46 protein-coding genes and 1 other RNA gene (1 of these 47 cut by a window edge) are annotated in these 41,357 nt (G+C 63.5%); 25 read left to right on the top strand and 22 right to left on the bottom strand.

Features of this window, described 5'->3' with window-relative positions:
- The 4 genes from DBV14_RS33840 to DBV14_RS09760 form a co-directional block, all read right to left on the bottom strand.
- A partial coding sequence (locus DBV14_RS33840; RefSeq protein WP_369008192.1) for an EamA family transporter occupies window positions 1-173 on the bottom strand: 173 nt, incomplete at its 3' end.
- Entirely contained in the window at window positions 170-787 is a 618-nt protein-coding gene (locus tag DBV14_RS09770; RefSeq protein ID WP_124458988.1) for a nitroreductase family protein, read from the bottom strand. The genes DBV14_RS33840 and DBV14_RS09770, both read right to left, overlap by 4 nt.
- A 35-nt stretch (window positions 788-822) precedes the next feature.
- Window positions 823-1,866, bottom strand: coding sequence for an SgcJ/EcaC family oxidoreductase (locus DBV14_RS09765; protein WP_124458987.1), 1,044 nt, complete (start codon window positions 1,864-1,866; stop codon window positions 823-825).
- On the bottom strand, window positions 1,863-2,444 hold the full coding sequence (locus DBV14_RS09760) for a DUF6506 family protein (protein WP_124458986.1): 582 nt from the start codon (window positions 2,442-2,444) through the stop codon (window positions 1,863-1,865). Before DBV14_RS09760 ends, DBV14_RS09765 begins: the two co-directional genes overlap by 4 nt.
- 98 nt (window positions 2,445-2,542) lie before the next feature.
- Here DBV14_RS09760 and DBV14_RS09755 point away from each other — a divergent pair, with 98 nt between their 5' ends.
- Entirely contained in the window at window positions 2,543-3,448 is a 906-nt protein-coding gene (locus DBV14_RS09755) for a LysR family transcriptional regulator (protein WP_124458985.1), read from the top strand.
- Window positions 3,449-3,515: 67 nt separating this feature from the next.
- The gene (locus tag DBV14_RS09750; protein ID WP_124458984.1) at window positions 3,516-4,229 is read left to right on the top strand and encodes a hypothetical protein; all 714 of its coding nucleotides are present in this window, start codon (window positions 3,516-3,518) and stop codon (window positions 4,227-4,229) included.
- A 102-nt stretch (window positions 4,230-4,331) separates the two neighbouring features.
- Here the strand turns inward: DBV14_RS09750 and DBV14_RS09745 are convergent, their stop codons facing one another.
- From DBV14_RS09745 to gyrA, 11 genes are all read right to left on the bottom strand, one after another.
- On the bottom strand, window positions 4,332-4,652 hold the full coding sequence (locus DBV14_RS09745) for a helix-hairpin-helix domain-containing protein (RefSeq protein WP_124458983.1): 321 nt from the start codon (window positions 4,650-4,652) through the stop codon (window positions 4,332-4,334).
- A gap of 127 nt (window positions 4,653-4,779) precedes the next feature.
- Window positions 4,780-5,949, bottom strand: a complete 1,170-nt coding sequence (lapB, locus tag DBV14_RS09740; RefSeq protein WP_124458982.1) for a lipopolysaccharide assembly protein LapB — start codon at window positions 5,947-5,949, stop codon at window positions 4,780-4,782.
- Window positions 5,939-6,280 carry a lipopolysaccharide assembly LapA domain-containing protein gene (locus tag DBV14_RS09735; protein ID WP_124458981.1) on the bottom strand — a complete coding sequence of 114 codons (342 nt, stop codon included), beginning with the start codon at window positions 6,278-6,280 and terminating at the stop codon, window positions 5,939-5,941. The genes lapB and DBV14_RS09735 overlap by 11 nt, the downstream gene beginning before the upstream one ends.
- 46 nt (window positions 6,281-6,326) lie before the next feature.
- Complete coding sequence (locus tag DBV14_RS09730) at window positions 6,327-6,653, bottom strand: integration host factor subunit beta (RefSeq protein WP_019654766.1); 327 nt, start codon at window positions 6,651-6,653, stop codon at window positions 6,327-6,329.
- Window positions 6,654-6,736: 83 nt separating this feature from the next.
- Window positions 6,737-8,425, bottom strand: a complete 1,689-nt coding sequence (gene rpsA / locus DBV14_RS09725; RefSeq protein WP_124458980.1) for a 30S ribosomal protein S1 — start codon at window positions 8,423-8,425, stop codon at window positions 6,737-6,739.
- A 196-nt stretch (window positions 8,426-8,621) separates the two neighbouring features.
- Complete coding sequence (locus DBV14_RS09720; protein WP_124458979.1) at window positions 8,622-10,634, bottom strand: bifunctional 3-phosphoshikimate 1-carboxyvinyltransferase/cytidylate kinase; 2,013 nt, start codon at window positions 10,632-10,634, stop codon at window positions 8,622-8,624.
- A 1-nt stretch (window position 10,635) separates the two neighbouring features.
- On the bottom strand, window positions 10,636-11,529 hold the full coding sequence (locus tag DBV14_RS09715; RefSeq protein WP_124458978.1) for a prephenate dehydrogenase/arogenate dehydrogenase family protein: 894 nt from the start codon (window positions 11,527-11,529) through the stop codon (window positions 10,636-10,638).
- Between the two features lie 14 nt (window positions 11,530-11,543).
- The gene (gene pheA, locus DBV14_RS09710) at window positions 11,544-12,674 is read right to left on the bottom strand and encodes a prephenate dehydratase (protein ID WP_124458977.1); all 1,131 of its coding nucleotides are present in this window, start codon (window positions 12,672-12,674) and stop codon (window positions 11,544-11,546) included.
- Between the two features lie 25 nt (window positions 12,675-12,699).
- Window positions 12,700-13,767 (bottom strand): 3-phosphoserine/phosphohydroxythreonine transaminase, encoded by a 1,068-nt coding sequence (serC, locus tag DBV14_RS09705; protein ID WP_260396893.1) that lies wholly within the window; start codon window positions 13,765-13,767, stop codon window positions 12,700-12,702.
- Between the two features lie 69 nt (window positions 13,768-13,836).
- Window positions 13,837-14,427, bottom strand: a complete 591-nt coding sequence (locus DBV14_RS09700; protein ID WP_124458975.1) for a DUF2059 domain-containing protein — start codon at window positions 14,425-14,427, stop codon at window positions 13,837-13,839.
- Window positions 14,424-17,069 (bottom strand): DNA gyrase subunit A, encoded by a 2,646-nt coding sequence (gyrA, locus tag DBV14_RS09695; RefSeq protein WP_124458974.1) that lies wholly within the window; start codon window positions 17,067-17,069, stop codon window positions 14,424-14,426. The genes DBV14_RS09700 and gyrA overlap by 4 nt, the downstream gene beginning before the upstream one ends.
- 225 nt (window positions 17,070-17,294) lie before the next feature.
- Here gyrA and ompA point away from each other — a divergent pair, with 225 nt between their 5' ends.
- The 4 genes from ompA (at window position 17,295) to ssrA (ending at window position 19,871) form a co-directional block, all read left to right on the top strand.
- Window positions 17,295-17,945: an outer membrane protein OmpA gene (gene ompA / locus DBV14_RS09690; RefSeq protein ID WP_124458973.1), complete on the top strand. Its 651-nt coding sequence runs from the start codon at window positions 17,295-17,297 to the stop codon at window positions 17,943-17,945.
- Between the two features lie 130 nt (window positions 17,946-18,075).
- Entirely contained in the window at window positions 18,076-18,804 is a 729-nt protein-coding gene (gene ubiG, locus DBV14_RS09685; protein WP_124459028.1) for a bifunctional 2-polyprenyl-6-hydroxyphenol methylase/3-demethylubiquinol 3-O-methyltransferase UbiG, read from the top strand.
- Complete coding sequence (locus DBV14_RS09680) at window positions 18,801-19,472, top strand: HAD family hydrolase (protein WP_124458972.1); 672 nt, start codon at window positions 18,801-18,803, stop codon at window positions 19,470-19,472. Before ubiG ends, DBV14_RS09680 begins: the two co-directional genes overlap by 4 nt.
- A gap of 12 nt (window positions 19,473-19,484) precedes the next feature.
- Window positions 19,485-19,871: a transfer-messenger RNA gene (gene ssrA, locus DBV14_RS09675) on the top strand.
- 81 nt (window positions 19,872-19,952) lie between these two features.
- Here ssrA and DBV14_RS09670 read toward each other — a convergent pair.
- From DBV14_RS09670 to DBV14_RS34205, 6 genes are all read right to left on the bottom strand, one after another.
- Entirely contained in the window at window positions 19,953-21,161 is a 1,209-nt protein-coding gene (locus DBV14_RS09670; protein WP_124458971.1) for a tyrosine-type recombinase/integrase, read from the bottom strand.
- Window positions 21,158-21,382 (bottom strand): excisionase, encoded by a 225-nt coding sequence (locus DBV14_RS09665; protein WP_124458970.1) that lies wholly within the window; start codon window positions 21,380-21,382, stop codon window positions 21,158-21,160. Before DBV14_RS09665 ends, DBV14_RS09670 begins: the two co-directional genes overlap by 4 nt.
- Window positions 21,379-21,585, bottom strand: a complete 207-nt coding sequence (locus tag DBV14_RS09660) for a hypothetical protein (protein WP_124458969.1) — start codon at window positions 21,583-21,585, stop codon at window positions 21,379-21,381. The genes DBV14_RS09665 and DBV14_RS09660 overlap by 4 nt, the downstream gene beginning before the upstream one ends.
- Window positions 21,582-22,721 carry a hypothetical protein gene (locus tag DBV14_RS09655; protein WP_124458968.1) on the bottom strand — a complete coding sequence of 380 codons (1,140 nt, stop codon included), beginning with the start codon at window positions 22,719-22,721 and terminating at the stop codon, window positions 21,582-21,584. Before DBV14_RS09655 ends, DBV14_RS09660 begins: the two co-directional genes overlap by 4 nt.
- A 54-nt stretch (window positions 22,722-22,775) precedes the next feature.
- A complete protein-coding gene (locus DBV14_RS09650; RefSeq protein WP_124458967.1) occupies window positions 22,776-23,477 on the bottom strand; it encodes a LexA family transcriptional regulator in 702 nt (233 codons plus the stop codon).
- A gap of 357 nt (window positions 23,478-23,834) precedes the next feature.
- On the bottom strand, window positions 23,835-24,071 hold the full coding sequence (locus DBV14_RS34205) for a KTSC domain-containing protein (protein WP_124458965.1): 237 nt from the start codon (window positions 24,069-24,071) through the stop codon (window positions 23,835-23,837).
- A gap of 354 nt (window positions 24,072-24,425) precedes the next feature.
- Here DBV14_RS34205 and DBV14_RS09635 point away from each other — a divergent pair, with 354 nt between their 5' ends.
- The 6 genes from DBV14_RS09635 (at window position 24,426) to DBV14_RS09600 (ending at window position 30,665) form a co-directional block, all read left to right on the top strand.
- Window positions 24,426-24,806 (top strand): helix-turn-helix domain-containing protein, encoded by a 381-nt coding sequence (locus DBV14_RS09635; RefSeq protein WP_124458964.1) that lies wholly within the window; start codon window positions 24,426-24,428, stop codon window positions 24,804-24,806.
- A gap of 109 nt (window positions 24,807-24,915) precedes the next feature.
- Window positions 24,916-25,926, top strand: coding sequence for a hypothetical protein (locus DBV14_RS33365; RefSeq protein WP_185545981.1), 1,011 nt, complete (start codon window positions 24,916-24,918; stop codon window positions 25,924-25,926).
- Window positions 25,927-26,029: 103 nt separating this feature from the next.
- A complete protein-coding gene (locus DBV14_RS09620) occupies window positions 26,030-27,967 on the top strand; it encodes a toprim domain-containing protein (RefSeq protein ID WP_260396889.1) in 1,938 nt (645 codons plus the stop codon).
- Window positions 27,964-28,218, top strand: coding sequence for a hypothetical protein (locus DBV14_RS09615; RefSeq protein ID WP_124458961.1), 255 nt, complete (start codon window positions 27,964-27,966; stop codon window positions 28,216-28,218). The genes DBV14_RS09620 and DBV14_RS09615 overlap by 4 nt, the downstream gene beginning before the upstream one ends.
- On the top strand, window positions 28,215-28,757 hold the full coding sequence (locus tag DBV14_RS09610) for a hypothetical protein (RefSeq protein WP_124458960.1): 543 nt from the start codon (window positions 28,215-28,217) through the stop codon (window positions 28,755-28,757). The genes DBV14_RS09615 and DBV14_RS09610 overlap by 4 nt, the downstream gene beginning before the upstream one ends.
- A 1,563-nt stretch (window positions 28,758-30,320) precedes the next feature.
- On the top strand, window positions 30,321-30,665 hold the full coding sequence (locus DBV14_RS09600; protein WP_124458958.1) for a phage protein NinX family protein: 345 nt from the start codon (window positions 30,321-30,323) through the stop codon (window positions 30,663-30,665).
- Between the two features lie 125 nt (window positions 30,666-30,790).
- Here DBV14_RS09600 and DBV14_RS09595 read toward each other — a convergent pair whose 3' ends face one another.
- A complete protein-coding gene (locus DBV14_RS09595) occupies window positions 30,791-30,976 on the bottom strand; it encodes a hypothetical protein (RefSeq protein ID WP_124458957.1) in 186 nt (61 codons plus the stop codon).
- Between the two features lie 92 nt (window positions 30,977-31,068).
- Here DBV14_RS09595 and DBV14_RS09590 point away from each other — a divergent pair, with 92 nt between their 5' ends.
- The 13 genes from DBV14_RS09590 to DBV14_RS09535 form a co-directional block, all read left to right on the top strand.
- Window positions 31,069-31,332 (top strand): hypothetical protein, encoded by a 264-nt coding sequence (locus DBV14_RS09590; protein ID WP_124458956.1) that lies wholly within the window; start codon window positions 31,069-31,071, stop codon window positions 31,330-31,332.
- Window positions 31,332-31,784, top strand: coding sequence for a terminase (locus DBV14_RS09585; RefSeq protein WP_124458955.1), 453 nt, complete (start codon window positions 31,332-31,334; stop codon window positions 31,782-31,784). The genes DBV14_RS09590 and DBV14_RS09585 overlap by 1 nt, the downstream gene beginning before the upstream one ends.
- On the top strand, window positions 31,781-33,085 hold the full coding sequence (locus DBV14_RS09580) for a PBSX family phage terminase large subunit (protein WP_124458954.1): 1,305 nt from the start codon (window positions 31,781-31,783) through the stop codon (window positions 33,083-33,085). Before DBV14_RS09585 ends, DBV14_RS09580 begins: the two co-directional genes overlap by 4 nt.
- A gap of 63 nt (window positions 33,086-33,148) precedes the next feature.
- Window positions 33,149-33,283, top strand: a complete 135-nt coding sequence (locus tag DBV14_RS33835; protein WP_260396888.1) for a hypothetical protein — start codon at window positions 33,149-33,151, stop codon at window positions 33,281-33,283.
- A 1-nt stretch (window position 33,284) separates the two neighbouring features.
- Window positions 33,285-35,711 carry a hypothetical protein gene (locus DBV14_RS09575; protein WP_124458953.1) on the top strand — a complete coding sequence of 809 codons (2,427 nt, stop codon included), beginning with the start codon at window positions 33,285-33,287 and terminating at the stop codon, window positions 35,709-35,711.
- Entirely contained in the window at window positions 35,708-36,262 is a 555-nt protein-coding gene (locus DBV14_RS09570) for a hypothetical protein (RefSeq protein ID WP_124458952.1), read from the top strand. Before DBV14_RS09575 ends, DBV14_RS09570 begins: the two co-directional genes overlap by 4 nt.
- Window positions 36,259-36,531 (top strand): hypothetical protein, encoded by a 273-nt coding sequence (locus tag DBV14_RS09565; RefSeq protein ID WP_148092434.1) that lies wholly within the window; start codon window positions 36,259-36,261, stop codon window positions 36,529-36,531. Before DBV14_RS09570 ends, DBV14_RS09565 begins: the two co-directional genes overlap by 4 nt.
- Before the next feature lie 96 nt (window positions 36,532-36,627).
- Entirely contained in the window at window positions 36,628-37,611 is a 984-nt protein-coding gene (locus tag DBV14_RS09560; protein ID WP_124458950.1) for a hypothetical protein, read from the top strand.
- Between the two features lie 13 nt (window positions 37,612-37,624).
- Complete coding sequence (locus DBV14_RS09555) at window positions 37,625-38,551, top strand: DUF5309 domain-containing protein (protein ID WP_124458949.1); 927 nt, start codon at window positions 37,625-37,627, stop codon at window positions 38,549-38,551.
- A gap of 95 nt (window positions 38,552-38,646) precedes the next feature.
- A complete protein-coding gene (locus DBV14_RS09550; protein ID WP_124458948.1) occupies window positions 38,647-38,934 on the top strand; it encodes a hypothetical protein in 288 nt (95 codons plus the stop codon).
- Window positions 38,935-38,936: 2 nt separating this feature from the next.
- A complete protein-coding gene (locus DBV14_RS09545; RefSeq protein WP_124458947.1) occupies window positions 38,937-39,533 on the top strand; it encodes a hypothetical protein in 597 nt (198 codons plus the stop codon).
- The gene (locus DBV14_RS09540; RefSeq protein ID WP_124458946.1) at window positions 39,530-40,987 is read left to right on the top strand and encodes a hypothetical protein; all 1,458 of its coding nucleotides are present in this window, start codon (window positions 39,530-39,532) and stop codon (window positions 40,985-40,987) included. The genes DBV14_RS09545 and DBV14_RS09540 overlap by 4 nt, the downstream gene beginning before the upstream one ends.
- Window positions 40,984-41,357: the start of a hypothetical protein gene (locus tag DBV14_RS09535; protein ID WP_124458945.1), read on the top strand. It continues 613 nt past the right edge of the window; the window shows 374 of its 987 coding nt (coding positions 1-374); the start codon lies at window positions 40,984-40,986; its stop codon lies beyond the right edge, outside the window. Before DBV14_RS09540 ends, DBV14_RS09535 begins: the two co-directional genes overlap by 4 nt.

The raw sequence follows: 41,357 nt of genomic DNA, 5'->3' as shown, positions 1-41,357 counted from the left end.
TTGGGCAATTGCCGCACGAAGAGCAGGAGCAGCAGGCCGGCGGGGAGCGCGCGCAGCATGGCGACCGTCAGCGGCGGCAAGCCCGCAAGAAACTCGGTCGTGACGATGTAGGTGCTGCCCCAGATGGCCGGCGCGATGGCGGTGAGCAGCAGGTCGGAAGCGCGGAGCTTCACAGGATGTCGAGCACTTCGGCGAGCGGGCGGCGCGGCTTTTGCGGCCAGTTGCCGGGTGCGGCCCGGCCGACGGCCACCAGCACGACGGGCACCTCATGCGGCTGCAATCCGAACTCGCGGCTCACGCCGGCGGGGTCGAAGCCGACCATCGGCCCCGAGACGAGGCCCAGCGCTTCGGCGGCGTGGATCAGCGTCGCCGCGCCGAAGGTGGCGGTGCGCACGGCCTCGTCGCGGGCGGTCGTGGGGTCTTCGTACTGCAGCCGCGCGCCTTCGCGCCAGCCGGCCACCGTGTTCGGGGACATGAGGCCGGTGTCGACGAAAGGCCCGAGCCTTTCGGCGAGGGTGTCGTGGTCGGGCAGCAGGCCGCAGACGATGAAGGTGACGGCCGCTTCGGTGACCTTGGGCTGGTCTTGCGCCACACGCCGCAGCCGCGCCTTGACCTGTGGCGTGCGCGCGGCAATGAAGCGCCAGTTCTGCAGGTGGTAGGCGGTGGGGGCTCGCGTGGCGAGGCGGATCAGCGCTTCGATCTCGTCGCTGTGCAGCACATGGGTGGGATCGAAGCGGTTGGCGGAGACGCGTTGTTCGATAAGGGCAAGGGCCGGGTGGGTCTTCATGGTTTGCGGGTCTGAGTTTCGGGCGTGCATGCGGGTCAGGCGTTTTCTCTTTCGGCCTGGCGGTCGAGTTGCGCGGCAAGGGCATCGAGGAGCTCGCGCCAGCCGGCTTCGCGGTCGGCCGGCTTGTCGGCGCCATCGAGGAAGGCGCCATGCTCGGTGTAGACGAGCCGCGTGCCGGAAGCTTCGGCGGTGAACTCGATGGAGACCGAGGACACCGAGACGCGCTTGCCGCCGATGGTCATCGTGTAGCTGAGCACGATGCGATGGCCTGGCACGATCTCGTGATAGATGGTTTCGTTGCTCACGAGCGGCCCGTCGCCGAAGCGGGAGCGGCTGCGCTCGCTGCCGCCTTCCACGAAGTCGGCGCTGAACTCCTCGGTGGTCCAGCCTTCGGCGTCGATGAACCAGCGCCGCTTGATGGCGGGATCGGCGAAGGCCTCGAAGACCCGTGTGGGGCTGGCCGCGTAGCTGCGCTCGATGACGAAGGTGGTGTGCTGAATGGAACGTTGGGTCATGAAAGGTCCTTGGTCTTGGGGCTTGGGCTCGGTCTTGCCGTGGCCCTGGGGCGTGCCGTGGCCCTGGGGCGTGCCGTCGCGGTCTTCGATGTTTTGTTGTTGCGTGGCGATTTCGGTCTGCTGGAAAAGGGTGTTCTGGCCCACGGCAATCAGCCAACCGCTGTCCTGCTTGCGCATCACGTACAGGGGCCGCCCTTCGGTGCGCCCTTCCAGCAGGGCACCGTTGGCATCGACGGCTTGCTGGCGCACATTGACGGCGGCCACGGTGTCGGCCAGGAAGGTGATGTGTTCCGCGTCGTAGATGGCGTATTCGTTGCCGGCCGCGAACATCGGCAGCACGCTGGAGGTGAAGGCATGGATCTGCGGCCAGCCGGTGAGCCGCCGTCCGAATGCGGTCACCCACGCGGCCTCGGGTGCGATCAGGCGGGTGAACCCTTCGACATCGCACTTGCGCTGCATCGCTTCGACTTGCGAGACGACGCCGACGATCAGTTCGATGTCACGGCTGCGGTCTTGCGGCGATGCGCCGGCGTGGGCGATGGTCGGTTGGATGCGGGCCTTCATGCCGTGCCTTTCGACAGCGTGGCTTCGAGCGTGAAGCTGCCGACGCCGACCGGCACGCGCCCCTGCACGGCATCGATGACCGCCGCCGCACCCGCGCTGGTGAAGCCGCCATACAGCTCGATCAAGCCGATGCCATCGGCCGCCAGGTCCCGCGCAACGAAGGCCGCGGACACTTCGTCGGGAACGGGAACGAAGGTCGTGCTCAGCGGCGGAAATTTCTGCGTGAAGCTGTCCCTGCCCGGATGAGCGTTGGCCTCGATGAAGAGGAAGGCCACCGGCGGCGGCGCGCCGTCGACATAGGCCTTGTTGAAGCGCACGGCAGGTATCAGCGATTCGAAGCCGAACATCACGGAGCTGACCCGCACGCGCGGACCGGCGGCCGCGCTGACGACGGGGCGCCACCGGGGCGACACGCCGCCGCAGAGTTCGATGAGCTGCACGCCGTCTCGCGCGAGGTCCGTCGCAACGTCGGGCAGTTCGCCGGGGTGGCCGACGGCGACGATGGTCAGGTTCTTGCGCTGGATGCGATCACGCCTGGCGTCCGCGCCGGTGGCCTCGTAGACGATTGCTTTCTTCATGGCTTTTCTTCCTGGGGAACGAATGCATGAATGCTCTCGCAGCAGAATGATCTGCACAATTGATAAAATTTAGATCAAACCGATCACATAAAACGATCATGTTGGATGCCCTCACACTCGATCAGCTTCGCGTCTTCGTATCGATTGCCGACAGGGGCTCGTTCCGTGCGGCGGCAAGGTCGTTGGGGCGTGCGCAATCGGGCCTGAGCAGTGCCATCGCGAACCTCGAATCGGAGTTGCGGCTGCCGCTGTTCGACCGGTCGCTGCATCGGCCGGTGCTCACCGAGGCCGGCGCGACCTTGCTCGCGGAAGCCCGGACGCTGCTGATCAAGGCGGACGCGTTTCGCGCGCGTGCCAACAGCTTCAGCCAGGGCGTCGAGGCCGAGCTTCGGGTGGCGCTCGATCCGCTGCTGCCGTTGCCGCGCATGGGGGCCGTCGTCCACCGGTTTCATACGGAGTTTCCGAGCGTGCGGCTGGAGCTTGAAACCGCGCCCATGACCTCGGCGCTGAGCAAGGTGCTGGGCGGTGCGTGCGACCTGGGCCTGACCACCGCGGAAGAACAAGACGCGCACATCGCATCCGAAACCATCGCCGACATCGCGGGCATGGTCGCCGTGTGCCGCGCGGACCATGCGCTGGCGCGGCCCAAGGCAAAGGCCGGGTGGACCACGGTCGATCTTTCGGACCACCTGCAGATCGTTGTCGCCGACCCCTCCGAGCGCTCGCAGGGGCGCAACTTCGGCGTGCTGTCGCAGAAGACCTACCGCGTGAGCGACATCGCCACCAAGCACGCGCTCATCGTGGCGGGCGTCGGATGGGGAAACCTGCCGCTCTGGATGGTGGAGGCCGACATCAAGGGCAAGCGGCTCGCGCGGGTCACGCTGGCCGCGCACCGGGCCCGCGCGTCGAAGCCGCTGGCGCTGTACCTGATACGCCGCATCGACCGGCAGTTCGGACCCGCCGCATCGGGGCTCGGCCGCATGCTGTCGGAAGAGTTTCACTGACGGGCCTGTCTACACTGGTCCCGATGAGCCGCGCCGCTTCAACCCTCCGCACCCTTGCTTGCATCGCGTGAAAGACCTGCTGACTTCCTACTACTGGAGTGGCGATGCCATTCGCAGCCGAAGCGTGAGCGATGTCGTGCTGTGGGGCACGGTCGATGTGCCAGAGCCTCCCGCGCGGCTGACCGCCGATTGGGAGCGCGAAATTGCGACGCGCATGGTGCTGGAACCGGGTGATGTGGAGGCCTTGCCGTTGGCGCGCGCACGCACGCGATGGCCGGACTACAAGCGCTGCGTGCAGGCCGCGTCGGACTGGACGCGCACGCTGGGGCTGCTCGAGGCGCTTGCGGCCAGCGACGTGGCGCTGATGGCCTGCCGCGGCGCGAAGTACCACCACGACGGCGCGCAATACGGCGGCGCGGCTTTCTGCAATCTCTTCCTGAGCGAAGACAAGGGGCTGGACGTGCACTTCCCCGTTGCGGGCCATTGCATTCCACTGGTGCGCGGCACGGTGTTGATCTTCGATACCGGCCAGCCGCATGCCGTCATCCGGCGCGGCGGCAGCGGCTTCGATGCGGCCGACTTCGCGCCCGACAAGGACTGCACGCAGTTGTTCCTGACATGGGAGTTGCCCATCGAAGACGCCGACGTAGGTCGCGTACTTCAGGTCGCCTTCGACACCGACCCTTCGACCGCATCGCAACTTGATGAAGAGCAGGTTCGGGTGAACGGTGCGCGGGCCAGCTTGTGCCCGGACTCGGGGCGATGGCGCGCGGCGGATTGACTCGCTGCGGGGTGCGTGCGGTGTGGGCCTTGCGCTGAAGGCATGAAAAAAGCCGCCAGATGGCGGCTTCTCATGGCTTGCCATTGCTGGCAAGGCGGTGCGTTACGGCTTGGCGGGTGCCTTGGCCGTCTTGGCCGGCGCAGCCGCGGCGGGCGCGCCGCCGAAGGCTTGCCCATTGACCGTCAGGCCCTCAGCCGACAGCTTGGCTGCCTTCTTCTCTTTCACGCCCTTGACGCGCTGCATGAGGTCGGACCAGTCCTTGAACTCGCTCTCCTTGCGTGCATCGAGGATGCGCTTGGACATCGAAGGACCAACGCCCTTGATGCCGTCGAGATCGGCGGCCGTGCCCTTGTTGGCATCGACCGCTGCGAAGGAAACGAGCGCAAACAGCATGGCCGTGGCGGCCAGGATTTTCTTGAACATGACTGAACTCCCTGATTTTTGATATAGCCGGCAAGAACGCCGGCTTTGGCTCAACGGGTTCAGGAAGCGGGGCGTTGACCCCTGAAGGGGGCAAGCATGCCCCGGTGACTATTGTTCAGGATCGTGGTCAAAGTTCTTCGACGCGGCGCGGCGGATAACTGTCCCAGGCCTGGCAGCCGGGGCAGTGCCAGAAGTACTGGTGCGCCTCGAAACCGCAGGCCGCGCAGCGGTAGCGCATCAGCGGCCGAGTGGCCTGGTCGAGCGCGCGTTGCACTTGCGGATGGAACTGCTCGTGCTCGAACTTTTCGCCGGCCAGCCAGCGCGACGCGGCCACCAGCGACGGTTGCTGCGCGAGGTGGGCGATGTAGCCGTCGCGCGGCGTGGGGGCCTGGTTCTGTTCGGTGGCGGTGGGCGTGCCGCCGAGTGCGATCAATGCTTCGAGCACGTCGATCGACGGCGACTCGACATAGCGCCGCTGCAGCAACGCCAGCGCTTCGCCTTCGCGGTGTGCCGCCACCGCGGCCTGCTGCAATGCGGCTGCGTAGAGCGGCAACGCGAGTGGGGCGGTTTCGCTAAGGGCAACGAGCGTGTCGAAGGCTGCGGCAGCTTCGTTGTTGCGCAGCTGGAGCATGGCGGTGTCGATGGCCGGGCGAGGTGCCTGCGGGGCCAGCTCGACCGCCTGGGCCAGCAGCTTGGCCGCACCGGACAGTTCGCCGGCGGCCACGCGCTCGGTGGCCTGTTCGCACAGGTGATGGGCGCGCCGCGTGCTGTAGCTGGCCTGGTCGGACTCGTCGAGTTTTTGCGCCACGGCGGCGGCCTGGGCCCATTCGCGCGAGCGTTCGTAGATGGCCAGCAGCGAGAGCCGCGCCTCGTTTTCGTAGCGCGTGCCTTCAAGCTTCTGCAGCGCGGCCTCGGCGCGGTCGAGCAGGCCGGCGCGCAGGAAGTCTTGCGCCAGCGCGTGCTGGGCGCGTTCGCGGTCGCTGCGGCTCAGGTCGCCACGGCCCAGCAAGTGCTCGTGCACGCGCACGGCGCGTTGGTACTCGCCACGGCGGCGGAACAGGTTGCCGAGCGCGAAGTGCAGCTCTTGCGTGTCGGGGTCGTTCTGCACGGCCTCGATGAAGGCGTCGATGGCCTGGTCCTGCTGCTCGTTCAGAAGGAAGTTGAGGCCGCGAAAGTAGGCCTTGGGGGCTTGCCTGTTTTCGAGCTTGAGCTGGCGAATGTCGAAGCGCGATGCGAGCCAGCCCAGCACGAAGGCGACGGGCAGGCTGATCAGCAGCCAGCTGGGATCAAAGTCCATGTTGACGTACGGCGGGAAGGTCGGTGGCGGAAATGGACGGCGCTGCCGCGGGGGCGGAAGCGGCTGTCGTGGGGGCCGCGGTGGAGGGGGCTTCGGACGATGCGGAAGGCAGTTGCGCCGCAGCAGCGCGGTGCTTCCACCAGCCGGGCAACATGCCGAGCGCACCCACCACGAGCCCGCCGGCGAAGGCCGCGAGCACGACGAGCACGAGCGGTGCGCGCCAGTAGGTGCCGAAGAAGAAGTAGACGGTCGCGTCGTGCTGGTTGTTCAGCGCGAAAGCGAAGAGCGTAAAAAAAATGGCTGCCTTGAGCAGCCACAGGAGGTATTTCATAGCCGTTCCCGTTGCCGGGAGCATTCTACGTTTGTAACCATGCCGATCAGGCCTTGCGGCCCTTGGCTTCCTTGCCGGCGTCGAGTTCGGCGGTCTTTGCGTCCACGGCCTCGCGCAGGGCTTTGCCCGGCTTGAAGTGAGGCACCCGTTTCTCTGGAATCTGCACGCTCTCGCCCGAACGCGGATTGCGTCCGATGCGCGGCGGGCGTCGGTTGACCGAGAAGCTGCCGAACCCACGGATCTCGATGCGGTGCCCGCGCACCAGCGCGTCGCTCATGGCGTCGAGGATGGTCTTGACGGCGTATTCGGCATCGCGGTGCGTGAGTTGCGCAAAGCGCGCTGCGAGTTCTTCGACAAGGTCAGAGCGGGTCATAGGCCGGGGCAGAGAAAACGTGGACGAAAAAAAGACAGAGTGGCCAAGCTAAGCGCCTGGCCGGCTCTGTCTTCGGACTCAGCTTACTTGTTGTCGCTGTTGTCGAGCTTGGCGCGCAGCAGGGCGCCCAGGCTCGTCGTGCCCGCGTTTTCGCGTGCCGACTGCTGGCTCAGGTTGGCCATGGCGCCTTGTTCGTCGACCATGTCCTTCTGCTTGATCGACAGCTGGATGTTGCGGGTCTTGCGATCCACATTCACGACGATGGCGGTGACTTCGTCGCCTTCCTTCAGCACGTTGCGGGCATCTTCGACGCGGTCGCGCGAGATTTCCGAAGCACGCAGGTAGCCGAGGATGTCTTCGCCGAGGTCGATTTCAGCGCCACGGGCGTCCACGGTCTTGACCTTGCCGGTCACGATCTGGCCCTTGTCGTTCACGGTGGTGAACGTGGTGAACGGGTCGCTGTCGAGTTGCTTGATGCCCAGCGAGATGCGCTCGCGGTCGACGTCGACTGCCAGCACGATCGCTTCGACTTCCTGGCCCTTCTTGTAGTTGCGAACGGCGGTTTCGCCTGCTTCGTTCCACGAGAGGTCCGAGAGGTGAACCAGGCCGTCGATGCCGGCAGCCAGGCCCACGAACACGCCGAAGTCGGTGATCGACTTGATCGGGCCCTTGACGCGGTCGCCGCGCTTGGTGTTCTGCGCGAACTCTTGCCACGGGTTGGCCTTGCACTGCTTCATGCCCAGGCTGATGCGGCGCTTGTCTTCGTCGATTTCGAGGACCATGACTTCGACTTCGTCGCCCAGCGAGACGATCTTGTTCGGAGCGATGTTCTTGTTGGTCCAGTCCATTTCGGAGACGTGCACCAAGCCTTCGATGCCGGGTTCGAGTTCGACGAACGCGCCGTAGTCGGCAATGTTCGTGACCTTGCCGAACAGGCGGGTCGATTGTGGGTAGCGGCGCGAAACGCCCATCCACGGGTCGTCGCCCATTTGCTTGAGACCCAGCGAGACACGGTTCTTTTCGGTGTCGAACTTGAGGATCTTGGCGGTGATTTCCTGGCCGGCCTGAACGACTTCGCTCGGGTGGCGAACACGGCGCCATGCCATGTCGGTGATGTGCAGCAGGCCATCGATGCCGCCGAGGTCGACGAACGCACCGTATTCGGTGATGTTCTTGACGACGCCGCGGACAACAGCGCCTTCCTTCAGGGTTTCCATCAGCTTGGCGCGTTCTTCGCCCATGCTGGCTTCGACCACGGCACGGCGCGACAGCACAACGTTGTTGCGCTTGCGGTCGAGCTTGATGACCTTGAATTCGAGGGTCTTGTTTTCGTACGGGGTCAGGTCCTTGATGGGACGCGTGTCGATCAGCGAGCCGGGCAGGAATGCGCGGATGCCATTGACCAGGACGGTGAGACCGCCCTTGACCTTGCCGCTGGTGGTGCCGGTGACGAAGTCGCCCGATTCCAGGGCCTTCTCGAGGGCGAGCCACGAAGCCAGACGCTTGGCGGTGTCGCGCGAGAGGATGGTATCGCCGTAGCCGTTTTCAACGCTGCCGATGGCAACGGAAACGAAATCGCCGGCCTGGACTTCGAGTTCGCCCTTGTCGTTCTTGAACTCTTCGATCGGCACATACGCTTCGGACTTCAGACCGGCGTTGACGACGACGTGGTTGTGCTCGACGCGCACGACTTCGGCCGTGATGACCTCGCCGGTGCGCATTTCGGAACGCTTCAGGGACTCTTCGAATAGGTCGGCAAAAGATTCAGACATTTATGGTTCCTTCCGTCAGGCAGGGTTGGCAGGCGCTATTGCGAAATTGCGTGCGGCTGCTGTGGGTCTGGAGACGGCGGTTTTGTGGGCTGGTGCCCGGGTTGGTTGAACAACCAGAAGGCCGGTGCGCTGTCGCGCGAGAAGAGCCTGCTGGAGCGGTATGCGCCACCCGGAACACCCGGTTGGCGCGAGCCTTTCAAGCGGACCTGAAAGGCTGCACTTGCTGCCACCAGTTCAACACCGTATCGATCGATTGCTCGATGGACAGCTGGGAGTTGTCGAGGTGGCGGGCATCTTGCGCCGGCTTCAGAGGGGCGACGCTGCGGGAAGAGTCCCGGGCGTCACGTGCTTCCAAGTCGGAGCGAAGACTGTCGAGTGTAGTTGAAATACCCTTTGAAATCAACTGCTTATGGCGCCGGACGGCGCGCTGGTCGGCGCTGGCCGTGAGGAAGACCTTGAGGGAGGCGTCGGGGAAGATGACGGTGCCCATGTCGCGGCCATCGGCCACCAGGCCGGGCAGCTGCCGGAAGCGCTGCTGCAGGGCCAGAAGGGCCTCGCGCACGGCCGGTAGCGTAGAGACGCGGGAGGCGTCCATGCCGGCGGCTTCGGTGCGGATTTCGTCGCTGACGTCTTCGCCGGCAAGCAGCACCTTGCCCTCGGCGAATTGCAGGGGCAGGGCGGCCGCCAGGGTGGCGATCTGCGCCTCGTGCTGCGCGTCGGCGTTGAGGCCGGCGCGGCGCATGGCCAAGCCCGTCACGCGATAGAGCGAGCCCGAGTCGAGGTAGTGGTAGCCCAGCAGGCGCGCCACTTCGGCGGCCAGCGTGCCCTTGCCGGAGGCGGTCGGGCCGTCGATGCAGATCACCGGCACCTCCGCGGCTTCGGCCACCGAGAACAGGGTTTCGAAGTACTCGGGGAAAGTCTTGGCGACGCAGTGGGGCTCGAGGATGCGCACCGGTACGCCGGCCGGGTTGAACGCCGCGAGCGAGAAGCACATGGCGACCCGGTGGTCGTCATAGGTGCGGATGCTCGCCGGCAGCCAGCCCGGTTGGGCCAACGGATGCACGCGAATGAAATCGGGTCCGGCCTCGACCGTGGCGCCTAGCTTTTTCAGCTCGTTGGCCATGGCGTCGATGCGGTCGGTTTCCTTGACCCGCCAGCTGGCGATGTTGCGCAGCGTGCTTGGGCCGTCGGCGTAGAGCGCCATGACGGCCAGCGTCATCGCCGCGTCGGGGATGTGGTTGGCGTCGAGGTCGATGGCCTTCAGCGGCCAGGCGCCACGGCGCACTTCGAGCCAGTTCGGGCCGCTGTCGACCTGCGCACCCATTTGCCGGGCAGCGTCGATGAAACGGATATCGCCCTGGATCGAATCGGCGCCCACACCCTCGATTCGAATGCCATTCTTGCCAGACACGCCCGTCGCTATTGCGCCAAGTGCTATGAAATAGCTAGCAGACGAGGCATCGGCCTCGACGTGGATGTCCCCCGGCGAGCTGTAGCGGCTGCCAGCCGGAATGGTGAAGCGCTCCCAGCCGTCGCGCTGTACGGCGATGCCGAAGCGCGCCAGCAGGTTCAGCGTGATCTCGATGTAGGGCTTGGAGATCAACTCGCCGACCACCTCGATGACGATGTCCTTGCGCGCCGCGAGCGGCAGCGCCAGCAGCAGGGCCGTGAGGAACTGGCTCGACACGTCGCCCCGCACGCGGATCGGCGCGTCGAGCACCAGGTCGTCGTGGTCGACCGGGTGGATGCGCAGCGGCGGGTAGCCGGGGTTGCCGAGGTAATCGATGTTGCAGCCGAGCTGGGTCAGTGCGTCGACCAGATCGCCGATGGGACGCTCGTGCATGCGCGGCACGCCGCTCAGTTCGAATTCGCCGCCGAGCAGCGACAGCGCCGCGGTCAGCGGGCGCATCGCGGTGCCAGCGTTGCCGAGGAACAGCGGCAGCAGGGTTGCGTTGGGCTTCAGTTGGCCGCCAAGGCCGGTGATCTGCAGCGTGCTCTCCGTCGGCTGGATGCCGCAGCCGAGCGCGCGCAGGGCGTCGAGCATCACGCGCGTGTCGTCGGAGTCGAGCAGGTCGTGGATCGTGGTGGTGCCGCTCGCGAGCGCGGCCAGCAGCAGCACGCGGTTGGAAATGCTCTTGGAACCCGGCAGCCGGACCGTGCCGGCGGCACCGGCGAGGGGCGGGAGGTCGAGGAAGGCCGTCGAGAACATGTCAGGAATCCTGCTGGGCCGAGGCGTCGGAATTCGAGTTGGGCTTCCACGCCGCGCGGGCCTTGCTGGCGGCGGCAATGGATTGCTCCAGCGCCTGCAGGTCGCCGGCGGTCATCAGCGCCTCGAGGTCTTCCAGCGCCTTGCGGAAGGCTTGCGATTGCTGCAGCACCTGCTCGCGGTTGGCGAGCAGCACGTCGCGCCACATGACCGGATCGCTCGCGGCGATGCGCGAAAAATCGCGAAAGCCCGGGCCCGCGAGGCTCAGGAAGCGGTCGCCCTGCGGCTGTGCCGTGAGGGCGTTGGTGTATGCGAAGGCCAGCAGGTGCGGCAGATGGCTCACGGCGGCGAAGGCGGCGTCGTGCTCTTCATGCGTCATGGTGACCACGTTGGCGCCGATGCCGCTCCAGACCTGCGAGGCCCGCTGCACGTTGGAGCGCAGCGTGGTCTTGACGGGCGTGAGCACGACCTGGCGGCCGGTGAACAGCGAGGCTTCGGCGTGCTCGATGCCCGAGACTTCCTTGCCGGCGATTGGGTGTGCCGGCACGAAGTTCGCGAACTGCTTTTGCAGGCCGTTGCGCGCGGCTTCGATCACGTCGCCCTTGGTCGAGCCGACGTCCATCACCAGCGTTTCGCTCGAAATGCCGTGGCGGATGGCTTTGAACATGGCCTCCGACGCGGCCACCGGCACAGCCAGCAGCACCAGGTCGGCGCCCGACACGGCGAGCAGCGCGGAAGGCGCGGCCACGTCGATCACGCCGAGCTGGCGTGCCCGCTCGGTGGTGGACGGCGACTTGCTGTAGCCGACCACGCGTTTCACCAGCTTCGCGCGCTTGAGCGCGAGCGCAAAGGAGCCGCCCATGAGGCCGCAGCCGATCAATCCCAGTTGCTCGAACATCGTGTCTGTCCGGCTCAGGCTTTGACGGGGTAGGCGCCAAGGACCTTGTAGAACGCGCAGAGGCCGCGCAGTTCGGCCAGCGCCGCGGCCACGTTGGGCTGCGAAGGGTGGCCGTCCAGGTCGATGTAGAAGTAGTACTCCCACTGGCCGGTGCGCGCGGGGCGCGATTCGAAACGGGTCATCGACACGTTGTTGGCCTTGAGCGGCACCAGCAGGTCGTGCACCGCACCGGGCTGGTTGGGCACCGAGACGATCAGGCTCGTGCAGTCCTTGCCCGAGGCCGGCGGCATGGCCAGCGTCTGCGGCAGGCAGATCACCGAGAAGCGGGTGCGGTTGTACGAATCGTCCTGGATGGCGTGCGCCACGATGTGCAGGCCGAAGCGCGTGGCGGCGCGTTCGCCGGCGAGCGCGGCCCAGGCCGGGTTGGTGGCCGCGAGGCGTGCGCCTTCGGCGTTGCTCGCCACGGCGCGCCGCTCGGCGTTGGGCAGGTGCTTGGACAGCCAGGTCTGGCATTGGGCCAGCGCCTGCGGATGGGCCAGCACGGCCTCGACGCCTTCGAGCGAGTTGCTGCTGCGCAGCAGGTGGTGGCGAACCAGCAGGCTGACTTCGCCGACGACGTGGGTGGGCGAATGCAGGAACAGGTCGAGCGAACGCGTGACCACGCCTTCGGTCGAGTTCTCGACGCCGACCACGCCGTACTGGGCGCTGCCCGCGGCGGTGGCATGGAACACTTCGTCGAAGCTGGCGCAATAGATCAGGTCGGCGGCGCCGCCGAAGTACTCGATGGCGGCCTGTTCGCAGAAGGTGCCTTCAGGGCCCAGCACGGCCACGCGCTGCGGCGACTCGAGGGCCAGGCAGGCCGACATGATCTCGCGCCAGATGGCCGCCACATGCAGGTCCTTGAGCGGACCTGCATTGCTTTTCTGCATCTTGTCGATGACTGCCGCGACGCGGTCGGGGCGGAAGAAGGGCGTGCCTTCGCGCTTCTTGACCTCGCCGACCAGCTCGGCCACATGGGCCCGCTCGTTGAGCAGGCTGAGCAGTTGCTGGTCGAGCGAGTCGATCTGCACGCGCAGACCGGCAAGGCTTTCGGAATTGTCGGGAGAGGGCGAGGAAGAGGGCGGTGTGGGTGCGGAGGCGGTCATCGGTGCGAGCAGCTAGGGCATGCGCCTAGGCATGCGATCGCTCGAATTCTCGCATGTAGCCCACCAGTGCCTGCACCCCTGCCAACGGCATGGCGTTGTAAAGGCTGGCGCGCATGCCGCCGACCGACTTGTGGCCCTTGAGCTGCAACAGCCCGGCTTCGCGCGCACCGGCCAGGAAGGCCTCGTTGCGGCCTTCGTCGGCCAGGAAGAAGGGCACGTTCATGCGCGAGCGGCAGCCGGCGTCGATGCGGTTGGCATAGAAGTCGGAACCGTCGATGAAGTCGTACAGCAGCTTGGCTTTGGCGATGTTGCGCTGCTCCATGGCGGCCACGCCGGTGAGCTCGCCTTCGGTCTGCTGCAGCAGCCACTGGAAGGTGAGGCCGGCCATGTAGATGCCCCAGGTCGGCGGGGTGTTGTACATGGACTTGTTGTCGGCCACGGTCTTGTAGTTGAACGCGCTCGGGCAGATCTCCAGGGCGTGGCCGAGCAGGTCGTCGCGCACGACGACGATCGTCAGGCCGGCCGGGCCGAGGTTTTTCTGGGCGCCGCCGAAGGCCAGGCCCACGCGGCTCCAGTCGACGCTGCGCGAGGCCACGTGCGACGAGAAGTCGATGATGAGCGGCGCCTTGCTGCCGAGCGCGGCAAGGTCGGGCAGTTGCTGGAATTCGATGCCGTTGATGGTCTCGTTGCTGCACACGTGCACGTACGAGGCATCCTGGCTGAGCTGCCAGCTCGAAGGGGCGGGCAGCTTGGTGTGCTGGTCATCGGCGTTGCTCGCGACGACGCGCGCAGTGCAGTAGCGCTGCGCTTCCTTGTGCGACTTGCTGCTCCAGCTGCCGGTGATGACGAAGTCGGCGGTTTTGCCGCGCGACAGGTTCATCGGCACGATGGCGTTTTCGCCAAGTCCACCGCCCTGCATGAACAGGACGTGGAAATGTGAGGGCACGGCCAGCAGCGTACGGATATCGGCTTCGGCCTGAGTGCAGATGGCGCCGAATTCCTTGCCGCGATGGCTCATTTCCATCACGCTCATGCCGCTGCCCTGCCAGTCGAGCATTTCGGAGGCAGCGCGTTGCAGCACCGCCTCCGGCATGGCAGCCGGGCCGGCCGAAAAGTTGTAGGGGCGCTTGCCGGCCGGCGTCTGCTGCTGGGTCACGTTGCTTTACTTCTTGACTGGAGCCTTGGCTGGCGCCTTGGCGGGTGCGGCACCTTGTGCCGGAGCATCGGTCGGAGCGCCGAGGGCCTTGGCAACGTTGGTGTCGAGCGTGCGCATCTTGGGTTCGATGGTGGCGCGGGTTTCGTTCACCAGCTTTTCCGTCAGTGCGGTCTGCATCTTGGGGTTCAGGTCCTGGTACTTCTTGCTGAGGGGCGAGTTGATCCAGGCCAGCAGTTGCTTGAGCTCGTCTTCGCTGAAGTTCTGCTCGAGCAGCGGGGTCAGGGCGCCAGGCGCCAGTTGCACGGCCTTGTCGCGCACGATCGGGTAGGCGTCGTCGAAGTACTTCTTGAGCTCGGCGTCGGCTGCCTTGGCGGCGGCTTCGCGCTTGGCTTCAGGCACTTGCGTCTGCAGGTACTGCGAGCCGGCTTGCGCAATGGGAGCGCTCGATTGCTCGACCAGTCCGCGTGCCAGCGATTCGATGCCGGGACGCTGGATGTCGATGAACTGCTTGATGAGCGTGGCCTTGTCTTGGGCCATTGCGGCCATCGAGCTGCCAGCCAGGGCTACCGTCAGAAGTGCGAGTTTGATTTTTTTCACTGAGGATTCTCCGTTGAAGATGTGGAAGTATCGTCTGCGTCCGGCTCGCTCTCGCCGTTCGCGTCGTTTTCGACGATACGTTGTAGCCCGCTGAGTTTGGCGCCTTCGTCGAGCCCGATCAGCGTGACGCCTTGCGTCGCGCGACCCAGTTCGCGAATCTCGGCAACCCGGGTGCGCACGAGCACACCCTTGTCGGTGATGAGCATGATCTCATCATCCGCATGCACGAGAGTGGCGGCAACGACCTTGCCGTTGCGCTCACTCTGTTGAATCGCAATCATGCCTTTGGTTCCACGGCCGTGGCGCGTGTATTCCGTAATGCTTGTTCGTTTTCCGTAACCATTTTCGGTGGCGGTGAGCACGCTTTGCTGCTCGTCCTCGGCCACCAGCATGGCGATAACGCCCTGGCCGGGGTCCAGCGACATGCCGCGCACGCCGCGCGCATTGCGGCCCAGCGGGCGAACGTCGTCTTCGGCGAAACGCACGGCCTTGCCGCCGTCGCTGAAGAGCATCACGTCATGCTTGCCGTCGGTGAGGGCGGCGCCGATAAGGTAGTCGCCATCGTCGAGGTTCACGGCAATGATGCCGCCCTTGCGCGGGTTGTTGAACTCGTCGAGCGCGGTCTTCTTGACGGTGCCCATCGAGGTCGCCATGAACACGTACTGGTCGGCCGGGAAGTTGCGCTTCTCGCCGGTCAGGGCGAGGGCGACGTTGATCTTCTCGCCTTCCTGCAGCGGGAACATGTTGACGATGGGCCGGCCGCGCGAGCCACGCGAACCCGCCGGAACTTCCCACACCTTGAGCCAGTACAGCCGGCCGCGGTTGGAGAAGCACAGGATGTAGTCGTGCGTGTTGGCAATGAAGAGCTGGTCGATCCAGTCGTCGTCCTTGGTGGCCGTGGCCTGCTTGCCGCGGCCGCCGCGTTTTTGCGCGCGGTATTCGCCCAGCGGCTGGCTCTTGATGTAGCCGCTGTGCGAGAGCGTCACCACCATGTCGGTCGGTGTGATCAGGTCTTCGGTCGAGAGGTCGTAGGCGCTGTGCTCGACCAGGCTGCGGCGGGCGCCGAGCTTCGATTGGCCGAATTCCTGCTTGATCTCGCCGAGTTCGTCGCCAATGATGATGGAGACGCGTTCGGGCTTGGCCAGGATGTCGAGCAGGTCGTCGATTTCCGCCATGACTTCCTTGTACTCGGCAACGATCTTGTCTTGCTCGAGACCGGTCAGGCGTTGCAGGCGCATCTGCAGGATTTCTTGCGCTTGCGTTTCCGACAGGCGATAGAGGCCGTCGCCGCCCATGCCGTATTCGCGCTCGAGGCCTTCAGGGCGGTAGTCGTCAGCGTTGATCACGCCGCCGTCGGCGCGTGAACGCGTGAGCATCTCGCGCACCAGCTTGCTGTCCCAGGCGCGGGTCATCAGCTCGGCCTTGGCGACCGGCGGCGTGGGCGATTCGCGGATGATGCGGATGAATTCGTCGATGTTGGCCAGCGCCACCGCCAGGCCTTCGAGCACGTGGCCGCGCTCGCGGGCCTTGCGCAGCGTGAAGACGGTGCGGCGCGTGACCACTTCGCGGCGGTGCTGCAGGAAGACCTCGATCAGGTCCTTCAGGTTGCACAGCTTGGGCTGGCCGTTGACCAGCGCCACCATGTTGATGCCGAAGGTGTCCTGCAGTTGCGTCTGCTTGTAGAGGTTGTTGAGCACGACCTCGGGCACTTCGCCGCGCTTGAGCTCGATCACCAGGCGCATGCCCGACTTGTCGGACTCGTCCTGGATGTGGCTGATGCCTTCGATTTTTTTCTCGTGCACCAACTCGGCCATGCGCTCCTGCAGCGTCTTCTTGTTGACCTGGTAGGGGAGCTCGTCGACGATGATCGCCTGGCGCTGGCCGCGGTCGATGTCCTCGAAGTGGCACTTGGCGCGCATCACGACCTTGCCGCGGCCGGTGCGGTAGCCGTCCTTCACGCCGTTGATGCCGTAGATGATGCCGGCGGTGGGGAAATCGGGCGCCGGCACGATTTCCATCAGCTCGTCGATGCTGGCTTCGGGGTTGCGCAGCAGGTGCAGGCAGGCGTCCACCACTTCATTGAGGTTGTGCGGCGGAATATTGGTGGCCATGCCGACCGCAATACCGCCCGAGCCATTCACCAGCAAATTGGGCAACTGGCTTGGCAGCACTTTTGGCTCTTTTTCGGAGCCGTCGTAATTGTCCTGAAAGTCGACAGTTTCCTTGTCGATATCGGCCAGCATTTCGTGCGCAATTTTGGCCAGCCGGATTTCCGTATAACGCATTGCGGCTGCGTTGTCTCCATCGACCGACCCGAAGTTGCCCTGGCCGTCGACCAGCATGTGGCGCATGGAGAAGTCCTGCGCCAACCGCACGATGGTGTCGTAGACCGACTGGTCGCCGTGAGGGTGGTACTTACCGATCACGTCACCGACGATACGGGCCGACTTCTTGTACGGCCGGTTCCAGTCGTTGTTGAGCTCGTGCATGGCGAACAGCACGCGCCGATGCACGGGCTTGAGGCCGTCGCGCGCATCAGGAAGCGCCCGGCCCACGATGACGCTCATGGCGTAATCGAGATAGCTGCTGCGCATTTCCTCTTCAAGACTGATGGGCAGGGTTTCTTTGGCGAATGAGGTCATTGAGCGAGAGGCTGGCGGCAGGAAGGCGAAATTTTACGCTGTGAGGGGTGTCGCACCGCCGCAACACAAGGCCGCTATTCCGCCTCCGTCCTACGCTTCAGGGGCGTCCAGCGGCCTGTTTGCCAAAGACCCTATGGCACAATCGCCTCAACGTTTTGGGTGGTGGTCACTTAAAGCGTCCTTGATTCGCAGCGCGGCTGCGGCTTTTTCCCCAAGAGGAGAACCATGAAGAAACTGAATAAAGTGGCGATGATGTTTGCAGTCGCTGCGCTCGCCACTGCCGCCGGCGCGCAGACCCGTGTCACCGCTGCGGACGGCGGTCCTACGATCGACAACTGGCAAAACGGCACCGGCGAACTGGTCTGGAAGAACGGCACCAACGAACTGTGCTGGCGCGATGCCAACTGGACGCCGGCTACCGCCGCCGCCGGTTGCGACGGCGCTCTGGTTCCTGCCGTTGCTGCAGTGCCTCCCGCTCCTGGCGCACCTGTTGCTCCTGGCGCTCCGCCGGCTGTCGCCGCTTCGAAGGTCACCTTCGCTGCCGACGCTTTCTTCGACTTCGACAAGTCGGTTCTGAAGCCTGAAGGTCGCGCCAAGCTGACCGATCTGGTCGAGAAGATCCGTGGCGTCAACCTCGAAGTGATCATCGCTGTGGGCCACACCGACTCGATCGGTACGGACGCCTACAACCAGCGTCTGTCGGTGCGTCGCGCCGAAGCCGTCAAGGCCTTCCTGGTCTCGAAGGGCATCGAACGCAACCGCGTCTACACCGAAGGCAAGGGCGAGAAGCAGCCAGTGGCTGACAACCGCACCAAGGAAGGCCGCGCCAAGAACCGTCGCGTGGAAATCGAAGTGGTCGGCACCCGCGCCAACTAATCATTCGACTCCATCGATGATAAAAAACCCCGCCTCGGCGGGGTTTTTTTATGCTCGTCGAATTGACGATCAATCGCTCATCAATGCCGGCACGGTGTTTGCCGGTCATTGCTCGTTTCATAATCACGGTATGACAGAAAACGTGAATGCCGATCCGGCCGAGCTGGCCAAGTTTTCAGAACTCGCGCACCGCTGGTGGGATCTGGAAAGTGAATTCCGCCCGCTGCATGAAATCAATCCATTGCGCCTTGAATGGATTGACGGAATTGCGCCAATTTCGCAGCGCCGCTTGCTGGACATCGGTTGTGGCGGCGGAATCCTGGCCGACTCGATGGCCCGGAAGGGCGCCGACGTGCTGGGCATCGACCTGGCGGGCAAGGCGCTCAAGGTGGCCCAGCTTCATGCCCTCGAGGCTGGCACGCGCGGTGTCAAGTACAGGGAAATCAGCGCCGAGGCACTGGCCGACGAGCAGCCGGGCAGCTTCGACGTTGTCACCTGCATGGAAATGCTCGAGCACGTGCCAGAGCCGGCCTCGGTCGTCCAGGCCTGCGCCACGCTGGTCAAGCCGGGTGGCTGGGTGTTCTTGTCGACGATCAACCGCAACCTGAAGGCCTTCATGCTCGCGATCGTCGGAGCCGAGTACGTTCTGGGCATGCTGCCGCGCGGAACGCACGAGTATCCGAAATTGATTCGGCCCAGCGAGCTTGCCGCCTACTGCCGTGCAGCCGGGCTGGACCTTCGACACACTCGCGGCCTGGAGCACAACCCGCTGACCCGCCGCTACTGGCTCAGCGCCGACACCAGCGTCAACTACATGTTTGCGACGCAAAAGCCTGCGTTGCCGGGTTCGCAGGGATGAAGATAAATGCTTCGACACAAGCTGTGCTGTTCGACCTCGACGGCACGCTGATAGACAGTGCGCCTGACTTGGGTGCCGCCGCAGACAAAATGCGCACCGACCGCGGCCTCGCCTCCTATCCGTTGGAGCGCTACCGGCCCATGGCCGGCGCCGGTGCGCGGGGCATGCTCGGTGTGGCGTTCGACATCACGCCGGATGCGCCGGAATTCGCGGAGTTGCGAGAAGAGTTCTTCGTGGCCTACGAACGGCGCATGCTGCTCAACACCCATGTGTTCGATGGCATTCAGGCCTTGATCGAGGCGATTCGGGAGCGCGGCTTGCTCTGGGGTGTCGTCACCAACAAATCGATGCGTTTCACTGATCCGCTGACCCGCGCCATCCCGCTGTTTGCCACCGCAGGCGCGATCGTGAGTGGCGACACCACCCCGTTCTCAAAACCACATCCCGAGCCGCTGCACGAAGCAGCGCGTCGGTTGGGCGTTGCATCCGATGCATGCATCTATGTGGGTGACGACGAGCGTGACATCGTCGCGGGCCGCGCTGCCGGCATGCGGACTGTCGCGGCCGCCTACGGTTACATGGGTTCCCAGGCCGATGCTGCGCTCTGGAATGCCGATGCCTCAATCTCTTCTCCCCTGGAGCTCTTGAAGTTCCTCAATAGCGCCTAAAATGTGACGCTTGGGGCTGCACTGGTTTCGACGTGGGTTCGGAGTCGCAGCGGGGCATGTCGAGCTGAATGCGCTCGTAAAACAGATTCAAACAAACTAACTGCAAACGACGAACGTTTCGCACTCGCTGCTTAATTGCCAGTGAGCTTTGCAACAGCAGGCCGATGGGCTGGGCAAGGGGGTGACAGAGCAATCTGAATCCTCCCGGCTGCAAAGATAATTACATGGGCTGGCTCCGATCCGGGTACCTTGGGTCGGGGCGAGAAAATAGGGTGCTGGCGTCCGGTTTAGCGTGTGACTGCGCGACTCCGGAAGCGAGACTCAAATCAGATCACTAAACATGTAGAACTGCGCGATGAAGGCTTGCGGACGGGGGTTCAAATCCCCCCAGCTCCACCATATTTCTAGGGCTAGGTCCAATAAAATCAAGGACTTAGGTTAGGGCTCTCCGTCCTCAACCGTCCCTTTCCGTCACTCGTTTCACTCATTTTTCACACGCGCCGTCGCCTTCTCTGGCGGTGGCGGAAGGCCAAGCAGCAACTCTTGGCCGTACCTGCTTGCTGGCCGATCAAAGCCCAAAGCCACGCCTTGCTCCACCCAGCGCCCGTAGTGCCTGGTGACCATTTCGGTTGTCTTGTGGCCGAGCAGCTTGGCAATGTATGCCGGATTCTCCCCTTGGCTTAACAGCTGGCTGGCGAACGTGTGCCGCATCTGGTACGGGTTGCGATATATCGTTTTGGATTTTGTGCAGGTGCGCTTCCACAAGCGCAGCAGTGACTGATCGGTCCACTCCTTCCCTGTGCGCGGGTTCAGAAATACCCGCCCATCGGCTTTTTCGGTGCGCTGCCGCTCGTCTTCCAAGGCCTGCTGAGCCGCCGGCAACAGCGGAATGGTCCGGATGCCGGCCTTTGTCTTAGTGCCTTTTTCCTCGCCTTCGACCACCGCGGTGTGCACGTAGATCGTCCACGCCACCAGATCGACATCGCGCCAGGACAGCGCGATGAGTTCGCTGGTGCGCAGCCCAGTGAAGGCCCAGAGCTGAAACGCCGCGCGTTCGGTGCCGTCCATGCTGACGAGGGCCGGCACCAGTTCCTCCAGCGTGTATGGATTCGGCGCGTAGTCGGTCGAGAGCGTCTCCCGTGGCAGCACCTTTTCAAGCTTGAGGCGGTCCAGAGGGTTGAACGCGATCACCTCGTCGGCCAGGGCTTCGGACAAGGCGTTTCGCAGCGGTAGTAGCAGGTTGCTCATGCGCTTGCGGGTCACCTTCTTGGTGGCGATCCACTCGCGAAGAATGCTCACGCTCAGGGCGGGCACCGTGAGCCCGCCAAACTGGGGGACCAACACGTTGTCAATCGCTTTGCGGTAACCGGTCCAGGTGCTGGGCTGCAGCGACGCCTTCGCTCGGTCCCGATAGCTTTCTAGCAATTCCTTGATCGTCGTGGTGCTAGTCACTCCCGTGCCGTGGCCGAAGATTTTGCATTTCGGCGATTGCGGAAAGTACTCGTTGTACCGAAAGCTGTTCTGCTCGATCTTCCGCAGGATCTCGCCGCGCAGCCGCTCTGCGTACAGGAGATTGGGGCGCGTGCCGGGGAGGTCTAGGATCTCCCGGCATTGGACCCCCTTGAAGCTGAAGGCGATACGGATGACTTCCTTGCGAGTGCGTTTCAGAACGGTGATGCCATCGTTCATCCACGCCCTCGTTTGGGAGGCGCGGTGACACGCCCTGCCGCCCAGTCGTTGACCGCCTGAATGTTGATCCAACTCTGTTTGCTGCCCACGGGGTGCCGGACATGCACGTCACGCAACCAGTGGCCACTACGCAGGCGCTTATCGACTGCATCAGGGGTTTCGCCGAAGAGTTCGCAATAGCGGTTGATGGGAACCCAGCCTAGAGCAATCACCGTCGTCATCGCTTCGAACCCTCCGCCAGGATGGCACGTACGATGGTGTTGCGCACCTTGCTGCGAGCAGCAACAGCATGGTGGGTCCAGAAGCCCGGATCTTCCTTGTCGATGTTCTCCATGACCTTGGAAGCGATCCAGTCGGCATCGATGGTGTCGTGGGGCTTGGGCACCAGGTGCAGCACCGGCCTGCGTTTCAGGTCGGTGCTCATTCGTTGGGCTCGTTCTCTGCCAGGGCGAGGGTAGCTTCGTCCAGGACGCTCAATGCCATCTCGAACAGCTTGCGCACGCCGGCAAGGATGAGGGCTTCATGCGAGCCGGCATCGTTGCTCACCTCCGAGCATGCACGGGCCACCGCAACTGCGCTGCTCATCGCGCCAGATGCCTCCTCACAGAGTGCCTTGGTATTGTCGTCTGCGGCGGAAAGCTTCTTGAGCGCGCCTTGAGCCAGTTCGAGCGCGGCGAAGTCCAGGGCAGAGCCGCTGTTGGCGGCGTAGTGATCGAGGATCTCGGTCGCGCAGCTCCATGTCCAGTAGGCCTCGAAGATCCGTTCGCCGGGATCGGCAGCAGTGCCGGCGGGCTCTGGCGGGGCCGTTGTAGCTGCCTGATCCTCGTCGTCCCAGCATGTTCCGTCTTCCCCGGCGATCCCGGGCTGCGTGTCGGCGAGCGTGAGTTCTTCGAAGTATTCCGGTTCGAGGACTTGCGGGCCGATGGCGCCGGACAGGACCGCCGTGAAGCCTTCGAACAAGGACTGCTCGCACATCGCCTCGACGAAGTAGTCGCCAACGACGTTGATCTGCCGTGCTCCCGCATCGCGATTTCTTCGCTGGCATTCACCAGCACTGGGGTTGCCGCGGCATTGCTTGAGCATTTCGACGGCGAGATCCCGGCCGCGCTGGAAGTCGTGCGCGTCGCCACCCTTGGGCAGCGCTCGAACTGCATCGTTGACCGAGTCCAGGGCGGTCTGGGCCGCGTCCAGCAGCGCAAATGCTTCTTCAAGCGTCGTATGCAGGACCGTGCCTTCTGCGAGCTTGATCGCGCCTTGGACACAGGCCAGCACCGGGAACAGCTTCTGATACACCCGCTGAGCATCCGCTTGCGTGAGGTCGTCACGCTGAATGACGCGACATGCTTCAAGGATCACGTCGTGGTTGATGTGGTCCAGCAGGGTGTCGATCGGTTCGCCGCGTTCTGCCGCGTCGTAGGCCGCTTCAAGCTTTTCTTCTGCCGTGCCGATCCATTGGCGGATGTCAGTGATGGTGACAGCGGACGGCTCATTCTCGATGGGCGTTATGGCCCTGTCGGGTTTGGAGGTGCTGGGCGCTTTACGAGGAGAAAGGATATCCATATTCGCTCCGTCAGGTTGATGACAGAGCGAGTTTAACTATGGTTAATAAAATATTCAACCATGGTTGTGTGATGGCTCCCATTGGCCAACCAGAATTCCCATCACAACAAACAAGTTCCTGATCGGCTCGTGTTGAGGGTTTAAGGGGGCCAGCCAGCGGCGTGAGCCCTCTTGCTTGAAAATTTTGAAGGTTACTTCTTCGGACGAAACGAGCTTGGCCAAGACAGGTATGCCATCCCAGGGCTTGTTGTCATGAAGCAAGGGATCGAAGTAAAGATGGGTTCCCGGGCGGAAAGATCTCATGCTGCCATGAGGCGAAACCATGCTGTCGCCGCGCGCTTCGACGCAGAAAGTCTCGGTACTGCAGCCGAATGGCGCCCAAACGAAGGTGTTCCCCTCAGGACGCTTCAGCCACTCTGACGCCCCCTTCCAAGTTGCCAGGGATTCCCAGGGGACCAGGGGCACCGTAGTTGCTCTTTCCTGGAGTTTCAACTCCATGGCTCCCTCGCCAGTGGCCAGCCATCGTGAATCTACGCCCAGGAAGTCAGCCGCTTTCGAGTTGTTGTATGCCGACAAACTGTTGGTCGTTCCATCCACTGCCTTGCTTATCGCTTGATACGAAACCCCGAGCGCCGTAGCCAGCGCTGACACCGAGACGTTCGCATGCTTCATGGCCTCGTTCAGGCGCGTCGTGTAATCAACCATGGTTAAATGATAGGGTAAATTAATTGACTCATGGTTGCTGTCGATTTGCAACTATGCTCCAATCGCGTGATGGAAAAGCATCGTGCGATTGAACTTCTGGGTGGATCTATCGCGTCCGCTGCGGAGGCCGTGGGTATCTCGTACTCGGCCGTATACAAGTGGCCAAGCATTCTGCCCCGCCGAATAGTGGACCGGGTAGAGGCCGCTGCCGCTCGGATCCGGGGTTTTGGGCAAACAAAGTGCACGCCAGAGAAACAGGATCTGACATGTGCTCCCAAGTAATAGACGCCTTGCAGACGGCACGAATGGCACTCGTCGTGAACCACAACGTTCTTGCGACTGATCGTCCGGACCTGCCACGGTCGCCTGAGACAGGATGGAGAACAAATTTCTTACGTGAGATTTCCGCTATCGACGAGGCCATCGAGGGCCTGATCGGGGATCTCCATACACCTCGCGAAGGTGATCGTTGTAGTAGGTGCCGGCAGAACGAGCAGAGCAGAGCCCTTGCCAAAGATGCAGGGGCACATTCGGGTAGTCGTAACCCTGATGAGGTTCGCTCGTGAACCAAAGCCGAAGCATTCGCGTAGCTGGCTCGTATGTTCCCTCGACCAAGGCAGTCGAGTTGAAGCGCTTGGATTCCATGCCGTCCCTCCATCGCGTGGATCTTTGTGGGGAAGCCCGACTCTACCTTGCAAGAAATAGACGGACGCAACGTCATTGCACGCGTCTACCTAGAAACGTGGGGCCTTTCCTCACGATATCGATTTGTTGGGCCGCGAACCGTACTTCTACATCGCCATCGAGCCAGCGAATCACTAATTTGCTCGTGCGCAGTATCACTCGCGCAGTAGGGCGTCCGTTCGGATCGGCGTTGGTACTCAGTGCAGTCCGTGTGCTGTCATGGATGAGGTATGGATCGTGGGCTGCAACTGGCATGGCATGGCGTGTGTTCATGGCTACGCAGTCTGGGCACACGTACCCGGAAGCGCCAGCAAGATGGATCGCACGCTCTTGCAGCGGCTGCAACCCGGTGCATGGCGTTGCAACCAAGCGCACACCGGTGCAAGGAGTTGGAACGTGATCGTCGAGCCACCCGAAGACCGGGCTCGCAAGATCGTCTCAAGCGTCCTCAAGGCGACTCAGCGTGATGCGTCTCAGACGGCCATAGCTGCCGCCATGGGTGTGAGCGAGTCCACCGTATCCCGGCTGCTCAGCGACCACCTCGACAAGCTTGCACTGGTGATGGCACACGCTGGCCTGCGCGTCGTCGGCCAAGACATGCGGTGCTTCCCGCCCGACTACGTAGACGCACTGCTTCTGATGGCCAAGCAACACCTGAGTGCCGTTCAGAGCGTTCGCACGCTGGAGTGGGATTGATGCGCCGCGCCATCTTGTGGCTTGCCCACTTCATCTACTGGCTGCGGGTGCACCGCGGCAACGTCAGCAACGCCCGCTGGGCGACCGATCACGAAATGGGAGCCTGGCGATGACCAGCGATGCACGAATCTCAACGGGCCTTCCTGCCCATCCCAAGACCAAGAAGCTGGTCCGGCGTGCGGGCGTCGCTGGTGCATGGCACCTCGTGTGCCTGTTCCTGTGGGCTGCTGATAACCGTAGCGACGGCGAACTGACCGGCATGAGCGATGAAGACATTGAGCTCGCTGTGGACTGGCCTGGAGAAGAGGGCGCCTTCGTGCGTGAACTCGTGGCAGTCGGCTTTCTGGATGGCCAGGAAGGCGAACGGTCCATCCACGATTGGGAAGAACACAACCCCTGGGCGGCGGGCAGCGATGCGCGTTCAGAGAAGTCTCGCTTTGCTGCGCTATGCAAGCAACACGGACGCGCGGAGGCTGCCCGGAAGATGCCCGAGTACGCGGCGCGCTTGCTTGCTGCAGTGCCAAATAGTGCCAGTGGCACTGCCACGGGCACTTCAGTCGCACTGCCCAAATCTGCCAATGGTGTTCCACCCGATGAATCTGGCAGTGCCCCGTCTCCGTCTCCGTCTCCGTCTCCGTCTCCGTCTCCGTCTCCGTCTCCGTTACCAAATACAGAACCCCCCCATACCCCCCAAGGGGGGAAGCGGGCTCGCAAGCCGAAGGCGGATCTCGCAGTCGTGATGCCGGGCTTCGAGGTGTTCTACGCTGCTTATCCCCGCAAGGTCGGCAAGGTTGCCGCGCAGAAGGTCTGGCTGAAGCTATCGCCCGACGAGGCGCTGCAGGCCACGATCCTGGGCGCGTTGGCGGCGCAGAGGCCACGCCTCGATTTCAGCGACGACAAGAAGCACATCCCGCACGCTTCGACGTGGCTCAACGGTGAGCGTTGGAACGATGAAATCCCGGGCGGGCGCGAGGCTGCACCGGTGGCTGCCGATGGCCGCGTTTGGTGGCAGGTGGCCGGGTTCGATTCTGTCGAACACGCGATGAATTTCCGCTGCAACATCGTCAACTTCAACGAGTTCCGCGACGGCAAGCGCACCACGCAGGAGGTGGCCGCATGACGCCGCAGCAACAGGCCCGGCAACTGGCGGACGCCGGCCGGTGCGAGCGCGAGGCGGCTGAGTTGCAGCGGCGCGCTGATCGCGAAAAGCTCACAGGAAAGCCATGGTGGGACATGCCGTGTCGGCGCGGCGAGTGTCCCGGCAGTCCTGGGCTCCCGTCCTCAATGACCGGATGCTGCGGCTGCCATCCTTACGCGCAGGCGCCAGAGGACGACGCATGAACGCCGCCGAGATCAGCCAGCGCCTGGCCAGCCAGGCCGAAGACATCGCGAAGGTGCTGCTGCGCGGCGGCAAGCGCAAGGGGCGCGAGTGGAAGGCCGGCAACACGTCGGGCGAGGCTGGCGATAGCCTGTCCGTGTGCGTGGTGGGCCACAAGGCCGGGATGTGGAAGGACTTCGCCAGCGGTGAGGGTGGCGACCTTATCGACCTGTGGATGGCCTGCCGCGGGCAGTCGATGGCCGAGGCGATGAAGGACATCAAGGCGCATCTGGGCATCCGCGACGAGGTTCTGAAACCACCCGAGAAGAAGTACCGCCGGCCGGAGAAGCCGGTCTGCCAGAAGCCGAAGCAGCGCGTGCACGAGTGGCTGACCGGCCGCGGGCTGCTGCCCGAGACGCTGGTGGCGTTCAAGATCGGCGAGCAGCTGCGTGGCGGTGCCGCCTACGCGGTCTTTCCTTTCATCGACGAATCCGGCGAGCTTGTGAACGTCAAGTACCGCAACGCGGACGAAAAAAAGGACATGCGCCAGGAGCCTGGCGCGGCTGCATGCCTGTTCGGCTGGCACCTGATCGACCCGAAGGCGCGCACGGTCACGATCACCGAAGGCGAGGTCGATGCCATGACGCTGCATCAGATGCGCGTGCCGGCGATGTCGGTGAATCAGGGCGCGGGCAATCATCAATGGATCGAGCACGACTGGGAAAAACTCGAGCGTTTCAGCGACATCCTGATCTGCTTCGACAACGACGAGGCGGGCGACAAGGGGGCGGCCGAGGTCATCAACCGCCTGGGCGTGGAGCGTTGCCGCCGCGTGCGGCTGGGCGCCAAGGATGCCAACCAGTGGCTGCAGGATGGCGCGGAAGCGGTGGACTTCCAACAGGCGATGGATGACGCACGGCCGCTCGATCCGGCCGAGTTGCGCAGCGCTGACGATTACACCGGGCAGGTGGAAAAGCTGTTCTATCCGCCCGAGGGTTCGCCCATCGACCCGCCGTTGTATCTCGATCAAGAGTTCGACTGGTTTCGATTTCGCGGGGGTGAATACACCTGCTGGACCGGCATCAACGGCCACGGCAAGAGCCTGATGCTCGACCAGATCCTGCTGGGCCTGATGCTGTACGGCGAGCGCGTGGTGGTCTTCTCGGGTGAGTTGCGCCCGTCCCGGCACCTGAAGCGTATCCACAAGCAGGCGACAGGGACCGGCATGCCGTCGCGCGAGTACATCCGTGCCGTCGGCGGCTGGCTGCGCGAGCGGCTGTGGATCTTCGACGTGTTGGGCATCGCGAAGCTCGACCGGTTGCTCGAAGTCTTCGCCTATGCCGCGCGCCGGTATGGCATCAGGCACTTCGTCATTGACAGCCTGATGATGATCGACGTTCCCCAGGACGGGCCCGGCGCCATCACCAAGCAGAACGAAGCGATGCAGAAGATCGTCGCGTTCAACAAGCAGCACAACGTACATGTCCACCTGGTCGCGCACCCGCGCAAGCTCAAGGACGAAGCCGAGGCCCCCAGCAAGATGGAGGTTGCTGGTGCCGGGGGCATCGTCAACGGCGCCGACAACGTGTTTTCGATCTGGCGTGCCCAGAAAGACGAGGCACCTGCGAACCCCCACGACGCCGACGCGATGGCGCGGTGGCAGGAAGAGCAGGACGGCATCGACGCCAAGCTGATCCTGCGCAAGCAGCGCGAGGATGGAGTTCAGGACTACACGCTGCGCCTGTGGTTCGACAAGCCTTCCATGCAGTACCGCTCCCAACCGAAGCGCTACCCGCTGCGCTTCGTCGAGTTTTCCACCCAAGACCGAGAGGCTGCCCAATGAGCATGCGCGAATTCGAACAGTACTTGAAGGCTTCCGACTTTTTCCACGATGCCATGAATACTCACCGCACTGCGACGGCCGAGGTGATCGCGAGTTTCGCGCTGCTGCTGAAGCAGGACGGGAAGGTCACTGACGCGCAACTAGACCGGTTACTCCGCCGCCTCGCCGATGCGACAGGGCGTCCCTCAGTGGATGGCAGTCGCCGCATCCTGGCTGCCCGCATCGAAGACACCGTTAAGGGCCGCGCATGAATGTCATCGAGCGCTACGCCAGCGCGGTTCGGTCAACGAACCTGGAGATCAACGAGCGCACGACCCGCTCGGACTCGGACGTGCTTGGAGCGATGGGACTAGCTTCGCGGCAATTCCCGCTTGCCGTGGCGCTGCAGCGGCTCTTCCTGGGCGACAGCATCGCTGCGCGTGAACTGGTTGAGATCCTGGCCGATGACGCCTGGCGGCAGGCGAGGGCGATGAAGGTAAGGCTCAACCGCGTGCAGGCCTACGACCTTGCTCACGGCTGCGTCGCTTGGCACCGAAACCCGACCTGCGACAACTGCGGCGGTCACGGGGCTACGGTGATCCCGGGTAGCAAGACACTGGGCGTGAAGTGCAAGCCCTGCAAGGGCACCGGTCGCACTTCGCTGAGCGCGCTGTTCAAGGAGCACGCCGAGATCGCCGACTGGCTCGTCGCCCACATGGAGAAGCACCAGGCGATGGCCGGCCCCGAGGCGATGAAGCAGATCGCTGGTTATCTCGATCTGAAAATCGCTGTCGTAGAGGCTGGAAAGTAAAAAGTCTTTACGAGGTCGGGGCTTCAGGCTTAAAATCGCGTCGCCTGTACAAATCCCGGGTGAGCCGGGAACAATAAGAGCAGCTCAACCCTTGATGGCGGAGCTATCTCTAAAGAATCCCCAACCCGCCCTGCGCAAGCCCGGCGGGTTTTTTGCGTACCTTTTCTACTTCCATTTGCCCGCGATCAAATCTCGAATCTCCTGAGAGAAGCCTGACAGCATTTGGTCAGACACCGCGATGGGTGGCGCATCATCGACGTGGGCCGCTATTCGTAGAAGTTCAGCCTTCGCGTCTGGAAGATGTTTGAGGATAGAAGCTACAGCCACTGTCAATGCGAAGAGGCGCATGTTCGTGTCTGTAGGCTGTTGATCGCTATCCATTTCGGATCCCCTATTGTTTGTTTTTCCGTGAGGGGACTTATCTAGACATTCGGGGGTTCCACAGCTTCATGACTGTCGTCAGGTTTTCCGTTGCGTTCGCCAGGTTTTGGAGTGCATGAAGAACTTCCGGGTCCGTTTGCTTTGCCTGGTATAGCGTCGAAATTAACTCCTGGACCTTCTTGACGTGCTCACTTGCCAATTCGAGATAGTGATTCTTGGCTTGTTCTTCGGACATAGGCTTCCTTGTCGGGGTGAGAAAGCTGCATCATAGAAGCGTCTGATTTTTTGTTGCTACTTGCCGAGGCGACTCTTCATTCCCGGGGTTTCCCCTAGTTGGGTTCACCAGCACGGTCCTCAGTTGTTGCATGCCAATGTTGGCGTGCAGGAGGATCGGATGGCTACTTTTAACGTGGGAGATCGGGTGATGCTGAAAAGCGGAAGCCCTGTGATGACTGTCAGCAGCGAGTTGGGGCATGATGGCAAGGTCCAGTGCAACTATTTCAATGGGGCTGAGCTTAAGATAGTTCGCCTCGATCCTAAAACGCTAGAGGCGTATAAAAACGAGTAGTTCTTAACTTGTTCTGCACGAGCCGCCCATTGAGGCGGCTTTTTTAATGGTGAAGAAAGATCAGGGGCTGGAGATTGCGCTCCAGCCCCTTCACTTACAGCAGGATCATGAGAATCGTCAGGATCGTCGCCGCCGAAACGGACAGACTTACCTTCAGCTTCCCAAACTGCAAACTAACTTTGATCACGGCTTGCGCCTCCAATCAGAGCCAGCTGGCCAGCCAACAGTTACGAGGGCTTGATTTATCGTGCCGTGCCAGACACTAGCCCTTTCACTGCGCGCGCAGCTTCTGGAGCGATCCGGCTTGGTCCGCTTCGATTGGTCGTCAGAACGCCATGCTATTTGCTAACGCTGGGTGGGCCACTCGCCCTGTCAGCGTTCCTGGAGCTACCAGTCCGCCCTTCTGACTTCTCTGCTTTCCGTACCTTCAGCCGCCTCTCAAAGCGGCATTCGGATGCTGAGATACACCCTGAGGGCGGTCTAGTTGCCCAGGTTATCGCCCCTGTTCGGAAGGTAATGGCGACGGCAAATGCTGTCAATCGAGTAGACCTCTAGTCGATTGACGCTCTGCCGCCGTGCATCTTCTTGCGCGCCAAGAGGCGAGAGAATGAGGCATGAAAACTGCCGAACTCGATGGCGCACTGCTTGACTACTGGGCTATGCGTGCCTTGGGTTGCGAGCGTGCTGGTGATCTCCCGCTTGGAGCTACAGGCTGCTTTGCAGATGGCAAGCCATTGCCGTGGAATCCATCCGAGAACTGGGCCCAGGCGGGCCCGATCATCGAACGCGAGAAGATCATGGTGGCGTGGAATGGTGGTCACTGGATCGCCGGCGTCACAGCGCACGTGGAGCGGGCTGACGGCCGAGTGTGGAAAGCGGAGACGGCGCTCTCGGCTGCCATGCGTGCCTACGTAGCTTCGAAGTTCGGTGATGAGGTGTCGGACGAACCGAACGCCTAGTTGTTTCCGATGCGGAGTTCCTTCGCCGGCCGTCAAGCCCGCCCTTCGCAAGACCGGCGGGCTTCTTGTTTCTGAAGCGGACTCTCAGCGCTTCTCAGTTGAATTCCTACGAAGCGCGTCTGGTCTCAACTCTTTTTTGCGAGTCCTTCGACGACGTTCGTCAGATTCTCGATGGCGCCGTGTACGTGTCGCATCAGCTCACGCAGTTCTCCGGCGGTGATCTGACCAGTGTTATTCAGTCGCTCGCTCATCAAGTGGGCCCCATGGTTTAGTGAGTCCAAGTGGCCGCGCACGGTTTCCAAACTTGTCATTAGGTGGTCTCCAGTGGGTTGAATGCCCACTGTAAGACATGCGCCCTGCGTACAGCTTCGGACAAGCCACGAGGCACCCGAAAGGAATCACGATGAAGATTCGCAAAACTTGCGGGCACGGCCAGATGCTGCCCAGCGGCTACGGCATTGCCTGGGTGGACTTCGGCCGGGACACGGCAGTCTGCTACCCGGTGCCGTTCAACCTGGTGGCCGCCTTCCTGCGTGGCGCCTGGTGCTTCATGCGCGTGGGCTTTCGCCCGGTGCGGGGCAACCCGCGCGACGCCTTCCTGCAAGGCTACTGGCAGGGCCGCGCCGACCGTGATCAGCCGCCCGAGTGGCGCCGGGGGGGCTTCTGATGGCCCGGCCGAGCAAGTTCAAAGACGAGTTCATCCTGCAGGCGAAGAAGCTCTGCAAGCTGGGTGCCACCGACATCGAGGTGGCCGACTTCTTCGCCATCGACGTGCGCACGCTGTACCGCTGGAAGGGCGAGCAGCCGAAGTTTTGTCAGGCCCTAAAAGCCGGGAAGAACGAGGCTGATGATCGTGTCGAACGCAGCCTGTTCGCGCGGGCCACCGGCTACGAGCACGACGAGACGGACATTCGGGTCGTCAACAACAAAATCGTCAAGACCCGCATCCGGAAGATCTATCCGCCGGACACCACGGCCGCGATCTTCTGGGTGAAGAACCGCCGGCCCGACGAGTGGCGCGAGGCTAAGTCGGTGGAACTGACCGGCAAGAATGGCGGCCCGGTGCAGTATTCGAAGGTCGAGCGCACCATTGTTGATCCGGCCCCGCCGAAGCCGTGAAGACTTTGAACCTGCAGACGGCGCGAGTGTTCGTGCCGCTGCTGGAGCCTGCGCGCTACAAAGGCGCATGGGGCGGCCGTGGCTCGGGAAAGTCGCACTTCTTCGGCGAAAAGCTGATAGAGGACTGCATGGCCGAGCCAGGCGAGTCCGCCGGCGAGGGAATGCGCGCGGTGTGCATCCGCGAGGTGCAGAAAGACCTGGCGCAGTCGTCCAAGGCGCTGATCGAGGCGAAGCTACGCGCGAACCGCATCACCGAAGCTGACGGCTTCAAGGTGTTCCGCGACTGCATCCAGTTGCCCGGCGACGGGCTGATGATCTTCAAAGGGATGCAGGACTACACGGCCGAGAGCGTGAAGTCGCTGGAGAACTTCAAACGGGCATGGTGGGAGGAAGCGCAGACCGCCACGCAGAACTCTCTGGATCTGTTGCGGCCAACGATTCGCGCGCCTGGGTCCGAACTGTGGTTCAGCTGGAATGCACGCAGGCGCACGGATGCGGTGGACATGATGCTGCGCGGGCTTGAGCTGCCGACTGGTGCCCAGGTGGTGAAGGCGAACTGGCGCGATAACCCGTGGTTCACGGCGGAGCTTGAGCAGGAGCGCTTGGATTGCCTGCGCATGCAGCCGGACCAGTACGACCATATCTGGGAGGGCGGCTACGTCACGGTGATGTCGGGCGCGTATTACGCCGCCGTCATCAACGAGGCAAGGCTGCAGCAGCGATTCGGCCGCGTGGCCGCTGACCCGCTGATGACCCTGCGCGTCTTTTGCGACATCGGCGGCACTGGCGCCAAGGCCGACGCCTTCACGATGTGGGTGGCGCAGTTCATTGGCAAAGAAATTCGCGTCCTCGACTACTACGAAGCGGTGGGCCAGCCGCTCGCCGTGCATCTGGCCTGGCTGCGCTCGCGCGGCTACACGCCGGAGAAGGCGCAGATCTGGCTGCCGCACGACGGCTCGACGCAGGACAAGGTGCATGACGTTTCCTACGAAAGTGCCATGCAGGCCGCGGGCTACTCGGTCACCGTGATCCCGAACCAAGGCAAGGGCGCAGCTGCTGCGCGCATCGAGGCAGGCCGGCGCCTGTTCCCGTCGATGTGGTTCAACGAGGCCAGCACCGAAGCCGGCGTGGCCGCACTCGGTTGGTATCACGAGAAGCGCGACGAGAAGCGAAACATCGGCCTCGGCCCCGAACACGACTGGGCCAGCCACGGCGCCGACGCCTTCGGCCTGATGTGCGTGGCCTACGAAGAGCCTGTGGTGATGAAGCCTCTCAAGTATCCGAAGCAAAACAACGCATGAAGGAAACGACATGAACAACATTGCACCAGCACGGCGTTTCAGTCGCGCGCAGGAGGCCTGACCGTGGCCGCCGCAAAGAGCAAGACCCTGCACTACCCCAAGGGGTGGCGTGCGGGCCCGCAAAAGCTCGCGCCGAAGGTCTTCATTCCCGAGAAGTCGGGCACCTACGTGAAGAAGCGCCAGCTTCCCCCTCCCTGATATGACCACTGCATCCAAGCCCATGACGGAAGCCGACCTGAAGGCGCTTGTCGATACCGAGCTCGCCCAGGCGCTCGGCCTCGACAGTACCAAGCTGGCCGAGCAGCGCCGCAAGGCCGTGGCCTACTACTACGCCGAGCCCGAAGGCGACCTCGCGCCGCCGGAGATCGTGGGCCGCTCGAAGGTCGTTTCGCCGGACGTGCGCAACACCATCGAGTCGATGCTGCCGCAGCTGGTGGTTAAGTTCGTGGGCGGCGACAAGGTGGTGCAGTTCGAGCCCACGAAGCCGGGCGACGAATCGAAAGCCGACTCGGCGACCAAGTACCTGAATCACCTGTTCTTCAAGAAGAACAACGGGCACACCATCACGGTGTCATGGGCGAAAGACGGCCTGTTGTCCAAGCGCGGCGTGTTGAAGTGCTGGTGGGACATGCGCCACGAAGAGAAGCGCGAAGAGTACGTGGGCATGACGAAGATCGAGCTGGCAAAGCTGCTGGACGATCCCGAGGTCGAAATCATCGACCACAAGGCGTATCCCGACGAAGACGACGCAAAGAAGCGCGCGGAAGCGGTGGCCGCGTTGCAGCAGCAACTTCAGCAGGCGATGCAGGCCGCGCAGCAGCCGCCAGCCGGCCCGCCACAGGGCCAAGGTGCTCCGGGCGCTCCTGGTGGGCCTGGCCAGCAGCAGCCACCCGCAGAGCCGATGGGCGCCGCGCAGCCGGGCCAGCCGCCACGCCCGCCACAGCAAGGCCCGGCCGGCGCTGTTGCCGCGATTCAGGCCCAGATCCTGATGATCGAGCAGCAGCCGCAGGCAATGCTCTACGACGTGGGCTGCAAGATCACCCGCAAGGGCGGCAAGCTGACCATCGAGGGCGTGCCGTCCGAAGAATTCATCATCTCGCGCGGCGCCAAGAGCATCGCGGAAGCCCGTCTTGTCGGCCACCGCGTCAAGCGCACGCTGTCCGAGCTCAAGTCCATGGGCTACAAGAACATCGACGACCTGGTGGCCGATGACTCCGAGGGCGACAGCAATGCGGAGCGCCTGGAGCGCGATCACTTCGACGATACGGGCTCGAACTACGAGGCGAGCAACACCACCGACCGTTCACAGTTCACCGTGTGGGTGAAAGAGTGTTACCTGCGCGTCGATTACGACGGCGACGGCATCGCCGAGCTGCGCAAGATCGTGCGATGCGGCGACCGGATTCTCGACAACGAAATCGTCGATGAAGCGCCGTTCGTCAGCTGGTGCCCGGTGCCGATGCCGCATAAGTTCTGGGGCCTGTCCGTCGCCGATCTGGCGATGCCTGGTCAGAAGACGAAGACCAGCATCGTGCGCGGCCAGCTGGACAACATGTATTTGCAGGTCAACGGCCGATACTTCGGCGTGAAGGGCAAAGTCGATTTCGATAGCCTGCTCGACAGCCGGCCCGGCGGCGTGGTGCTGATGGATGCACCCGGCATGGCCGGCCGCTTGGATCAAGGCGCGGGCGACCTGGGCGCCGCAGCGCAGCTGATGGAGCAGGAGGAACAGGCGCTCGAAAACTCGACCGGCTGGACCCGCTACAGCCAGGGCAACGATGCCAAGGGCCTGAACGACACGCTCGGCGGCGTGCAGATCATCACGAACAAGGCCGACATGCGCACGGACCTGATGGCGCGCAACCTGGCCGAAGGATTCGTAGACCTGTTCAAGATGATGCTGAAGCTGGTCTGCCAGAACCAGAAGAAAGCCGAGTTGGTGCAGATCGCCGGCGAGTGGGTCGAAATGGACCCGCGCGAGTGGAAAAACCAGTTCGACACCGACATCAACGTCGGGCTGGGCGTGGGCAATAAAGACCAGCAGGTCGGGCACCTGATGGGGCTGCGGCAACTGCAGGTGAGCGGGCTGCAGTGGGGCACCGCGACCCCGAAGAAGATCTACGAGCTCGATACCGAAATCGCGAAGACGATGGGCTTCAAGTCGGGTGATCGCTTCTTCAACGACCCCGAGAAGAACCCGCCGCCGCAGCAAGGTCCGAACCCTGGCCAGCTTCAGATGCAGATGCAGCAGGCGCAGTTTCAGCACGAGGCCGCGCTCGAAAAGATGCGGCTGCAGTTCAAGGCGCAGAGCGAAGCACAGGGCCGCGAGCAACAGGCCCAGCTGGAGGCGATGCGCGCGCAGATGCAGCGCGAGACGGACGCAAACCGGCAGGAGCTGGAAGCCCGGCAACACGCCATGAAGCTGGAGCAAGAGGCCCAGGTGCATTCGCTGCGGATGCAGTACGAGGACATCGCCAAGCAACGCGACGACGCGTTCCAGCGCTGGAAGACCGAACTGGAGCAAGCCGTGAAGGTGCAAACCGCCAACATTTCCAGCAAGGCGAAGCTGGACGACCCCGCCACACAGGCAGCAACCGGTGAGATCGCCCGCGAGGTGCAGCCATGATTCAACGAGTCCGCACTGCGCTGGCCGCCGTCCGCGCCTTCTTCACGCCCGCATGGGAGGTGCGCGAGGAAGTCGTGGGCGGTGACACCTGTTTCTGCATCTACCGCCGCTGCATGGGCGCCGTAGCGTTCTTCGAGCGCTGGGGCTCGCTGGGCACCGCAGCGGGCCGCCTAGTCGAGTTGCAGGGCAAGACGCCGAGCGGCGTTCCCGTCGCTGCCGACCGCATCGCGCAGGCCCTGGCATCTGGTGCGGCCGATGAATCGGCGACCACACCCGCCGCGCGTGCGTACCGCGGCAACCGTGCCCGCGAAGTTCTCGAGAACGAGGCCTTTGCATGGGCGTTCCATTCCCTCAAGACGGAGATCATCGAATCATGGCAAAGAGCACCCGAACAGGACCCGCAGGGGCGGGAAAAGTTGTGGCTGTCGCTGAAGTTGCTGCAGAAGGTCCACGCGAACCTGCAGTCTCGGCTGGAGACGGGCAAGATGGCTCGGCTGGAGCTGGAGCATCAGGCGGAACTGGAGAAGCAGGCGAAGGTGTGGCTGGAGTGAATCCGGTGTTCGACATGGGCAGTCCGCCCGATGCGCATCTGCTGGACACCAGCACGACCCCGGCTCCCGATGTCTCGAATGACGGCGGCGGCTGGCCGAAGGTCGAAGCCGAAATCATGCAGCGCAACGCACCCACGCACCAGATTGCCACCGTGTGGCACCCGGGTGCGCGCGGCGACGTGGTGACGACGGAGCATGGCAATGTGCGCGTGCTGATCGGCGACACAGCCGAGTACCAATTGAGCACGGGCGAGAAGATCGCGCTCTAAAATTCAGGCGGGAGGCGGCTCGCCCGAGGGACTTTCCCTTTTACCGCCAGCATCCGTCGCGAGACGCTGCGCCGCATAGTCGGCATTGGAGAAATCATGGACGGTTTGGACACCCCCACTGCGGGACCCAGCGACACAGCCCTGAGCGTCAGTCAGGGCGCAGAAGCGTTTTCCTCGCTTCTGGACGATGACCAGCCGGCGGGCGCCGGTGATGGCGTCGATACCCCAAAGGAACCTGCAGCCTCGACCACTGCTGACACTGCCGATACGTCGGTAGCCGATGCGGGCGGTGATGGCGGCGACGCCGAGCAGGGCAACCACGCGCAACCTGAAATGTTCACCGTCAAGATCGACGGCAAGGAAATTCAGGTTCCACGCGAGGAAGTCATTGCGGGCTACCAGCGCCAGCAGGACGCGACGAAGAAGACGATGGCCGCCGCCGAAACGCGGAAGGTGGCCGAGTCGGAAATCGCGCAGGCGCGTGCAGATCGTGAGCAGTACGCGCAGAAGCTCAACCGGTTCCAGGTTCAACTGGAGACGGCGCTGCAACAGCAGCAGGAAATCGACTGGCCGGCCCTGATCGAAAGCGACCCGCAGGAAGCATTGCGGCAGCAGCACCTCTTAGGACAGAGGCAAGCAGCGCTGCAGCAAACGCTCCAGCAGCAGCAACAGATCCAGCACCAGGCCGCAGCCGAACAGCACGAGCAGTTCGTCGAACACCTCAAGAGTCAGCGAGATCAAATCGTCGCCAAGATTCCGGAGTGGAAAGACGAGAGCAAGCGCACGGCTGAAACGGCGGCAATTCGTGACTACCTCGTGAAGAACGGGTACACGGCCGCCGAGATCGAAAACGTGGCGGACCACCGCGCCATCATGAACGTTCGCAAGGCGATGCTTTACGACCAGATCATGGGCAAGGCGGATGCCGCGGCCAAGCTGGTGACCAACACCCCTACCAAGGTGATGCGTTCCGGCAGTGGCGACACGGGATCGACTGACAAGCGCACGGCGGCATACCAGAACCTGGCCAGGACCGGCTCGGTGAAGGCTGGCGCCGCAGTTCTCGAATCTCTTCTTTAAGGAGGCGGCAAAAATGGCTGCACCAACCAATACCTACACGTCCACCGCTGCGGTGGGCAATCGCGAAGATCTGGCGGATGTGATCTACCGAATCTCGCCCACCGAAACCCCGCTGCTCAGCCTGGCCGAGCGCGTTACGGCCGAGGCCACGCTGCACGAGTGGCAGACCCAGGCCCTGGCCGCGCCGGCGGACAACGCTCAAGCCGAAGGCGACGACGCCACGGCCGACCCGGTGATTCCCACCGTGCGCCTGGGCAACCGCACGCAGATCGCGCGCAAGACCGCGCGCGTCTCCGGCACGCAGCAGGAGGTGAACACCGCCGGCCGCAAGAAGGAGCTGGCCTATCAGGTCTCGCTGAAGTCGCTGGAAATGAAGCGCGACATGGAACTCGGCCTGACGCAGAACAACGTCGCGAGCACGAGCCCGCGACGCAGCCGTGGCATGGTGGGTTGGATGGACGCGGCCAACGTCGATGCCGGCGCCGGCTACGTGGCCCCGAACTACATCACCAACGTGGCGCAGACCGATGGCACGGCCCGCGCGTTCACCGAAGCGATGCTGAAGAACGTGGCGCAGAAGATCTACACGTCTGGCGGCAACCCGAACACCCTGATGCTCGGCCCGACGCAGAAGCAGACCTTCTCCACGTTCCTGGGCAACAGCACCCGGTTCGACGAGGGCGAAGACAAGAAGGTCGTGGCGGCCACCGACATCTACGTGACCGACTTTGGCGCGTTGAAGGCCATCCCGAACCGCATCCAGCGCCCCCGCGATGCCTTCGTGATCGAGAACGACAAGGTGGCCGTGGCGTACCTGCGCCCGATGCAGAAGACGCCGCTGGCAAAAACCGGCGACTCGGAAGCCGTGATGATCCTGGCCGAGTACGCCCTGGAGAATCGCGCTCCCCTGGCACACGGCGGCATTCTCGACCTGCTCTGATCCAGCTGCAGGGTAGGTAGTCGAAAGGGCCCGAGGTTCACGCTTCGGGCCCTTTCCCGTTTTTCTCCCAACGTCGCGAGACGCCGGAGGTTTTTATGCAAACCATCGACACGCAGATCGTCTTTCGCGACGACGAAGCATTCATCAAGCGCACGCAGGACTGCACGCCTGTTGCCGAGCGCGCGAAGGAAATGCACCGCGCCGGTATGCACGGTTCGAGCGAAGTGAAGCTTGCAGCTTCGATCCCGAACATCCTGATCGAGAAGTACTGCCTCGAAAACAACATCACCTATCGTGAGTGGTGCGTGGATGAAGGCCATATCCGCCGCATGTTGGCCGATCCGGCGCTTGCGCACTTCCGCATCTGGCCTGGGCAGATCTGACCATGGCCATCACCAGCTTCACCGGCCTGAAAAGCGCCGTCGCCAACTGGATGAACCGGGGCGACCTCGATGCCGTCATTCCCGATTTCATCGCGCTGGCCGAATCGCGCATCGCCACGGATTTGCGCGTGCGCCGCCTGCTGACGACCGTGACGCTGAACACCGCCGCCAATGGCACGTTGCCGCTGCCCACGGGCTGGCTCGCGTTCGAGTCGCTGCGCCTGAATGGCCGTCCGGTCGATTTCATGACCTCCGAGCAGCTGGCGGCGCAGTTCACAGACGGGGCGGGCCGGCCGTCGTACTACACCGTCGAAGCCGATCAACTCGTCTTCGGGCCCGCGCCGGATGGCGTGTATCCGGTCGTTGCCCGCTACTACAAGCAACTCGAACCGCTGGCCACCACGAACGAGAACTGGCTTCTCACCAGCAAGCCGAACGTGTACCTCTACGCCGCGCTCGCGGAAGGTGCCCTGTACGTCAAGAAGCCCGACGAAGCGGCCTCCTGGGCCGGCCTGTACGGCGGTGTTGTCGAAGCGATGCATACCGACGACGAGACGGCGAAGCACAGCGGCTCCACGTTGACGGTGCGCCACCGATGAATCCGATCCTTGGCTTCGCGCCTGATGCAGATCCGACCACGGCGGGGGTGCTGACCGACTGCAGCAATGTGATTCCCTTCGAAGCGGGGTTCATGGCCGCGCCGTCGCCGGTTGCGGTGGCAGTGGCCGCCCTGGCCGGGCCCTGCCGCGGCTCTGCGGTGGTTGAGCGGCTCGATGGCACGCGCCGCATCATTGCCGGCACGCAGGGCAAGCTGTACGAGCTCGCGGGCAGCAGCTGGACCGACCGCAGCAAGGCGGGCAGCTACACCGGCTCGACGGAATCGCGCTGGAGCTTCTGCCAGTTCGGCGATACCACCATCGCGTCGAACCTGGCGGACCCGATGCAGCTTTCGACGACGGGCGTGTTTTCGGACGTGCCCACGGCGCCGCGCGCGAAGATCGTGATCAGCGCGTCCAACAATTTCGTTCTCGCGTTTCACACCAGTGACCCGACGTTCGGCGTTGCGCCGGATCGCTGGTGGAACTGCGCGCAGAGCAATCAGAACGACTGGGTGCCCAGCGTGGCCACCGGCGCGACCACAGGCCGCCTGGTGGCGAGTGAGGGTGCCATTCAGGCGGGGCTGGCCCTGGGTGACTACGTGGTGGCCTACAAGTCGCGCGGCGTCTTCCTGGGCTCGTTCGTCGGCGCCTCGAATGGGTCGTGGCAGTGGACTCACATTCTCGGCAGTGAGTGCGGCGCGGTCGGCCCTGAGGCTGTCTGCGATGTCGGCGGCCTTCACTTCATCGTGGGCGAAGACAACTTCTGGATGTTCGATGGCACGCGACCGGTGCCGCTGGCCGATGGGGTGAATCGGGATTGGTTCCGGCGCAATTCGAGCCAGACCTTTCGCTACCGCACGCGCTGCACGTTCGACCGGCAGCGAAACATCGTGTGGATCGCGTACCCGTCTGTGACTTCGACCGGCGCCTGTGATCGCACCTTGGCCTACCACCTCGGAACGAAGAAATGGGGCAAGGCCGACCGGGTGCTGCAGGCGGCGCTGAACTTCATTGCGCCCGGGGTCACGATTGACGGGCTCGACGCCTATGCGCCGACCATCGACACGCTCCCGGCCATCCCGTTCGACTCGCAGTATTGGCTCGCTGGCGGCCGGCTCTACGCCTACTTCGATGCCTCGAATCAGCTGGTGTCCAACACCGGCGTAGCGGGCGCCTCCAGCTTCACGACGGGCGACTTCGGGGACGACGACATGGTGACCATGATCGACCGCTTCCGCACGCGCTTCACGAAGTCGCCCGCGACCGCGATGGCCACCGGGCTGATCAAGATGAACGAGGGGGATGACCTGGTGCCGGGGTCCACCAGCCGGCTGAACGATGGCAAGTTTGACCTTCGCCAGTCGGCCCGATTCCACCGCGTGCGGGTCGATATGACCGGCGACGCGCAGATGACAGCCTACGACGCGAAGGCTATCCCGGTGGGCCAGCGATGACGATGAAGCTCGACAAAGAGCCACGCCTGGCCGGGGTCAGCGCTTCGGTCCTCGACTGGGCGCGCAAGGTCGCGATGATCGTGAATGGCCTCGTCGATGCGCTGGCCACCGTGGCGGGGTACTTCGTCAATGGCGTTTTGCCTCTCGCCAATGGGGGCACCGGCAGCAGCACCGCAGCGGGCGCACGCGGCGCGCTCGCGCTGGGCATGCTGGATTTTCGGAATCTGCTGATCAACGGCCGGTTCGCGGTCAACCAGTTGGCGCTGTCCGGCACGGTGGTGCTCGCCGCCGGCGCGTATGGGCATGACGGCTGGAAGGCGGGCCCGGCGGGTTGCTCCTACAGCTTTGCCAAGGTGGGCAACCTCACCAC

The sequence above is a fragment of the Variovorax sp. KBW07 genome (genome assembly GCF_003852515.1).
Classification (GTDB): domain Bacteria; phylum Pseudomonadota; class Gammaproteobacteria; order Burkholderiales; family Burkholderiaceae_C; genus Variovorax.
Note: the sequence above shows the minus strand (reverse complement) of the source record. Positions and strands in the feature narration are given on the sequence as shown.

What these genes read in the sequence shown, in the direction of transcription:
- DBV14_RS09770 (WP_124458988.1), bottom strand. Translation starts at nt 787, where the DNA reads ATGAAGACCCACCCGGCCCTTGCCCTTATCGAACAACGCGTCTCCGCC.
- DBV14_RS09765 (WP_124458987.1), bottom strand. Translation starts at nt 1,866, where the DNA reads ATGAAGGCCCGCATCCAACCGACCATCGCCCACGCCGGCGCATCGCCG.
- DBV14_RS09760 (WP_124458986.1), bottom strand. Translation starts at nt 2,444, where the DNA reads ATGAAGAAAGCAATCGTCTACGAGGCCACCGGCGCGGACGCCAGGCGT.
- DBV14_RS09755 (WP_124458985.1), top strand. Translation starts at nt 2,543, where the DNA reads ATGTTGGATGCCCTCACACTCGATCAGCTTCGCGTCTTCGTATCGATT.
- DBV14_RS09745 (WP_124458983.1), bottom strand. Translation starts at nt 4,652, where the DNA reads ATGTTCAAGAAAATCCTGGCCGCCACGGCCATGCTGTTTGCGCTCGTT.
- lapB (WP_124458982.1), bottom strand. Translation starts at nt 5,949, where the DNA reads ATGGACTTTGATCCCAGCTGGCTGCTGATCAGCCTGCCCGTCGCCTTC.
- DBV14_RS09735 (WP_124458981.1), bottom strand. Translation starts at nt 6,280, where the DNA reads ATGAAATACCTCCTGTGGCTGCTCAAGGCAGCCATTTTTTTTACGCTC.
- DBV14_RS09730 (WP_019654766.1), bottom strand. Translation starts at nt 6,653, where the DNA reads ATGACCCGCTCTGACCTTGTCGAAGAACTCGCAGCGCGCTTTGCGCAA.
- rpsA (WP_124458980.1), bottom strand. Translation starts at nt 8,425, where the DNA reads ATGTCTGAATCTTTTGCCGACCTATTCGAAGAGTCCCTGAAGCGTTCC.
- DBV14_RS09720 (WP_124458979.1), bottom strand. Translation starts at nt 10,634, where the DNA reads ATGTTCTCGACGGCCTTCCTCGACCTCCCGCCCCTCGCCGGTGCCGCC.
- DBV14_RS09715 (WP_124458978.1), bottom strand. Translation starts at nt 11,529, where the DNA reads ATGTTCGAGCAACTGGGATTGATCGGCTGCGGCCTCATGGGCGGCTCC.
- pheA (WP_124458977.1), bottom strand. Translation starts at nt 12,674, where the DNA reads ATGACCGCCTCCGCACCCACACCGCCCTCTTCCTCGCCCTCTCCCGAC.
- serC (WP_260396893.1), bottom strand. Translation starts at nt 13,767, where the DNA reads ATGCCGGAGGCGGTGCTGCAACGCGCTGCCTCCGAAATGCTCGACTGG.
- gyrA (WP_124458974.1), bottom strand. Translation starts at nt 17,069, where the DNA reads ATGACCTCATTCGCCAAAGAAACCCTGCCCATCAGTCTTGAAGAGGAA.
- ompA (WP_124458973.1), top strand. Translation starts at nt 17,295, where the DNA reads ATGAAGAAACTGAATAAAGTGGCGATGATGTTTGCAGTCGCTGCGCTC.
- ubiG (WP_124459028.1), top strand. Translation starts at nt 18,076, where the DNA reads ATGACAGAAAACGTGAATGCCGATCCGGCCGAGCTGGCCAAGTTTTCA.
- DBV14_RS09680 (WP_124458972.1), top strand. Translation starts at nt 18,801, where the DNA reads ATGAAGATAAATGCTTCGACACAAGCTGTGCTGTTCGACCTCGACGGC.
- DBV14_RS09670 (WP_124458971.1), bottom strand. Translation starts at nt 21,161, where the DNA reads ATGAACGATGGCATCACCGTTCTGAAACGCACTCGCAAGGAAGTCATC.
- DBV14_RS09665 (WP_124458970.1), bottom strand. Translation starts at nt 21,382, where the DNA reads ATGACGACGGTGATTGCTCTAGGCTGGGTTCCCATCAACCGCTATTGC.
- DBV14_RS09660 (WP_124458969.1), bottom strand. Translation starts at nt 21,585, where the DNA reads ATGAGCACCGACCTGAAACGCAGGCCGGTGCTGCACCTGGTGCCCAAG.
- DBV14_RS09655 (WP_124458968.1), bottom strand. Translation starts at nt 22,721, where the DNA reads ATGGATATCCTTTCTCCTCGTAAAGCGCCCAGCACCTCCAAACCCGAC.
- DBV14_RS34205 (WP_124458965.1), bottom strand. Translation starts at nt 24,071, where the DNA reads ATGGAATCCAAGCGCTTCAACTCGACTGCCTTGGTCGAGGGAACATAC.
- DBV14_RS09635 (WP_124458964.1), top strand. Translation starts at nt 24,426, where the DNA reads ATGGATCGCACGCTCTTGCAGCGGCTGCAACCCGGTGCATGGCGTTGC.
- DBV14_RS33365 (WP_185545981.1), top strand. Translation starts at nt 24,916, where the DNA reads ATGACCAGCGATGCACGAATCTCAACGGGCCTTCCTGCCCATCCCAAG.
- DBV14_RS09620 (WP_260396889.1), top strand. Translation starts at nt 26,030, where the DNA reads ATGGTGGGACATGCCGTGTCGGCGCGGCGAGTGTCCCGGCAGTCCTGG.
- DBV14_RS09615 (WP_124458961.1), top strand. Translation starts at nt 27,964, where the DNA reads ATGAGCATGCGCGAATTCGAACAGTACTTGAAGGCTTCCGACTTTTTC.
- DBV14_RS09610 (WP_124458960.1), top strand. Translation starts at nt 28,215, where the DNA reads ATGAATGTCATCGAGCGCTACGCCAGCGCGGTTCGGTCAACGAACCTG.
- DBV14_RS09600 (WP_124458958.1), top strand. Translation starts at nt 30,321, where the DNA reads ATGAAAACTGCCGAACTCGATGGCGCACTGCTTGACTACTGGGCTATG.
- DBV14_RS09595 (WP_124458957.1), bottom strand. Translation starts at nt 30,976, where the DNA reads ATGACAAGTTTGGAAACCGTGCGCGGCCACTTGGACTCACTAAACCAT.
- DBV14_RS09590 (WP_124458956.1), top strand. Translation starts at nt 31,069, where the DNA reads ATGAAGATTCGCAAAACTTGCGGGCACGGCCAGATGCTGCCCAGCGGC.
- DBV14_RS09585 (WP_124458955.1), top strand. Translation starts at nt 31,332, where the DNA reads ATGGCCCGGCCGAGCAAGTTCAAAGACGAGTTCATCCTGCAGGCGAAG.
- DBV14_RS09575 (WP_124458953.1), top strand. Translation starts at nt 33,285, where the DNA reads ATGACCACTGCATCCAAGCCCATGACGGAAGCCGACCTGAAGGCGCTT.
- DBV14_RS09570 (WP_124458952.1), top strand. Translation starts at nt 35,708, where the DNA reads ATGATTCAACGAGTCCGCACTGCGCTGGCCGCCGTCCGCGCCTTCTTC.
- DBV14_RS09560 (WP_124458950.1), top strand. Translation starts at nt 36,628, where the DNA reads ATGGACGGTTTGGACACCCCCACTGCGGGACCCAGCGACACAGCCCTG.
- DBV14_RS09555 (WP_124458949.1), top strand. Translation starts at nt 37,625, where the DNA reads ATGGCTGCACCAACCAATACCTACACGTCCACCGCTGCGGTGGGCAAT.
- DBV14_RS09550 (WP_124458948.1), top strand. Translation starts at nt 38,647, where the DNA reads ATGCAAACCATCGACACGCAGATCGTCTTTCGCGACGACGAAGCATTC.
- DBV14_RS09545 (WP_124458947.1), top strand. Translation starts at nt 38,937, where the DNA reads ATGGCCATCACCAGCTTCACCGGCCTGAAAAGCGCCGTCGCCAACTGG.
- DBV14_RS09540 (WP_124458946.1), top strand. Translation starts at nt 39,530, where the DNA reads ATGAATCCGATCCTTGGCTTCGCGCCTGATGCAGATCCGACCACGGCG.